The 51350-nt window shown below is 63.0% G+C and carries 49 protein-coding genes and 1 riboswitch (1 of these 50 cut by a window edge); of the genes, 29 read left to right on the top strand and 20 right to left on the bottom strand.

Annotated elements, in window-relative coordinates; genetic code table 11:
- The first annotated feature begins 440 nt into the window (after nucleotides 1-440).
- From cobT to KO538_RS26365, 13 genes are all read left to right on the top strand, one after another.
- Entirely contained in the window at nucleotides 441-1481 is a 1041-nt protein-coding gene (gene cobT, locus KO538_RS26425) for a nicotinate-nucleotide--dimethylbenzimidazole phosphoribosyltransferase (RefSeq protein WP_219330146.1), read from the top strand.
- A 4-nt stretch (nucleotides 1482-1485) separates the two neighbouring features.
- Nucleotides 1486-2292: an adenosylcobinamide-GDP ribazoletransferase gene (locus KO538_RS26420; RefSeq protein ID WP_219330145.1), complete on the top strand. Its 807-nt coding sequence runs from the start codon at nucleotides 1486-1488 to the stop codon at nucleotides 2290-2292.
- A gap of 6 nt (nucleotides 2293-2298) precedes the next feature.
- Nucleotides 2299-2853 (top strand): histidine phosphatase family protein, encoded by a 555-nt coding sequence (locus KO538_RS26415; RefSeq protein WP_219330144.1) that lies wholly within the window; start codon nucleotides 2299-2301, stop codon nucleotides 2851-2853.
- A gap of 44 nt (nucleotides 2854-2897) precedes the next feature.
- Nucleotides 2898-3140, top strand: a riboswitch (cobalamin riboswitch).
- An 82-nt stretch (nucleotides 3141-3222) separates the two neighbouring features.
- Nucleotides 3223-5217 (top strand): TonB-dependent receptor, encoded by a 1995-nt coding sequence (locus KO538_RS26410; RefSeq protein ID WP_219330143.1) that lies wholly within the window; start codon nucleotides 3223-3225, stop codon nucleotides 5215-5217.
- 110 nt (nucleotides 5218-5327) lie between these two features.
- Complete coding sequence (locus KO538_RS26405; protein WP_219330142.1) at nucleotides 5328-6353, top strand: iron ABC transporter permease; 1026 nt, start codon at nucleotides 5328-5330, stop codon at nucleotides 6351-6353.
- Nucleotides 6354-6360: 7 nt separating this feature from the next.
- Complete coding sequence (locus tag KO538_RS26400) at nucleotides 6361-7128, top strand: ABC transporter ATP-binding protein (protein ID WP_219330141.1); 768 nt, start codon at nucleotides 6361-6363, stop codon at nucleotides 7126-7128.
- Between the two features lies 1 nt (nucleotide 7129).
- On the top strand, nucleotides 7130-7762 hold the full coding sequence (gene cobO / locus KO538_RS26395) for a cob(I)yrinic acid a,c-diamide adenosyltransferase (protein WP_139091651.1): 633 nt from the start codon (nucleotides 7130-7132) through the stop codon (nucleotides 7760-7762).
- A 7-nt stretch (nucleotides 7763-7769) separates the two neighbouring features.
- Nucleotides 7770-8336, top strand: a complete 567-nt coding sequence (gene cobU, locus KO538_RS26390) for a bifunctional adenosylcobinamide kinase/adenosylcobinamide-phosphate guanylyltransferase (protein WP_072456962.1) — start codon at nucleotides 7770-7772, stop codon at nucleotides 8334-8336.
- Nucleotides 8330-9283, top strand: coding sequence for an adenosylcobinamide-phosphate synthase CbiB (gene cbiB, locus KO538_RS26385; RefSeq protein ID WP_219330140.1), 954 nt, complete (start codon nucleotides 8330-8332; stop codon nucleotides 9281-9283). Before cobU ends, cbiB begins: the two co-directional genes overlap by 7 nt.
- Nucleotides 9276-10262: a threonine-phosphate decarboxylase CobD gene (gene cobD, locus KO538_RS26380; RefSeq protein WP_070305623.1), complete on the top strand. Its 987-nt coding sequence runs from the start codon at nucleotides 9276-9278 to the stop codon at nucleotides 10260-10262. Before cbiB ends, cobD begins: the two co-directional genes overlap by 8 nt.
- Entirely contained in the window at nucleotides 10259-11158 is a 900-nt protein-coding gene (locus tag KO538_RS26375; protein WP_070305625.1) for a cobalamin-binding protein, read from the top strand. The genes cobD and KO538_RS26375 overlap by 4 nt, the downstream gene beginning before the upstream one ends.
- Nucleotides 11155-11952, top strand: a complete 798-nt coding sequence (locus tag KO538_RS26370) for an ABC transporter substrate-binding protein (RefSeq protein WP_219330139.1) — start codon at nucleotides 11155-11157, stop codon at nucleotides 11950-11952. Before KO538_RS26375 ends, KO538_RS26370 begins: the two co-directional genes overlap by 4 nt.
- The gene (locus KO538_RS26365; protein WP_219330138.1) at nucleotides 11949-13403 is read left to right on the top strand and encodes a cobyric acid synthase; all 1455 of its coding nucleotides are present in this window, start codon (nucleotides 11949-11951) and stop codon (nucleotides 13401-13403) included. Before KO538_RS26370 ends, KO538_RS26365 begins: the two co-directional genes overlap by 4 nt.
- 66 nt (nucleotides 13404-13469) lie before the next feature.
- On the opposite strand, the gene KO538_RS26360 is transcribed toward KO538_RS26365, so the two are convergent.
- Complete coding sequence (locus KO538_RS26360; RefSeq protein WP_219330137.1) at nucleotides 13470-14615, bottom strand: hypothetical protein; 1146 nt, start codon at nucleotides 14613-14615, stop codon at nucleotides 13470-13472.
- A gap of 198 nt (nucleotides 14616-14813) precedes the next feature.
- Here KO538_RS26360 and KO538_RS26355 point away from each other — a divergent pair, with 198 nt between their 5' ends.
- From KO538_RS26355 to yacG, 6 genes are all read left to right on the top strand, one after another.
- Entirely contained in the window at nucleotides 14814-16286 is a 1473-nt protein-coding gene (locus KO538_RS26355) for a DHA2 family efflux MFS transporter permease subunit (RefSeq protein WP_257620598.1), read from the top strand.
- Between the two features lie 73 nt (nucleotides 16287-16359).
- Nucleotides 16360-17556, top strand: coding sequence for a type II secretion system F family protein (locus KO538_RS26350; protein WP_219330136.1), 1197 nt, complete (start codon nucleotides 16360-16362; stop codon nucleotides 17554-17556).
- 106 nt (nucleotides 17557-17662) lie between these two features.
- Nucleotides 17663-18532 (top strand): A24 family peptidase, encoded by an 870-nt coding sequence (locus KO538_RS26345; RefSeq protein WP_219330152.1) that lies wholly within the window; start codon nucleotides 17663-17665, stop codon nucleotides 18530-18532.
- Between the two features lie 33 nt (nucleotides 18533-18565).
- Complete coding sequence (gene coaE, locus KO538_RS26340) at nucleotides 18566-19213, top strand: dephospho-CoA kinase (RefSeq protein ID WP_219330135.1); 648 nt, start codon at nucleotides 18566-18568, stop codon at nucleotides 19211-19213.
- A gap of 62 nt (nucleotides 19214-19275) precedes the next feature.
- Entirely contained in the window at nucleotides 19276-20031 is a 756-nt protein-coding gene (gene zapD, locus KO538_RS26335; RefSeq protein ID WP_034748811.1) for a cell division protein ZapD, read from the top strand.
- Nucleotides 20032-20049: 18 nt separating this feature from the next.
- Nucleotides 20050-20241: a DNA gyrase inhibitor YacG gene (yacG, locus tag KO538_RS26330; protein ID WP_034748814.1), complete on the top strand. Its 192-nt coding sequence runs from the start codon at nucleotides 20050-20052 to the stop codon at nucleotides 20239-20241.
- 13 nt (nucleotides 20242-20254) lie between these two features.
- On the opposite strand, the gene KO538_RS26325 is transcribed toward yacG, so the two are convergent.
- The 6 genes from KO538_RS26325 to secA form a co-directional block, all read right to left on the bottom strand.
- Nucleotides 20255-20671, bottom strand: coding sequence for a hypothetical protein (locus tag KO538_RS26325; RefSeq protein WP_070305640.1), 417 nt, complete (start codon nucleotides 20669-20671; stop codon nucleotides 20255-20257).
- A 3-nt stretch (nucleotides 20672-20674) separates the two neighbouring features.
- A complete protein-coding gene (locus KO538_RS26320; protein WP_034748820.1) occupies nucleotides 20675-20884 on the bottom strand; it encodes a hypothetical protein in 210 nt (69 codons plus the stop codon).
- A gap of 114 nt (nucleotides 20885-20998) precedes the next feature.
- Complete coding sequence (locus KO538_RS26315; RefSeq protein WP_219330134.1) at nucleotides 20999-21421, bottom strand: NUDIX domain-containing protein; 423 nt, start codon at nucleotides 21419-21421, stop codon at nucleotides 20999-21001.
- Complete coding sequence (locus KO538_RS26310) at nucleotides 21418-22299, bottom strand: ATP-binding protein (RefSeq protein ID WP_219330133.1); 882 nt, start codon at nucleotides 22297-22299, stop codon at nucleotides 21418-21420. Before KO538_RS26310 ends, KO538_RS26315 begins: the two co-directional genes overlap by 4 nt.
- Entirely contained in the window at nucleotides 22296-23534 is a 1239-nt protein-coding gene (gene argJ / locus KO538_RS26305; protein ID WP_034784989.1) for a bifunctional glutamate N-acetyltransferase/amino-acid acetyltransferase ArgJ, read from the bottom strand. Before argJ ends, KO538_RS26310 begins: the two co-directional genes overlap by 4 nt.
- 154 nt (nucleotides 23535-23688) lie before the next feature.
- Nucleotides 23689-26457, bottom strand: coding sequence for a preprotein translocase subunit SecA (secA, locus tag KO538_RS26300; protein WP_219330132.1), 2769 nt, complete (start codon nucleotides 26455-26457; stop codon nucleotides 23689-23691).
- A gap of 279 nt (nucleotides 26458-26736) precedes the next feature.
- On the opposite strand from secA, the gene KO538_RS26295 reads away from it, so the two are divergent.
- Nucleotides 26737-27246: a DciA family protein gene (locus tag KO538_RS26295; protein ID WP_034748833.1), complete on the top strand. Its 510-nt coding sequence runs from the start codon at nucleotides 26737-26739 to the stop codon at nucleotides 27244-27246.
- A gap of 129 nt (nucleotides 27247-27375) precedes the next feature.
- Here the strand turns inward: KO538_RS26295 and lpxC are convergent, their stop codons facing one another.
- The gene (gene lpxC / locus KO538_RS26290) at nucleotides 27376-28311 is read right to left on the bottom strand and encodes a UDP-3-O-acyl-N-acetylglucosamine deacetylase (protein WP_034748834.1); all 936 of its coding nucleotides are present in this window, start codon (nucleotides 28309-28311) and stop codon (nucleotides 27376-27378) included.
- Between the two features lie 50 nt (nucleotides 28312-28361).
- The gene (locus KO538_RS26285; RefSeq protein ID WP_070305651.1) at nucleotides 28362-29204 is read right to left on the bottom strand and encodes a DMT family transporter; all 843 of its coding nucleotides are present in this window, start codon (nucleotides 29202-29204) and stop codon (nucleotides 28362-28364) included.
- A 303-nt stretch (nucleotides 29205-29507) separates the two neighbouring features.
- Here KO538_RS26285 and nosZ point away from each other — a divergent pair, with 303 nt between their 5' ends.
- The 8 genes from nosZ (at nucleotide 29508) to KO538_RS26245 (ending at nucleotide 38701) form a co-directional block, all read left to right on the top strand.
- Nucleotides 29508-31421, top strand: a complete 1914-nt coding sequence (nosZ, locus tag KO538_RS26280) for a TAT-dependent nitrous-oxide reductase (RefSeq protein WP_034748840.1) — start codon at nucleotides 29508-29510, stop codon at nucleotides 31419-31421.
- Between the two features lie 53 nt (nucleotides 31422-31474).
- The gene (locus KO538_RS26275; RefSeq protein WP_257620597.1) at nucleotides 31475-33652 is read left to right on the top strand and encodes a NosR/NirI family protein; all 2178 of its coding nucleotides are present in this window, start codon (nucleotides 31475-31477) and stop codon (nucleotides 33650-33652) included.
- Between the two features lie 29 nt (nucleotides 33653-33681).
- Entirely contained in the window at nucleotides 33682-34950 is a 1269-nt protein-coding gene (locus KO538_RS26270; protein ID WP_072457004.1) for a nitrous oxide reductase family maturation protein NosD, read from the top strand.
- Nucleotides 34919-35872: an ABC transporter ATP-binding protein gene (locus KO538_RS26265; RefSeq protein WP_034748846.1), complete on the top strand. Its 954-nt coding sequence runs from the start codon at nucleotides 34919-34921 to the stop codon at nucleotides 35870-35872. Before KO538_RS26270 ends, KO538_RS26265 begins: the two co-directional genes overlap by 32 nt.
- Nucleotides 35856-36680 (top strand): ABC transporter permease, encoded by an 825-nt coding sequence (locus KO538_RS26260; RefSeq protein WP_200872998.1) that lies wholly within the window; start codon nucleotides 35856-35858, stop codon nucleotides 36678-36680. The genes KO538_RS26265 and KO538_RS26260 overlap by 17 nt, the downstream gene beginning before the upstream one ends.
- Nucleotides 36677-37198 carry a nitrous oxide reductase accessory protein NosL gene (locus KO538_RS26255; RefSeq protein ID WP_219330131.1) on the top strand — a complete coding sequence of 174 codons (522 nt, stop codon included), beginning with the start codon at nucleotides 36677-36679 and terminating at the stop codon, nucleotides 37196-37198. Before KO538_RS26260 ends, KO538_RS26255 begins: the two co-directional genes overlap by 4 nt.
- Before the next feature lie 96 nt (nucleotides 37199-37294).
- On the top strand, nucleotides 37295-37612 hold the full coding sequence (locus tag KO538_RS26250; protein ID WP_034748852.1) for a cytochrome c5 family protein: 318 nt from the start codon (nucleotides 37295-37297) through the stop codon (nucleotides 37610-37612).
- A gap of 48 nt (nucleotides 37613-37660) precedes the next feature.
- A complete protein-coding gene (locus KO538_RS26245; protein WP_072456929.1) occupies nucleotides 37661-38701 on the top strand; it encodes an FAD:protein FMN transferase in 1041 nt (346 codons plus the stop codon).
- 3 nt (nucleotides 38702-38704) lie between these two features.
- On the opposite strand, the gene KO538_RS26240 is transcribed toward KO538_RS26245, so the two are convergent.
- Complete coding sequence (locus tag KO538_RS26240) at nucleotides 38705-39478, bottom strand: helix-turn-helix transcriptional regulator (protein ID WP_219330130.1); 774 nt, start codon at nucleotides 39476-39478, stop codon at nucleotides 38705-38707.
- Nucleotides 39479-39582: 104 nt separating this feature from the next.
- On the opposite strand from KO538_RS26240, the gene KO538_RS26235 reads away from it, so the two are divergent.
- Entirely contained in the window at nucleotides 39583-40350 is a 768-nt protein-coding gene (locus KO538_RS26235) for a class I SAM-dependent methyltransferase (RefSeq protein ID WP_219330129.1), read from the top strand.
- Between the two features lie 188 nt (nucleotides 40351-40538).
- On the opposite strand, the gene KO538_RS26230 is transcribed toward KO538_RS26235, so the two are convergent.
- The 10 genes from KO538_RS26230 to mraY all read right to left on the bottom strand — a co-directional run.
- Nucleotides 40539-41045: a peroxiredoxin gene (locus KO538_RS26230; protein ID WP_058050716.1), complete on the bottom strand. Its 507-nt coding sequence runs from the start codon at nucleotides 41043-41045 to the stop codon at nucleotides 40539-40541.
- Between the two features lie 183 nt (nucleotides 41046-41228).
- Nucleotides 41229-42437, bottom strand: coding sequence for a cell division protein FtsZ (gene ftsZ, locus KO538_RS26225; protein ID WP_070305665.1), 1209 nt, complete (start codon nucleotides 42435-42437; stop codon nucleotides 41229-41231).
- A gap of 154 nt (nucleotides 42438-42591) precedes the next feature.
- A complete protein-coding gene (gene ftsA / locus KO538_RS26220) occupies nucleotides 42592-43824 on the bottom strand; it encodes a cell division protein FtsA (RefSeq protein WP_010394955.1) in 1233 nt (410 codons plus the stop codon).
- Between the two features lie 45 nt (nucleotides 43825-43869).
- Entirely contained in the window at nucleotides 43870-44682 is an 813-nt protein-coding gene (locus KO538_RS26215; RefSeq protein WP_128141357.1) for a cell division protein FtsQ/DivIB, read from the bottom strand.
- A gap of 1 nt (nucleotide 44683) precedes the next feature.
- On the bottom strand, nucleotides 44684-45652 hold the full coding sequence (locus KO538_RS26210) for a D-alanine--D-alanine ligase (protein ID WP_374106891.1): 969 nt from the start codon (nucleotides 45650-45652) through the stop codon (nucleotides 44684-44686).
- Between the two features lies 1 nt (nucleotide 45653).
- The gene (murC, locus tag KO538_RS26205; protein ID WP_034748872.1) at nucleotides 45654-47057 is read right to left on the bottom strand and encodes a UDP-N-acetylmuramate--L-alanine ligase; all 1404 of its coding nucleotides are present in this window, start codon (nucleotides 47055-47057) and stop codon (nucleotides 45654-45656) included.
- A 10-nt stretch (nucleotides 47058-47067) separates the two neighbouring features.
- A complete protein-coding gene (murG, locus tag KO538_RS26200) occupies nucleotides 47068-48162 on the bottom strand; it encodes an undecaprenyldiphospho-muramoylpentapeptide beta-N-acetylglucosaminyltransferase (protein WP_219330128.1) in 1095 nt (364 codons plus the stop codon).
- Complete coding sequence (gene ftsW, locus KO538_RS26195) at nucleotides 48159-49370, bottom strand: putative lipid II flippase FtsW (protein ID WP_034748882.1); 1212 nt, start codon at nucleotides 49368-49370, stop codon at nucleotides 48159-48161. The genes murG and ftsW overlap by 4 nt, the downstream gene beginning before the upstream one ends.
- Nucleotides 49370-50926 (bottom strand): UDP-N-acetylmuramoyl-L-alanine--D-glutamate ligase, encoded by a 1557-nt coding sequence (gene murD / locus KO538_RS26190; RefSeq protein ID WP_219330127.1) that lies wholly within the window; start codon nucleotides 50924-50926, stop codon nucleotides 49370-49372. The genes ftsW and murD overlap by 1 nt, the downstream gene beginning before the upstream one ends.
- On the bottom strand, nucleotides 50926-51350 hold the final stretch of the coding sequence (gene mraY, locus KO538_RS26185) for a phospho-N-acetylmuramoyl-pentapeptide-transferase (RefSeq protein ID WP_034748886.1). 751 nt of this gene lie beyond the right edge of the window; 425 of the gene's 1176 nt are visible here — the last part of the coding sequence; its start codon lies off the right edge, out of view; the stop codon is at nucleotides 50926-50928. Before mraY ends, murD begins: the two co-directional genes overlap by 1 nt.

Here is a 51350-nt window from a genome sequence, read left to right as displayed (position 1 = left end):
AAACCCCTCGCATTGCGAGGTGTTTGCTCACTCAAAAAACTGACAGGCTACTTCCGAAGAAGTATCCTATTTCATTATTTCTTGTGAACATTTGATATTTTAAGTATTACGCCAATCCGAAGATTGACGCTGCACTTACATCAAATGCCCACACTTATCGACTGTTAATTGTTAAAGAACTGTATTCGGTGCTACTTTCGCGCTATCGACAAAGCGTTGTGTTTGTCAGCTGCGAAGAAGGAAGAGTATGAAGCATTTCGCTAAATCCGTCAACTCCTTCTTTTTTCTCGTCTCATTCAGCATTTGCATGCGTCGTTCAGCGAGGGGGCGAATTATAGCCCTGCCCCGCACACCTCGCAAGCGCTAATTTGCAGTTGGGCAAATATTGCTGTGTGATATCGTAGCACCGACAATTCCTTGCCTCATCCACCCTGATTCCCATGCCTATCCCACACATTTCACCGACCGCCAATGCAACACTGGCCAGCGCCCTCGAACATGCCATCAATAGCAAGACCAAGCCGCTGGGCAGTCTCGGCATGCTGGAAACCCTGGCCCGCCAGATCGGCCTGATCCAGCAAAGCACGCAACTGGCATTGCGCCAGCCCGCCATCATCGTTTTCGCGGCCGACCATGGCGTCGTCGCCGAAGGCATTTCCGCCTATCCGCAAAGCGTGACGTGGCAAATGGTAGAGAACTTCCTCGGCAACGGCGCCGCCATCAATGTCTTCGCCCGCCAGGCAGATTGCGCTCTCTATATAGTAGACGCCGGCGTGAACCACGATTTCGGCCCGCGCGACGGCTTGCTCGACCGCAAGCAGGGACTTGGCACCCGCAACTTTGCCAAGGAATCCGCCATGAGCCAAGAGCAATGCCTGGCCGCCATGCAGGCAGGGATGGACCTGGCCGCCACACTGGAAGGTAATGTGCTGGGCTTTGGCGAAATGGGCATCGGCAACACCACGGCCGCCGCCGCACTGATGCACAAGCTGACGCGAACACCGGTCGCCGACTGCGTGGGCGCCGGCACCGGCCTGTCGAAGGAAGGGATACTGCACAAACAGCAGGTGATCGAAGCGGCCGTCGCCCATCATGCGGCAGTCAATGCGCCACTCGACGTGCTGGCCACCTTTGGCGGCTTCGAAATCGCCATGATGGCCGGCGCCATGCTCAAAGCGGCCGAACGGCGCATGATCTTGCTGATCGACGGCTTTATCGTCAGCAGCGCCCTGCTGGTGGCAGCCCGTTTGCAGCCGGCCATTCTCGATTACTGCGTGTTTTCGCACTGCTCCGATGAAAATGGCCACCGCCAGTTGCTGGCCAGCCTGGAAGCACGTCCGCTGTTGCAGCTCGATTTGCGCCTCGGTGAAGGCACGGGTTCGGCGCTGGCCTTGCCGCTGCTGCACGCGGCCGTCAACTTCATGCGCGAGATGGCGACGTTTGCCTCGGCCCAGGTCAGCGAAAAGTCCACGCCAGACTAAGACGATGGCCAATCCCGTTTCCGCCGCCATCCATCAATGCCGATTATTCTTCATCGCGCTGCAGTTCTTCACGCGCCTGCCCATCCCTCGCTGGGTGGGTTTCGAGCCAGCATGGCTGCAGCACGCTTCGCGCTACTTTCCATTGGTGGGCGTCGTGGTGGCCGCCATCAGTGGCGTCGTGTATCTGCTGGCAAGCTGGCTCCTGCCTTCGGCGGTGGCCGTGCTGCTGGCCGTCGCCGCCGGCATTTACCTGACGGGCGCTTTCCATGAAGACGGCTTTGCCGACATGTGCGACGGTTTCGGCGGCGGCCTGACGCGCGAACGGGTGCTGGAAATCATGAAGGATTCGCGCATCGGCGCGTATGGCGCGATCGGCATCCTGTGCCTGCTGGCCATCAAATGCGCGGCGCTCGTTTCGCTGCCGCCTGCCACGGTGGTAGCCACCTTATTCATCGCTCATCCACTCTCGCGCCTGGCCGCCGTCTCGCTGATCTGGGCCATGGATTATGCACGCGATGAAGGCAAGGCCAAGCCGATGGCGCAGGAGATGACTACGGGAGAATTCATCATCGCCGCCGTCTGCGGTCTGCTACCTGCCATCGCCTGCGGCCTGCTGGGAATATTCTATTGGGCCACGCTGGTCTTTGCTATCGTGGCGGCGGCGGCTGCCGCATTCTGGCTGGGCCGCAAATGCCAGCGCCGCCTGCAAGGCTATACGGGCGACTGCCTGGGCGCCGTACAGCAGGTGGCGGAAGTGGCGATTTACCTGGCAATCCTTTCCAGCTTCCAGCCTCCATTGCGCTTCTACTGAACAAGCATGCGCCTGATCCTCGTTCGCCACCCCACGCCGCAGGTGACCAGCGGCACCTGCTATGGCCGCAGCGACGTGGCGGTGGCGCCGCATGAAATGGCCACGGTACGCGCCCATTTGCAAGCAACGCTGCCAGCCGGTGTGCCGCTCTACACGAGTCCACTGCGCCGCTGCGCCGGCCTGGCGTCAGCTTTGGCGCAAGACTTGCCCTCCAGCGCCCTGCACCTTGATGCGCGGCTGGGGGAAATGGATTTCGGCGCATGGGAAATGCAGCCCTGGCACGCGATTGCACGCGCGGACATCGATGCCTGGGCGGCCGACCTGGCCTGGTACCGGCCCGGCGGCGGCGAGAACGTGCTGGCGATGGCTGCCCGCGTCGATGCGTTTTTAGGCGATCTGTTGCGCGAACAACACGAAACGGCCATCATCATCTGCCATGCGGGCACCATCCGCCTGCTGTCGGCATTGCAAGCCCAGCTGCCATTGGAGGAAACTGCCCTGCTGGCCGCCCGTTCCTCCCATAAAATCGCCTACGGTGCGACGGTCGTCGTCGATTTCTGATATCGAAGCGCCCAGCCAGCCATTTCAGTCCACGCCCACTGCACGTATAATGGCGGGGTTTTGGTGCCCGCGTTCATGTCCATGAGCGCAGTTAAACGGGAAACACGATGCCGCGCTCGCGGCGAACGTGTGCTGCCCCCGCAACGGTAAGCAAGTGTCGCCCCTCCCAACAGGACGCGGGCGACAAGCTATCTCTGACAACCACTGTGCTTGCAATCATTGAGCATGGGAAGGTGGGATAGCCGCACTTGCCAGCCCGGATACCGGCCAGGACAGGTGGAAGTGCGGGCCTTGCCGGGTGCCGCGCCTTCCGTTGAATCTGGCTTGCGGGGACGCGAGCCGGATGCTTTTTCCGAAGAAAACGATATCATGACTGCTCCTGTATTACACCGCCGCGCGCCGGCAATGGCGCCGCGCGCCCTGGTTTCCGCCATCTCCCTGTGCTTTATCGCTGCCGCTCCCGCTTTCGCGCAAACGGCGAACAAGACGCTGGACCAGATCGTCGTGACGGGTTCGCGCTTCAACAGCGATCCGGCACTGCAGCCGATCGGTGCCACCGTCATCACGGCCGATGAAATCCGCCGCGCGGGCATCAGCGATGTGAACCAGGCGATCCGCAAGATTGGCGGCGTCTATGGCCGTCAAAGCCTCACCGGCAGCCCTGACTTTACCCTCGACCTGCGTGGCTTCGGCGCCACCGCCAGCCAGAACACGGTCGTGGTCCTCGATGGCGTGCGCCTGTCGGAAAATGAACTGACCGATCCAGTATTGGCCAGCATTCCCATCGATAGCGTGGAACGCATCGAGATCACGCGCGGCGGCAGCAGCGTCCTGTACGGCGACGGCGCCACGGGCGGTGTGATCAATATCGTGACCAAGCGCCCAGGCAAGCAGGCTGGCCGTGGCACCGTCTTTGCGGAAGTGGGCCAACTGGGCCAGCGCGAAGTGCGCGGCTCCGTGGCCCAAACCTGGAATAACGTCACTCTCGATGCCGCTGTTGGCAAGCAAGAAACCGACAACTATCGCGATAATAACGAATACAAACAGACCAACTTCGGCGGCGGCGCGCAATGGCAGGACAAGGATGTCCGCGCAGGTGTGCGTATCGACAGCACACGTCAGGACAGTCGCTTCCCTGGCTCAATCACATTGGCCCAGTTTGAAGACAATCCGCGTCAGGCGAAGACACTGAAAGATTTCGGTTCAGTCGATAGCGACCGCTACACCGCATTCGCTGAAGGCCGCCTGGGTACCATTGATCTGGCAGCAGAACTGTCGCATCGCGAAAAGACAGCAAAGTCCACCTATTTCAGCAGCTTTGGCCCTTCTCCATCAGAGCGCAAGACCAAACAAAACCAGTTCTCGCCACGACTGCGCCACCTGGGTCAGTTTGATGGCATGCTCAATGAAATCGTTGCAGGCGCCGACTTTATCAAGTGGGATCTGTCAGCTAACGCTTCTTACACCCAGGCCAAGGCAAAGCAGAAATCGCAGGCATTCTATGTGCGCAATGAACTGAAATTCGCTAGCCCGCAAAACTTCCGCATTGCCGCTGGCGTGCGCCACGAAACTTTCGACAAGAGCTCCGTTGATACGGTACCGTTCACCACAGCCACCTACAACAGCAAGCAGAACTTCAATGCCTGGGACGTGCAAGGCAGCTTCGATGTCGTGCCGCAGGTGAATCTGTACGCCAAGGCCGGTCAGAGCTATCGCGTGGCTACCGCCGATGAAAACGGTTCGACGCCGGTTGCAAACAAGCCCTTGCAAGGCCAGACCTCGCACGATCTGGAACTGGGCGCAACCTACAACAACAGCATCGTCAAGATCGACGCCCGCGTCTTCCGCCACAAACTGACCAACGAGATCTATTACGATCCGACGGCAGGTGAATTTGGCTGGGGCGCCAACACCAACCTGGATCCGACCAAGCACCAGGGTTTTGAGCTCGATGCCAGTGCGAATATCGCGGCTGACTGGAAAGTCAGCGGCCACTACCAGCACGTGAAGGCGACCTTTACAGAAGGCGTCAACTCAGGCAAGGAACTGACCCTGATCCCGAAAAACACTCTGTCGGCACGCCTGTCGTGGGTACCGAAAGATGGTCAAAGCGCGGACTTCGGCGCGCAATGGGTAGACAGCCAGCGCTACGGCAGCGATTTTGCCAATACCTGCAACGCCAAGGTGCCATCGTTCACCACCTTCGATGCCCGCTATGCACGCAAGTTCGGCGCCTGGGAAGTGGCGGTCAATGCCTTGAACCTGACCGACAAACAGTACTTCACCAATGCCTTCAGCTGCAAAGGCGGCATCTATCCTAGCAATGGCCGTCAGATGAAGATCTCGGCACGCTACGATTTCTAAATCGGCCCGGAGATGATTACAATGGCCCGTACGCGCAACCGCATGCGGGCCATTTTTCTTGAGGAAGTCCCCAGCCACTTGCACCGCTCCCGCTTCACCTAAGGCAGTACATGCACCCATTTTTCCGCAATATGCGCCACCGCGCCACCGTGATCCTCACGGTGCTGATCGTGTGCGCGATTGCCAGCCTGATTTTCTCCGGCATGATCGGTTCGATCGCCATTCCGCTCGCCGACCTGCCTTCCGCCCTGTTCCATGTCCTGCAGGGCAAGACCGACACTCTCGCCGCCACCTTGCTCGACCTGCGCCTGGGCCGCGCGCTGACCGCCTTTGTCACCGGCGCGGCGCTGTCGCTGGCGGGTCTGATGATGCAGGCTCTCCTGCGCAACCCTCTGGCCGACCCGTATGTGCTGGGCATTTCCGCCGGCGCTTCCGTCGGTGCGCTGGCCGCGCTGCTGTTCATGTGCGCGCTGTGGGTGGTCGACGCGGCCGCCTTTGCCGGCGCCGTCGGCGTCTCCATGCTGCTGTACTTCTTTGCCCGGCGCGACCTGCGCGGCGGCACGGCGGCCGAAGGCGGCGCCTCGCTCTTGCTGCTGACGGGCGTGATCCTGGCTTCGGCCTGCATGGCCATCGTCACCCTGATGCTGTCCATCGCCCCGGAAAGCCGCTTGCGCAGCATGGTGTTCTGGATGATCGGCGACCTGTCCGGCGCACCTGCGCGGCTGATGCCCTGGCTGGTCCTGGCCGGCGCCCTCGTCTTCGCCTTGCGCTGCGCGCGCTCGCTGAACGTCATGGCGCTGCACGCGGAAGCGGCCAGCACCCTGGGCGTGCGCGTGGGCGCGCTGCGCAAGGGACTGTTCTTCTGTTCCGGCCTGCTTACGGCCAGCGCCGTCACCAGCGCCGGCAGCGTGGGCTTCGTCGGCCTGATCGTGCCGCATGCGCTGCGCTTTGCCTGCGGCCCCGACCACCGCCTGCTGATACCGGCCACCGCGCTGGCCGGCGGCACCTTCCTCGTACTGGCCGATACCTTGGCGCGCACCGTGCTGGCACCCTTGCAGCTGCCAGTCGGCGTTGTCACGGCCATGATCGGTGCGCCCGTCTTCCTGTACCAATTGCACCGCTTGCGCAGGGGATGAAACAAGCATGATACGCACCTACCAACTCGGCCTGAAAGCGGGCACGCGCTCCCTCGTGGAAAACCTCATCTGGCAAATCAAGGATGGCGAATGCTGGAGCGTGATCGGCCGCAACGGCGCTGGCAAAAGCACCTTGCTGCGCACCCTGGCCGGATTGCGCGAACCGGATGCCGGCCACGTGACGATACAGGGCCGCGCCCTGATCGACTGGCCATTGGAAGAGCTGGCGCGCGAACGGGCTTTCCTGGCGCAGGCGCGCCACGACGCGTTCTCGTACCGCGTCATTGAAACGGTGCTGTCGGCGCGCCACCCGTATCACGACAATCACTATTGGGAAGGCAGCGACGACCAGCGCATCGCCCTGGCGGCGCTGGCCTCGATGGAAGTCGAGCACCTGGCCGAGCGCGACGTGCGCAGCCTGTCCGGCGGCGAACGCCAGCGCGTGGCGATCGCCGCCATGCTGGCGCAACATACGCCCTTGCTGCTGCTCGATGAACCGGCCAACGCGCTGGACTTGGCGCACCAGGTCAGCGTCATGAGCCTGCTGGCCAGACTGTGCCGCGAACAGAACAAAACCGTGGTCATGGTGGGGCATGACCTGAACCTGGCGCACAGCGTCTCGACCCATGCGCTGCTGCTGATGGGCGATGGCGGCTGGCTGGCAGGTCCCGTGGCCGACGTGATGCAGGCGTCCATCCTGGGCGACTACCTGGGCCACCCTATCGAGATCATCGATCACGGCAAACGCAAGATATTCATACCGAAAGAGGACTGACATGAGCGAAAACAAAACCATCGACGCGGAAACCGCAGCCATCAACGAGCGCCACCGCGTGCGCATGGAACGCAAGAAGGCCATCATCGACGCGGCCATCGCCAAGGCCGACAAGGAAATCGGCATCATCATCGTCAACACGGGCAATGGCAAGGGCAAGAGTTCGAGCGGCTTCGGCATGGCCATCCGCGCCATGGGCCACGGCATGAAAGTGGGCGTGGTGCAGTTCATCAAGGGCGCCATGTCGACGGGCGAAGAAAAATTCCTGCGCCGCTTCCCCGACGAAATCAGTTTTCATGCGATGGGCGAAGGCTATACATGGGAAACGCAGAACCGCGAGCGCGACATCGAAAAGGCTGAACTGGCATGGGAACAGGCGAAGACCTTCCTGGCCGACCCAAGCTATGGCCTGGTGCTGTTCGATGAACTCAATATCGCCCTCAAGTACAACTACCTCGACGTGCACAAGGTCATCGCCGACCTGCTGGAACGCCCGGCCATGCAGCACGTGGTCATCACGGGCCGCGGCGCGCCGGACGAACTGATCGCAATCGCCGACACGGTCACCGAAATGGCCGTCGTCAAGCATGCGTATGCGGCCGGCATCGGCGCACAAATCGGCACCGAGTGGTAACAGCACCATGACGCGCACCCTGGTCTTCGGCGGCGCCCGTTCCGGCAAAAGCGCCCATGCGGAAAAGCTGGCCCGCGAGTCCGGCAGGGAAGTACTCTACATCGCCACCGCGCAGGCGGGCGATGGTGAAATGGCCACGCGCATCGCGCATCACCGTGCGCAGCGCCCGGCCGAGTGGGCCACCCTGGAAGAACCGCTGCGCCTGGGCGACGCCATCCTGCGGGAAGCACGGCCCGGCCGCCTGCTGCTGGTCGACTGCCTGACCCTGTGGCTGACGAACCTGATGTTTTCCACTGGCGAGACGTATCCGGACGTGGGCGACATCGCCCTGCCTGAACTGTTCCACAGCGAGCGTGCACACCTGCTGTACGCGCTGGCGGAAATTGGCGAGACCGATTGCGACCTCGTTCTCGTTTCGAACGAAGTGGGCATGGGCATCGTGCCCTACGGCGCCATCTCGCGCTGCTTCACCGATGAAGCGGGCCGCTTGAACCAGGCCGTGGCGGCCGTGTGCGACAAGGCTGTCTTTGTCGCCGCCGGCCTGCCCCTGTACCTGAAAGGCGGCCCATGCTGAGCGGCCTGTCGCTACCCATGCTGGCCGCCTTGATGACGGCCGGCGTGCTGCTCGACATGCTGCTGGGAGAAACGCGCCGCTGGCATCCGCTGGTCGGCTTTGGCCGCCTCGCCAGCGCGCTCGAGCACCTGCTGAACCGGGGCCGCGGGCGTTTGCTGCGCGGCGCGCTGGCGTGGTCGCTGGCCGTGCTGCCGATCAGCTATGCGGCCTACTGGCTGTGCGGCCTGGCCGGTGCGGCGCTCCACGTCTTCCTGCTCTATCTATGTCTGGGCCTGCGCAGCCTGCGCGACCACAATCAACCGATCGCTGATGCCCTGGCCATCGATGACCTGGGCAACGCGCGCCTGCTGACGGCGCGTATCGTCAGCCGCGACACGGCCAACGCCGACGCGGCCAGCCTGGCCAAGGCCAGCACGGAATCCCTGCTGGAGAACGGCAACGACGCCGTCTTCGGCACTCTGTTCTGGTTTGCCGTGGCGGGCGGCCCCGGCGCCGTGCTATTCAGGCTGGCCAATACGCTCGACGCCATGTGGGGCTATCGGAACGAGCGCTACGACTGGTTCGGCTGCTGCGCCGCGCGCATCGACGATGTTCTGAACTATCTTCCGGCGCGCCTGACGGCCCTGTCGTATGTCCTGCTGGGTAAAACCATGGCCGACAAACAGCGCGCCTGGCACTGCTGGCGTAGCCAGGCCCCCAACTGGGGCAGCCCGAATGCGGGTCCCGTGATGGCCAGCGGCGCCGGCGCTCTGGGCCTGGCCTTGGGCGGCGACGCCATTTACGACGGTGAACTGGAACGCCGTCCGCCGCTGGGTGCCGGCCGCCCGGCCGAAGCGCGCGACATCGACCGCGCCTGGCGCCTGGTGGCGGAAACGGCCGTCCTGTGGCTGATCTGGGTGGCGCTGCTGGCGGGCCTGTTCTACCTGAAGGGGAAATACCTTGCTTGAACATGGCGGCAACCTGCGCGACGCCGCGCGCGAATATGGCAGACCGCTGGCCGACTGGATCGACCTGTCGACCGGCATCAACCCGCACTGGTATGCGGCGCCAGCACCCGATGCCAACGCCTGGCACCGGCTGCCGGAGTCCGATCCTGCGCTGGCCGCAGCCGCCTGCAGCTACTATGACGCGCCAGCCATGCTGCCCGTGGCGGGCACGCAGGCCGCCATCCAGGCCCTGCCCCGGCTGCGCGCGCCGTCGCGCGTGGTGGTGGCCGCGCCCTCGTACGCGGAACACGCGCACCACTGGGGCCAGCAAGGCCACCAATTGCGCCAAGTGCCGTATGCGCAACTGGCCGATGCGGTGGACAGCTGCGACGTGCTGGTCGTCTGCAATCCGAACAATCCCACGGGCGAACGCATCTCCCCCGCACTGCTGCTGGCATGGGCCACCCGGCTGGCCGCGCGCGGCGGCTGGCTGGTGGTCGATGAAGCGTTTGGCGACACGGAAGCCCACGCCAGTCTCGGTCCGCACTCGGGCCAGCCTGGCCTGATCGTGCTGCGCTCCATCGGCAAATTCTTTGGCCTGGCGGGACTGCGCCTGGGCTTTGTCGCCGCTCATCCCGCGCTGCTGGGACAGCTGGCCGACATGCTGGGCCCGTGGGCCGTCAGCGGTCCGGCGCAGCAGGTGGCACTGGCGGCGCTTACCGATACGCACTGGCAAAACGCGATGCGCGAACGCCTGCGCGGCGAAGGCGACCGCTTGCATCAGCTGTTGGCCACGCACGGCATCGCCAGCAGCGGCACGGCGCTGTTTCAGTGGTGGCCCGAAGATCGCGCCGAAGCGTTCTGGCGCCACATGGCGGAATCGGGTATCTGGGTGCGCCTGTTCCTCCACGCCGCCCACGGCATCCGCCTGGGCCTGCCCCCCGACGAACACGCCTGGCTGCGCCTGCAGCAGGCCCTCACCGCATGGAAGCACACATGAAAACCCTGAACATATCACTACTGCTGGCCGGACTGGTCTCGTTGCAAACGCATGCCGCCATCACCGTGCGCGACGACGACGGCAATACCGTCACCGTGGCCAAGCCGGCGCAGCGCATCCTGGCGCTGGCGCCGCATGTGACGGAACTGCTGTTCGCCGCCGGTGGCGGCGAGAAGATCGCTGGTGTCGTCAGCTATAGCGACTACCCGGAAGCGGCCAAGAAGATTCCGCAGGTGGGCGACAACCGCCAGTACGACATGGAACGCATCATCGCCATGAAGCCGGACCTGATCGTCGTCTGGATGCATGGCAGCGCCGAGCGCCAGATCGCCATGCTGCGCCAGTTGAAGGTGCCGATCTATCACAGCGAACCGCGCAAGCTGGCCGATATCCCCGACAGCATGGAGCGCCTGGGGCAGCTGATGGGCACGGAAAAGACCGCCAAGCCGGCCGCCGCCCAGCTGCGCGCCAAACTGGCCAGCTTGACGGCGCAATACGCGCAGCGCCCGCCCGTGCGCGTGTTTTACCAGGTGTGGGATAAGCCCTTGTACACCTTGAGCGGCGCGAGCATCATCAGCGATTCGATGCGCGTATGCGGCGGCCAGAATGTGTTCGCCGCGATGAAGGTGGTGGCGCCCGTCGTCACGCCTGAAGGCGTGCTGCAGGAAGACCCGGAAGTCATCTTTGGCACCAGCGAAAAAAGCGATCCGCGCAGCGAAGGCGGTCTGGCCATGTGGCGCGCCTTCCCGTCGATGACGGCCGTGCGCAAAAATAATCTGTTCCGTCTGAATGGCGACCTGCTGAACCGCGCCGGCCCGCGCATGATCGAAGGCACGGCCGCCATGTGCGAACAGCTGGAAATGGCCCGCCAGCGCCGCACCAAGGCTGCTCAATGAGTCACTACCAGCGCATCGCCTGTTTGTCGACGGAAGCCGTGGAGACGCTGTACGCGCTGGGCGCCGAAGACGTCATCGCCGGGATCTCCGGCTTTACCGTGCGCCCTCCTCGCGCACGCGAGGAAAAGACCAAGATCAGCGGCTTTTCGTCCACGAACCTGGAGCGCATCCTGGCAGTGAGACCAGATCTCGTGATCGGTTTTTGCGACATGCAGGCCGATATCTGCCGCGACCTCGTCAAGGCCGGCATCGAAGTGCACCAGTTCAACCAGCGCACGGTGGACGGCATCCTGCGCATGATCGCCGTGCTGGCCGCGCTGGTGCGGCGCGAGGAAGCGGGCAACGCATTGATCGCCAGCCTGCGCGCGGACATCGCCACTGCCCGGGCCCGCGCCGCCGCCTGGACGCGCAAGCCCGTGATTTACTTTGAAGAGTGGAACGATCCCGTGATGAGCGGCATCGGCTGGGCGGCGGAACTGATCGAGATCGCCGGCGGCACGGACGCCTTCCCGGAACTGTCCGCGCATCCCGGCGCGAAAGAACGCATCATCGCCGATCCTTTGACGGTAGTCGCACGTGCGCCCGACATCATCCTGGCCAGCTGGTGCGGCAAGAAATTCCAGCCGGCGCAACTGGCGGCACGCCCGGGCTGGGATGCGATTCCCGCCGTACGCAATGACATGCTGTTCGAGATCAAGTCGCCCGACATCCTGTCGCCAGGCCCTGCGGCGATCACCGAAGGGCTGCGCCAGATCAGCGACATCATCGCGCAGTGGCAGGAGCGGCAGGCATGAAGATCCCCTTCCCCGCCCTGATGGTGCAAGGCACGACATCCGACGCGGGCAAGAGCACCGTCGTCGCGGCCCTGTGCCGCTTGTTGAAACGCCGTGGCGTGACGGTAGTGCCGTTCAAGCCGCAGAACATGGCCTTGAATAGCGCCGTGACGAGCGACGGCGGCGAAATCGGCCGCGCGCAAGCCTTGCAGGCGCTGGCCTGCGGTATCGCGCCGCATACGGACATGAATCCGGTGCTCTTGAAACCGTCGTCGAACACGGGCGCGCAAGTGATCATCCACGGCAAGGTGCGCGCCGAGATGGATGCGCGCGACTACCAGCAATATAAAACCATCGCCATGGGCGCCGTGCTGGAATCGTACGCGCGCTTGCGCCAGCAATACGATGCCGTCGTCGTCGAAGGCGCGGGCAGCCCGGCCGAAGTCAACCTGCGCGCGCGCGACATCGCCAACATGGGCTTTGCCGAAGCCGTCGACTGCCCCGTGATCCTGGTGGCCGACATCGACCGGGGCGGCGTCTTCGCCCACATCATCGGCACTCTGGCGTGCCTGTCCGACAGCGAACGGGCGCGCATCGTCGGTTTCGTCATCAACCGCTTCCGCGGCGACATCTCGCTGCTGCAACCGGGCATCGAGTGGCTCGAACAGCAGACGGGCAAACCCGTGCTGGCCGTGCTGCCCTATCTGCAAGGCCTGTTCCTCGACGCGGAGGACGCCGTCGAAGCAATGCAGGCCGAACGGGGCGCCTTCAAGGTGGTGGTGCCGCAACTGCCGCGCATCAGCAACCACACGGACTTCGATGCGCTGCGCGCCCACCCCGAGGTCGACCTGCAATTCATCCAGCAGGGGCAGCCGATTCCGGCGGCCGACCTGGTGATCCTGCCTGGCAGCAAGAACACGCGCGGCGACCTGGCCTGGCTGCAACAGCAAGGCTGGCCCGCCTACATGGCAAAACACCTGCGCTACGGCGGCAAGGTGCTGGGCATCTGCGGCGGCTTCCAGATGCTGGGGCAAAGCGTGCGCGATCCGCTGGGCGTGGAAGGCGCGGCGGGCGAGTCAAAGGCACTGGGACTGCTCGACATGGTGACGGAACTGACAAGCGAAAAACGGCTGCAACAGGTGAGCGGCCACTGTGCGTTTGCCGGCGCGGCCGGTGCACGCGTGGCAGGCTATGAAATCCACATGGGACTCTCGCATGGCGCGGCGCTGGCGCAGCCGGCCTTTCTCATCGATGGGCGGCCGGAAGGCGCCGTGTCGGGCGACGGGCAAATCCTCGGCAGCTATTTGCATGGCATGTTCGACACACCCGCCGCGTGTTCGGCGCTGCTGCGCTGGGCCGGGCTGGACTCCGGCCACACGGTGGATACCGCCGCCCTGCGCGAGGCGAGCCTGGATCGCATCGCCGACGCGGCGATGCCGTTGATGGATGCGCTGGAACGACTGCCACGCTGATGGTAATGTCGGGTTACGCCGTACCGGCCAACCCGACCTACTCAAACAGGCACGTGGCGGCACCTCTTAATTTTTCAGGCACGTGCCCATATACGAGCGGTCGGTCGAAAATTCGACCGCCATGCTCGACGACACCGGCATGAACATCGAGTAATCCGCCGGCACGTCGGCAGGGTCCTTGAACACGGCAATGCCATCGAAATCGACGGCCTGCGCGCCCAGGCCCAGCTTGTTGATGGTGATGGTTTCCGCATGCGTCTTGCCGGCGGTGTTGTTGGTGATGGTGGCGGTGCTGCCGGCCACCATGATCTTCGCGCTGATGCCCGGCGCCGCGCAGGCGTAGCTGCCGGCGATTTCGGCGCCGATCTTTTGCTGTTTGGCGGCCACGATGATGCCCACGCGCAGCACGTTCTGCTGGTTGCGGCTGTAGCGGTCGATGAACAGCGCCAGCCCCCGGTCCCCCGCGTGCACGTGCACGATGCCGAAGTCCTGGTCACCCTGGCGGGCAATGATCAGGCCACGCGCGGCGTCACGGACCAAAGTCAGGCTGGCGTTTTCCGCTTCCAGCTGTGGCGATACCGCGGAGCACGCGCCTTGCGCATTGAACACGCCGCCATTGCACAGTTGCGCGCTGCCATCGGCCACCACCTTGAGGCTGCCTTTCGGATTGAAACGGTCGCCGCCGTTCGAAGCATTGCGCATGGCACCGAGGAAGATATAGTTGCCGGCCAGCTTGGCCACGTCCGTGACGGCATAGCCGGTGCCGCTGACGTTGGAATGCATGTTGCCCAGTTTCACGGTCCCCGTCAGCAGGCGCGTGCGTGCGTCGACGGTGACGCTGAAATCCGTTGCCGTGTAGGTGGTGAGATGGCCAGTGGTGACAGCGCTGAACGTGCCGCTGCGGTCGACCAGGCCGAACTGCGTCGACAGCACGCGGATGGCGTAGGTTTTCTTTGCGCTGTCGAACGTGATGCGCCACGTGTCGCCGATGTCGGCGGCCACGTCATACACTGTCTCGTCCCCATTGGCGCCGGCGATCACGGCCAGGCCAGCCTGGGCCGCGACCGCTTGCGAGGCGACCGTCACGGGGTCGGCGACGGGGGTGACCACGACAGGCGGCGTGACCGGTGCTGCCGGCGTGCCGCCGTCGCTGCCGCCACCGCATGCGGACAGGGCCGCGCCCAGGACAAGGAACGTAAATGTATTTTTCATGTGGTGTGACTTTCGGGGAAAGAAGAGGCCGGAAAACACATGCTAGCCGTGCCCGCAATCTATTGCCATGGAACAAATGTTCCATGGACTCTGCCCCGGCACGCTGCCAAAATGAAAGGCGCGGGCGGCACGCCTGCGCCATTTATGTGACAATTCGTCGTACTGTCGGCTCCGTTTTTCCTCCTCAGGCTCGCATCCATGACCAGTTCCCCGATTAAAAGCTACCTTCCCTGGGTGGTCGCCACCGCCCTGTTCATGGAGCAACTCGACTCCACCATCGTCAACACCGCCATCCCCGCCATGGCCGCCAGCCTCAACGTGACGCCGCTGAGCCTGAAGGCCGTCGTCACCAGCTACATCCTGAGTCTGGCCGTGTGCATTCCCATCAGCGGCTGGATGGCCGACCGCTTCGGCACGCGGCGCGTGTTTTCCGCCGCCGTAGCCATCTTTACCATCGCTTCCATCCTGTGCGGCCTGTCCGTGAATGCCCCAATGCTGGTGGCCGCGCGCCTGCTGCAAGGGGTGGGCGCGGCCATGATGATGCCGGTGGGCAGGCTCACTATCATCCGCACCTTTCCCAAGTCACAATTGCTGGCGGCCATGAATTTCGTCATCATCCCCGCCCTGATCGGCCCCCTGCTGGGGCCCACGGTGGGCGGGCTGATCGTGCACTGGCTGTCGTGGCGCGAGATTTTCTTCGTCAACGTGCCCGTCGGCCTGGTGGCCTTGTACCTGGCGCACCGCTACATGCCCGACTACTATGGCGACAAGCCTCGTCCGCTGGACCTGATCGGCCTGGTGCTGTTCGGCACGGGCATCGCGCTGCTGTCGTGGCTGCTGGAAATCTTCGGCGAACACCGCATCGACGGCACCTCGTTTGCCGTGCTGCTGTTCATTTCCATCAGCCTGCTGGCCGCGTATGCCTGGCATTCGAGCGAAGTGCTGCACCCGCTGCTGCGCCTGACCCTGTTCAAGATCCGCACCTTCCGCGTCTCCGTGGTGGGCGGCTTCGTCACGCGCCTGGGCGTGGGCGGCCTGCCCTTCCTGTTGCCGCTGCTGTACCAGCTGGGCCTGGGCTTGCCCGCCTGGCAGTCGGGCTTGCTGATGATGCCGTCGGCGGCCGCCGCCATGGGCATGAAATTCATTTCCGCGCGCGTGCTGGCCCGCTTCGGCTACCGCCAGGTGCTGATCGTCAACACCGTGCTGATCGGCGTCACCATCGCCATGTTTTCCCAGGTAAGCGTGGGCACGCCCCTGTACGTGATCGTCGCCATCAGCCTGTGCATGGGCTTTTTCAATTCGCTGCAGTTTTCCAGCATGAACACCATCGCGTATGCCGACGTCGACAAGGCTGACTCCAGCATGGCCAGCACCATCGCCAGTTCGATGCAGCAACTGTCGATGAGCTTTGGCCTCGCCTTCGGTTCGCTGATCACGGGCTGGTACCTGGGCGACATGCCGCAGTCGGACCGCGCCATGCTCAGCACGGCGCTGCACCACGCCTTCCTGACCCTGGCCGCCTTGACGGTGCTGTCCTCGCTGACGTTCTGGACCTTGCGCCGCGACGATGGCGAAAGCATCAGCAAGGGCACGGACAGCGACGAGGAAGATGCGGCCGATGTGAAAGCCCAGGCCGTTGTGCAGACGGAAGTGCAAACCAAGAAAGGCTGAGCCACATCAAGTTTGCCGCCAGCGCCGCTGGCGCTTTGGCCTGCCGCTGCTACCGTGACGGCAGGAGGTGCACATGGCGGCCGAGCGGCGCTTTGCGTGGAAGGGCACGGACCGCCATGGCAAGGCGGTCGATGGCATCTTGCGGGCGGCCGACGCCACCACGGCCAAGGCCGCTCTCAGACGCCAGGGCATCCTTGCCAGCAAGGTAAAAGCTCCGCGCGCCGCGCCCGGCAAAGCCATCACACACAAGGATATCGCCCTGTTCACGCGCCAGCTGTCGACCATGATGGCGGCCGGCGTGCCGCTGATGCACGCCTTCGACATCGCCGGCAAGGGCCATGCCAAACCGGCCGTCACGGAACTGATGCGCGACTTGCGCCACGACATCGAAGCGGGCAGCAGTCTGCAGCAGGCATTTCGCCAGTTTCCGCTGCTGTTTGACGAGTTGTATTGCAACCTGCTGGCGGCTGGCGAACAGGCCGGCATCGTGCAAGACTTGCTGGCGCGCCTGGCCACCCACCAGGAAAAAGCCATCGCCTTGCGGCGGCAGGTGCGCGGCGCGCTGATGTATCCGCTCGTCATCGTGCTCGTCGCCATCGTCGTCACGGCCATCATCATGAGCGTCGTCGTGCCCGCCTTCCGCCAGGTCTTCGACAGCTTCGGCGCGCCATTGCCGCTGCCCACCCTCGTTGTCATGGGCGTGTCCGCCTTCCTCGTCCATTACTGGCTGGCCTTGCTGGCGGCGCTCGTGTCCGCTTGCGTGCTGCTGCGCCTGGCCTGGCGCCGCTGGCCCGCCCTGCGGCGCAACACGCAACTGCGGGCGCTGCACCTGCCCGTGTTCGGCCCGCTTTTGCGCAAGGCGGCGATCGCCCGCTGGACGCGCACCCTGGCCGCCATGTTCGCCGCCGGCGTGCCGCTGCTCGACTCGCTCGGCCTGGTGGGCGCCGCCTCCGGCCACGCGCTGTACCAGGAGGCAACGGTCCGCATCGAGCGCGAAATCCGCGCCGGCGGCAGCCTGGCCCTGGCCATGGAACACAGCGCCGTGTTTCCCCCGCTGCTCACGCAACTGGCCCTGATCGGCGAGGAATCGGGCGCCCTCGACGCCATGCTGTCGCGCGCGGCCGACATCATCGAAGCGGACATCGACGCCACCGTGGCCACCCTCTCGGCCCTGCTGGAACCGGCGCTGATGGTGGTGCTGGGCGTGCTGGTCGGTTCCCTCGTGATCGCCTTGTATTTGCCGATTTTCAAGCTCGGGGCCGTGATTTGACCGTTCGTCCTGCGCAAAACGTCCCCATGCACCGGCAGATGTTTTACACTGCGGCAGTGCCAGGCAATGTTTGCGCGGCAACATCATCACCTCAGACAATTCCACCATGCTGCAAGATACCCTGCTGTTCGCCGCGCCCGGCAACCTGCCCGTCGCCCTCGTCGCCGCCCTGTTCGGCCTGATCGTCGGCAGCTTCCTCAACGTGGTGATCCACCGCGTGCCGAAAATGATGCAGCGCGAATCCGACAATTACGTGGCGGAAGAAAGCGGCTTGCCCTTGCCGCACACGGACCGCTACAACCTGATGCTGCCGCATTCGAACTGCACCGCTTGCGGCCACCGCATCACCGCCACGGAAAACATTCCCGTCCTCAGTTACCTGCTGCTGCGCGGCAAGTGCAGCGCCTGCAAGGCGCCGATTTCCGTGCGCTACCCGCTCGTCGAGCTGCTGACGGGCGCGCTGTCGGCCCTGTTGATCTGGCACTTCGGCAGCGGCTGGACGGGCCTGGCCACGCTTGTGTTCGCGTATTTGCTGATCGCCATGACCTTCATCGATGCCGATACGCAAATGCTGCCGGACGACCTCACCTTCCCCCTGCTGTGGGCAGGACTGCTGGTCAATATCAACGGTACTTTCGTGCCCCTGCAAGAGGCCGTCATCGGCGCGGCCGCCGGCTACCTGGCCCTGTGGGCCGTGTACTGGGCCTTCAAGCTGGCGACAGGCAAGGAGGGAATGGGCTATGGTGACTTCAAATTGCTGGCTGCGCTCGGTGCGTGGCTGGGCTGGACCATGCTGCCGACGATCATCCTGCTGTCGTCACTGGTGGGTGCCGTGGTCGGCATCGGCCTGATCGTGTTTGCCAAGCGCGGGCGCGACAAACCGATCCCGTTCGGCCCCTACCTGGCGGCGGCGGGCCTGATCGCGCTGCTGTACGGCGCGCCCCTGTCGCGGCTTACACTGGGCCTGACCGGCTGACCGGCGCTGCACTGCGCCCCTATGGATAAATACATGCAACGACACAACGTCCCTTATTTCAGCGTCGGTCTCACCGGCGGCATCGGTTGCGGCAAGAGCACGGTGGCCGACATGTTCGCCGCGCGCGGTGCCTCCATCGTCGACACCGACCAGATCGCCCACAGCCTGACAGCGCCCAATGGCGCCGCCATGCCGGCCCTGGTGGCGGAATTTGGCGCCGGCTACGCCGATGCGCGCGGCGCCCTCGACCGCAGCAAAATGCGCAACCTCGTGTTTTCCGACGCTGCCGCCAAGGCGAAACTGGAAGCCATCCTGCACCCGCGCATCCGCCAGGCCACCCTGGCTGCGGCCGAAGCAGCGACGGGCAGCTATGTGATCTTTGCCGTCCCCCTGCTGGTCGAGTCCGGCGGCTGGGCGGAGCGGGTCAACCGGGTACTGGTCATCGATTGCCTGGAAAGCCTGCAAGTGTCGCGCGTGATGGCGCGCAATGGCTTATCTGAAGAACAAGTCAAAGCCATCATGGCCACGCAGGCCACGCGCGCCATGCGCCTGGCGGCGGCGGACGATGTGATCGACAACAACGGCGATTTGGCGTCCTTGGCACCGCAGATTGCCCAGTTGCACGATTTATATCTGGCATTTTCAAAAAGAATGGCTGGAATGGCCCCGCAACGTTTGTAATTTGTCGACGCTTGGTTCAAAATCACGGGATTGTTTGCAGGTCCTTACTTAAGGGAATTATTTTGATTGTCTACGAATACCCTTTCAACGAACGCATACGTACCTTGTTGCGGCTGGAAGACCTGTACGACAAATTCAAGTTCTTCATCCAGCAAGAGCATGCAATGCAGCACCATGTTGCCTTGGCAACCATTTTCGATATGCTCGAAGTGGCAGGCCGCGCCGACCTGAAGTCCGACCTGCTGCAGGAGCTCGAGCGCCAGCGTCAAAGTCTGCTCGGTTACCGCAGCAATCCGAATGTGGAACCGGAAACCCTTGATGCCATCCTCGGCGAACTCGACAGTGTCAGCGGCGCCCTCGTGGCGGCGCAAGGCAAGACGGGCCAGAATATCCGCGACAATGAATGGCTGATGAGCATCCGCGGCCGCACCATCATCCCGGGCGGCGCCTGCGAATTCGACTTGCCGTCGTATTTTGCCTGGCAAAAACGCAGCTCCGAACAGCGCCTGACCGATATCCACGCGTGGTTCGCCCCGCTGGCGCCGCTGTTCGATGCGCTGGCCCTCGTCTTGCGCCTGCTGCGCGATTCCGGCGGACCCGTTAAACTGATCGCCAATGGCGGCAGCTACCAGCAAATGCTGCAAGGCAAGGTGTACCAGATGCTGCGCCTGAGCCTCGATGAAAACAGCGGCGCCATCCCGGAAATTTCCGCCAACAAATACATGCTGTGGGTACGCTTCACAACCCAGGGCGGCGACTTGAAACCCAAGCCGCTGGAAGAAGATGTCCCGTTCGAGCTCACGCTCTGTAATTTTTAACTGCTACTTATTTGCCCCATCATGACTGTCGTTAACTGCCCTACCTGTGCCGCCAAAGTCGAATGGACTGAAGCCAACAAATTCCGCCCCTTCTGCTCGGAACGCTGCAAGCAGATCGACCTTGGTGCCTGGGCCGAAGAGAAATACACGATCCCCGCCGCCGATCCGTTCGAAGATCCGCTCGCGGATGAAGACAACAAGCCGCAGTAAGCCCCAATGAGCCTCAACTAAACGGATTTTCCAGGCGTAGCCCCTGCGCCACGAAACTGTCGAGCCTGCCACTGACCACCGTCAAGCCATAGGCGATGCCCATCGCCGCGATCTGTCCATCGACGCCATGCGCGTGGCCGCGGCCATGCAGACGCGCGCATACGAGCGCACAATCGAGGTCGAATTCCAGCAGCCGCGGCGCATATTCCGCCAGCACGGCTTCCAGCCAGCCTTCCAGCGCCAATGCTTCCAGCGCCGCTTCGCGCCGCCAGCAGCACTGTATGCCTGCACGCAATTGGGCGATCACTTGCACCGGCACATAACGCGCCTCGGGCGCCACCCGCTCGAAAAAATCGGCCACTCCCGCCGGCGCGGCGCTGCCCTTGCGCGCCGCAACGATTACATCCGTATCGACCAGGTAAGCCGGCATGGCTCAGGGGCGGCGCTCGAAATCCGCATCGAAGCCCACGTCGGGCATACTGCGCAAAATATCGTCGAGCGGACGCTTCGGCAGCGGCCGCAAGGCGCTGCGCAAGATGTCGCGGTGCTCGTCTTCGATGCTGCGCCCATGCGCGCGGGCACGCTTGTGCAAGGCAGCAATCAGCAATTCATCGGTATCGGTAAAGGTCAGTGTCAGCGGCATGCGAGGCTCCCGGTGCGTGATGAAAGCACTGTAGCGCAAAGCGCGCGCGATACAAGGAAAGTCACAGCAAAGCTTGCGCCAGCACGCAGCATGGCGCTGCCCGCTGGCACCAGATCAGGCAAGAAGCAGGGCTTCTCGGCGCACTTCGTCGAGCCATTCCAGCAGGGGAATGGTGGCCGGCAGCAAGGGTTCCACGCCGACCGTGCCCTGCCAGGCGAACGCCTGCCCTTCCAGGCTTTGCGGCTCGCCCCGCCATTCGCGGCTGATATAGAAATGCAGGCGCACATGGGCGTGTGGATACACATATTCGACGCCGCACCAGGCTTCGGCACTGTCGATATGCAAGCCCAGTTCCTCGACAAACTCGCGTTTCAAGGCATCAAAAATGGCTTCGCCCGGTTCGACTTTACCGCCAGGAAATTCCCAATAGCCGTCATACGGCTTGCCGGCCGGACGCTGGCCCAGCAGCACATCACCATTCGGCTTCATCAGGATGCCAACGGCGACATCGACCGGTTTGATTTTCACTTCGCTCATTGCGGCAGCTTTCCCGCAGGAAGTTTCCCCGCATAATCGCGTGCGAATTGCCAGGCCACCCGGCCCGAACGGGAACCGCGCTGCAAGGCCCAGCGCAAGGCGTCGCCGCGCGCTGCCGCGATCTGCTCCGGCGTGCAACCGAACGAGGCGAGCCAATGGGCCGCGATATCGAGGTAATCATCCTGCTTGAACGGATAGAACGACAGCCACAGGCCGAAGCGTTCGGACAGCGAGATTTTCTCTTCCACCGTCTCGCCCGGATGCAGATCGCCATCGTCGTCCGTCTTGTAGCTCGTGTTGTCCGACATGCGTTCCGGCATCAGGTGACGGCGGTTCGAGGTGGCGTAGATCAGCACATTATCCGATTGCGCGGCGATGCTGCCGTCGAGCGCCACTTTCAGCGCCTTGTAGCCGCTTTCGCCCTCTTCGAACGACAGGTCGTCGCAAAAGATGATGAAGCGCTCGGGGCGCGCCGCCACCAGGTCGACGATGTCGGGCAAGTCGGCCAGGTCCGCCTTGTCCACTTCGATCAGGCGCAGACCCTGGTCGGCGAACTGGTTCAAACAAGCCTTGATCAGCGACGACTTGCCCGTGCCCCGTGCGCCCGTCAGCAGCACGTTGTTGGCCGGACGCTTAGCGACGAACTGGCGCGTGTTCTGCTCGATCTGCGCTTTTTGCGTGCCGATATTGTGCAAGTCGTCCAAGGCGATGTTCGACACGTGGGCCACGGCCTGCACATAAGGCAGCGCGCCCTGGCGCCGGCGCCAGCGGAACGCAAAGCTGTTCCAGTCGGTTGCCGGCAAGGCCGGCGGCAAGATCGACTCGAGGCGCGCCAGCACCCGCTCGGCGCGGATCAGGAATTGATCGAGGCCGGTCATGAGCGGTAGTCGGCGTTGATCGACACGTAGTCATGCGACAGGTCGCACGTCCACAGGGTGGCCGTGGCATCGCCGCGCGCCAGCTTGACGCGGATGGTGATTTCGCTTTGCTGCATCACGCGCTGGCCATCCTGTTCCTGGTAGTCGGGGTTGCGGCCGCCATTCTTGGCCACCCATACATCGTCCAGGTACAGGTTCAGCTGGCCCACGTCCAGATCGTCCACACCCGCATAGCCGATGGCGGCCAGGATGCGGCCCAGGTTCGGGTCGGACGCGAAGAACGCCGTTTTCACCAGCGGCGAATGGGCGATGGAATAGGCGATCTTGCGGCACTCTTCCACGTTGCGGCCGTCTTCCACGGTCACGGTCATGAACTTGGTCGCGCCTTCGCCATCGCGCACGATGGCTTGTGCCAGAAAGGTCGACAGCTCGGTGACGGCGGCGGCCAGTTCCGCATAGTGCGGCGAGTCGATGGAATCGATGACCAGGCTGCCGGCGCCCGTGGCCACCAGCATGAACGAGTCATTGGTGGACGTGTCGCCGTCGATGGTGATGCAGTTGAACGATTTGTCGGCTGCCTGTTTCACCAGCTGGTCCAGCACCGGTTGCGCCACGGTGGCGTCGAACGCGAGGAAACCGAGCATGGTGGCCATGTTCGGCTTGATCATGCCGGCGCCCTTGCTGATGCCCGTCAGGGTCACCGCGTGGCCACCGATGGTGACCGTGCGCGAACCGGCTTTCGGCTGCGTGTCGGTGGTCATGATGGCTTCGGCGGCCGAGAACCAGTTATCCGAGGTCAGCGCGGCCACGGCTTGCGGCAAGCCGGCGACCAGGCGCTGCACGGGCAAGGGTTCCAGGATCACGCCCGTGGAAAACGGCAAAATCTGCTGCGGCGTGCAGCCCAGCAGCTCGGCCAGCGCGGCGCAGCTGGCCTGCGCGTCGGCCAGGCCCGATTCGCCCGTGCCCGCATTCGCGTTGCCCGTATTGACCAGCAGCGCGCGGATCGGCGCGGCGCCGGCCGTCACGGCCGCCAGGTTGGCTTTCGAAATTTGCACGGGCGCGGCGCAGAAGCGGTTCAATGTGAACACGCCGGCCACGGTGGCCGTCGGCGCCAGTTTCAATACCAGCAAATCCTTGCGGTTGGGTTTCTTGATGCCGGCTTCGGCAACACCGATTTCAATGCCGGCGACGGCTTTCAAGTCGGCGGCGACGGGCTTGGGAGAATTGACGGCCATGGTGAGTTCTTCTGCAAGGGAAAATGGAAGCGCTATTGTAGCGCCTTCGCGGCGCCGGTGAGCATGCGCGCCCACACATGCACGCCTGCAAATTGAAAAGGCATAAAAAAACGGAGACCGCGGTCTCCGTTTTTGTTCAGGCTGTGAAACCGCCTTATGCCAGCTTGCCGTGGCAAGCTTTGTATTTTTTACCGCTGCCGCAAGGGCATGGGTCGTTACGGCCCACTTTGACGCCCATGCTCACGCTCATGTCGTCAACGTTGTCCATGTTGCCGCCGGCCGCAGGCGCCAGCAGTTCTTCCGGCGCCGCATTCGGGTCGAATTCGGCGTGCTGGTAGTGCACGTTTTCCACGTGCGACTGCTGCATCGCCTGTTCGGCCGCATCGACTTCTTCGCGCGACTGGATGCGTACCGTCATCACGTGTTTCGTGACGTCGTTCTTGATCATGTCGAGCATCTGGCCAAACAGTTCAAACGCTTCGCGCTTGTATTCCTGTTTCGGGTTCTTCTGCGCATAGCCGCGCAGGTGAATACCCTGGCGCAGGTGATCGAGTGCCGCCAAGTGTTCGCGCCAGTGGCTGTCCACGCTTTGCAGCATGACATTGCGCTCGAAGCCGCCAAACGATTCCTTGCCGACGATGTCGATCTTCGACTGGTACACGGCATCGGCCGCGGCCAGCACTTTTTCCAGGATCTCGTCGTCCGTCAGGGTCGAATCGGCTTCCAGCAATTGCTGCAGCGGCAAGTCCAGCTGCCATTCGCTGGCCAAGGTGTTTTCCAGGCCCTTGATATCCCACTGCTCTTCCACCGATTCGTGCGGCACGTACTCGTGCACCAGGTCGGTGAACACGCCGTGGCGCAGGGAAGCGATCATGTCCGAGATGTCGGTCGTTTCCAGCAGCTCGTTACGCTGCTGGTAGATGACTTTACGCTGGTCGTTGGCGACGTCATCGTATTCCAGCAATTGCTTGCGGATGTCGAAGTTGCGCGCTTCGACCTTGCGCTGGGCAGATTCGATCGAACGCGAGACGATGCCTGCCTCGATCGGTTCGCCTTCCGGCATTTTCAGACGGTCCATCACGGCGCGCACGCGGTCGCCGGCGAAGATGCGCAGCAGCGCGTCGTCGAGCGACAGGTAGAAGCGCGACGAACCCGGATCGCCCTGGCGGCCGGCACGGCCACGCAGTTGATTGTCGACGCGGCGCGATTCGTGGCGTTCGGTGCCAATGATGTGCAAGCCGCCCGCATTGACCACGTGGTCGTGCAGGGATTGCCATTCATCGCGCAAGGTCTGCGACTGGGCTGCCTTGTCGGCGTCGCTCAGTTCAGCATTGGCTTCGATGAACTTGATCTGGTTCTCGACGTTACCACCCAACACGATGTCCGTACCGCGACCGGCCATGTTGGTGGCGATGGTGATGGCTTTCGGACGGCCTGCCTGGGCGATGATTTCCGCTTCGCGCGCATGCTGCTTCGCGTTCAGCACGTTGTGCGGCAAACCGGCCTTGGTCAGGATGCCCGACAGCAGTTCCGAGTTCTCGATCGAGGTCGTACCGACCAGCACGGGCTGGCCGCGCTCGTAGCAGTCGCGGATGTCGTTCAACATCGCGTTGTATTTTTCCGCCGACGATTTGTAGACCTGATCCTGGCGGTCCTTGCGCTGCAGCGGACGGTTTTGCGGGATCACGACCGTTTCCAGGCCGTAGATTTCCTGGAATTCGTACGCTTCGGTATCGGCCGTACCGGTCATGCCGGCCAGCTTGGCGTACATGCGGAAGTAGTTCTGGAAGGTGATCGAGGCCAGGGTCTGGTTCTCGTTCTGGATCTTGACGCCTTCTTTCGCTTCGACGGCCTGGTGCAAGCCATCGGACCAGCGGCGGCCCGTCATCAGACGGCCCGTGAATTCATCGACGATCACCACTTCATTGTTCTGCACCACATAGTGCTGATCCTTGAAGTACAGCGCATGCGCGCGCAGGGCAGCATACAGGTGGTGCACGAGGGTGATGTTGGCCGAATCGTACAGCGACGCGCCTTCCGGCAGCAGGCCCATTTCCATCAGGATGCCTTCGGCCTTTTCGTGGCCCGCTTCCGTCAGCAGCACCTGGTGCGCTTTTTCATCCTTGGTGTAGTCGCCCGGCACATCAACCTTGCCCTTGCCGTCCGGCGTTTCTTCGCCGATCTGCAGAGTCAGGCGCGCAGGCACTTCATTGATCTTGTGATACAGGTCCGTATGGTTCTCGGCCTGGCCCGAAATGATCAGCGGCGTACGCGCTTCATCGATCAGGATCGAATCGACTTCATCGACGATGCCGAAGTTCAGGCTGCGCTGCACGCGTTCGCGCGCTTCGTAGACCATATTGTCGCGCAAGAAGTCGAAACCGAATTCATTGTTCGTGCCATAGGTGATGTCGGAGTTGTACGCCTGCTGCTTGGCGCTGTGCTCCATCTGCGACATGTTCACGCCAGTCGACAGGCCCAGCCATGCATACAGGCGGCCCATGGTCTCGGCATCGCGCTGCGCCAGGTAATCATTGACGGTGACGATATGCACGCCCTTGCCCGACAGGGCATTCAGGTAGGCTGGCAAGGTTGCCATCAGGGTCTTGCCCTCGCCCGTGCCCATTTCCGCGATCTTACCGAAATGCAAGACCATGCCGCCGATCATCTGCACGTCGAAATGGCGCATGCGCAAGACGCGCTTGCTGGCCTCGCGGCAGACGGCAAATGCTTCCGGCAACAAGGCATCGAGCGATTCGCCAGCGGCGATACGTTCCTTGAAGGCAGGCGTCTTCGCTTGCAGCTCGGCATCCGACAGCTTTTCGATGGCCGGCTCGAGCGCATTGATCTCGCGTACCGTTTTTTGGTATTGCTTGAGCAGCCGCTGGTTGCGGCTACCGAAAATCTGGGTCAGTAATGACATGCTTGAATTCTTGAAAAAACGCCGTTAAAAAAAGCTCGGTAGGGAACAACGAGGTAGGTATCGCGTCACCGCACGGAGTTCGACTATGGCAAAAGACGATGATTTTATCATGCGTTCCCGACATGGTTGGGGTAATGCGCCATATAACAATAGCTTAATGACAAACAAATGGCAGAAATTGCGGACATTTTCCATACTGTAAGGCAATACGGCCCACCCGCCTGCGCCGCACCCGCCGCCGCACTCGTCATGCACGGGCGAGTGTGCTATGTTTCGGCCATGCGAACTCCCACTTATTCTCCGGCGCCGCGCCGCGGCTACGGCTTTGCCCGTTCAGGCCCGGCCGTCACGGGCGCAACCGATTTTCTGCGCGGCAACGCGACGATGGCCTCATTGATGCCTACCGTCACGCGCCTGGCCGCCTTGCAAAAAGACTGCGCCAAGGCCTTGCCGGCCATGTTCGAGCATTGCGACATCCTGCAATTCGAAGGCGGCCAACTGGTGCTGGCCACGCCAAACGCGGCGCTGGCAGCCAAGCTCAAACAGCAATTGCCGAAGTTGCAAGGGGAACTGGAAAGAAAGGGCTGGCAGATTTCAGGCATCAAGCTGAAAGTGCAAGTCATCAAGAGCATCGCGCCCATCGTGCATACGCGGGCGCTGGTCTTGCCGGAAAAAGCCATGTCGGCCCTGGAAGAGCTGAGCACGGCCCTGCCCGCGTCGAAACAGAACGAGCAATTGATCGCGGCGCTGCGCAATATGGTGCGCCACCACCGCGAACCGAAGGACTGAGAATAACGGCGCTAAATTAACGCATATCGCGTAGGTCGGATTAGGCCCTTCGGGCCGTAATCCGACAACACCACGATCAGTGCCAACATGGTTGTCGGATTACGCGGGGCGTCGCCCCGCTAATCCAACCTACGTCAGCGACCACTCGCGCTCCATTTGACGCAGGTAGGATTGCGGCGCCGCCTCGTTCGTGTCGAATGACACGATTTCATACGCATCGGGCTGCTCCAGCAGCGCCAGCAGCAGCTGGTTGTTCAGCGCGTGGCCCGACTTGTGCGCCGTGTAGTAGGCGAGCAAGGGGTGGCCCACCAGGTACAGGTCGCCGATGGCGTCGAGGATCTTGTGGCGCACGAACTCGTCTTCATAGCGCAAGCCATCCGCGTTGAGGATGCGGTACTCGTCCATGACGATGGCGTTTTCCAGCGAACCGCCACGGGCCAGGCCCATGCCGCGCAAGCTTTCCACGTCCTGCATGAAACCGAAGGTACGCGCGCGCGCCACGTCGTGCACATACGACACGTCGCCAAAGTCGACCGAGGCGCGCTGCATCGTGCCATCGACGGCCGGATGGTTGAATTCGATGAAGAAATCAAGCTTGAAACCGTCGTATGGCGACAAGCGCGCCCATTTCTCCGCGTCACCCTTGCCGTGACGCACTTCCACGGGCTTGACGACCTTGATGAATTTCTTCGCCGCCTGCTGCTCTTCCACGCCAGCCTGCTGCAGCAGGTAGACGAAGGACGAGGCGGAACCGTCCATGATGGGAATTTCTTCCGCATTCACGTCGATATACATATTGTCGATCCCCAGGCCCGCCGCCGCCGACATCAGATGTTCTACGGTGGAAACCCTGGCGCCATCCTTGATCAGCACGGAAGCCATGCGCGTATCGCCCACGGCCATGGCGCTGGCGGGAAACTCGACGATGGGATCGAGGTCGATGCGGCGAAACACGATGCCCGTATCGATCGCGGCAGGACGCAGGATCAGCTCGACCTTGGTGCCGGAATGCAAACCGACACCGATGGTGCGGACCTGTTGTTTGATAGTGCGTTGTTTTAACATGGCACGATTATATCCAGTTGCGGCGTGGAATGCTGACCGGCAAAGAAATGCTAGGGATGCTCACTTTCCACATGCACGGCTTCGCGCCGCACCAGGTAGATGCCGCTGGCGATAATGATCGCCGCGCCAAACAAGGTATAGCGATCCGGCAGCGCCTGCCACAGCAGCCAGTCTATCGCCACGCCCCAGGCCAGCGCCGTGTACTCGAACGGCGCCACGATTGACGCCTTGCCGGTGCTGAAGGCCTTGGTGATCGCCAACTGCCCGAAGAAGCCTGACAGCGCCAGCACCATCAAGATCGAGCCGTGTTCGGCACGCACAGGCACCCAGATATTCCACGCCAGCGTTACTGCGCCAATCGACATCAGCGTCAGCAGCCAGAACATCATCGCCTCAGTGCTGTCGGTGCGCGCCAGCACGCGCGCGCTGATGGCCGACACGGCGTAGCAGGCAGCTGCCACCAGAATCGCCAGCCCGCCCAGCGATAGGAAGCCGGTGCCTTCGGGGCGCAGCACCACCAGCACGCCCAGCAGGCCGACGCCAATCGCCACCCACTGCCCGCGGCCCACGTGCTCCTTCAGCACCCACACCGACAGCGCCGTGATCAAAGCCGGCGCGATGAAGAAGATCGAATATGCCTCGGCCAGCGACAGCGACTTCAGCCCGAAGGCAAAGGTGGTCAGCATGGCGATGCCGAGTGCGGCGCGCAACAGGTGCATTGGCCAGCGTATGCGGAAGATGCCCTTGAACGCACCGCGGTACAGCATGTAGCCGCACAGCAGTGGCAACGAACTGAGCGAGCGCATCGCCGTGACCTGCGTGGCGGGATAATGGGCAGACAGCAGCTTCATGGCGGTATCCATGCACGAGAACATGGCGACCGCAATCAGCATCGCATAGATGCTGTGCAGATTTTCTTGACGAGAAGACAGGGAATGCTCCTTGACGACCGGTCCGGGGCGGACCACTGGGAACGTCATTATGGCGACGTCCGGAGCCAGCACAGCGGAGGCGCTGCCGGGATTGATTATAGCAAGCCGGCCAGCTCATCAGGGGCGACGACGAAAACAGTGCCTGGATCAAGTACTGCCGCAATCGCGGCGGCGGTGCCTGAAATGCTTGATCCACGTCATCGTTTTTTTAAAAGATGCATGTAAAATGCTTGTTTATAATTTTGCAACGATGGAGAACGAGAGATGGACAGCAAGAAGATAGATACCACCAACGACACGCCGTCGAGCCGCCGCGGCTTTCTCGGCAAGAGCGCCGCACTGGGCCTGGCAGGCGTCACGTTGGGCCTGGCCGGCTGCAAGGAGGAAGCTGCCGCCGGTGGCAAGAGCGCTGCCGCACCGGCCGCACATCACGGCACCGAGATCGCGCCAGGCCAGCTGGACGACTACTATGCTTTCATCAGTTCCGGCCATTCGGGCGAAGCGCGGGTGCTCGGCCTGCCTTCCGGACGCACGCTCAAGCGCATCCCGGTGTTCAACGTCGATTGCATGGTCGGCTGGGGTATTACCAATGAATCGAAAGCCATCATCGGCACCAAGCCCGACGGCACGCTGAAATACATCACCGGCGACACCCACCACGTCCACGGCAGCTACAAGAACGGCACGTATGACGGCCGCTGGCTGTTCATCAACGACAAGCTGCATTCACGCGTGGCGCGCATCCGCATGGACACCATGGAATGCGACAAGATCACCGAACTGCCGAATGTGGCCGGCTTCCACGGCCTGTTCCCTGACAAGCGCGATCCGGTCGACCAGAAGATTGACTACACCACCCGCGTGTTCTGCGGCGCCGAATTCCATATCCCGCTGCCGAACGACGGCCGCGACCTGGACAATCCGGACAAGTGGGGTGCGTTGTTCAGCTGCGTCAGCGCAGAGACCATGGAAGTGATGTGGCAGGTGCGCGTTGACGGCAATATGGATCTGTGCGCCACCTCGTACGACGGCAAGCTGGCCGCCTGCAACCAGTACAACGTGGAAAACGCCGCCGACCTGAACGGCATGATGGCGGCCGAGCGCGATGCCTGCGTGTTCCTGCATATCGAACGCGTCGAGGCCTTGGTCAAGGCAGGCAAGTTCACCACCATCGGCAGTTCCAAGGTCCCCGTGGTCGATGGCCGCAAGGCTGCCAACGCCGATCCGAAAAGCGCGATCTCGCTGTACGTCCCGGTCAGCAAGAACCCGCATGGCGTCAACGCCAGCCCGGACGGAAAATACTTCGTCTGCTCCGGCAAGCTGTCGCCGACCGCCACCGTGATTGAATTGAGCAAGGTGCTGCAGTGGTTCGACGGTAACGTCAAGGATCCGCGCGACACCGTGGTGGCCGAACCGGAAATCGGCCTCGGCCCGCTGCACACCGCCTTCGACGGCAGGGGCAACGCCTATACCTCGCTGTTCCTCGACAGCCAAGCCGTCAAATGGAATGTGGATGCAGCCATTGCCCAGTTCAAGGGCGACAAAAACGCCAAGGTCATCATCGAGAAGCTGGACGTGCACTACCAGCCGGGCCATAACTACTCATCGATGGGTGAAACCAGGGAAGCTGACGGCAAATACCTCAACTCCGGCAACAAGTTCTCCAAGGACCGCTTCCTGCCAGTCGGCCCGCTGCATCCTGAAACCGAACAGTTGGTGGACATCAGCGGCGCCAGCATGAAGCTGATAGCCGATCACACTGCCTACCCGGAACCGCACGATGGCATTATCGTGCGCCGCGACGTGGTCAAGACGCGCCAGATCCACACCATGACCGACTTCCCGAATGCCGTCACGCCGGAAAACGCCGGCATCGAGCGCAAGGGCAACAAGGTGCATGTGCGTCTGATGTCGCAAGCGCCGGCGTTCAGCATGCCGGTCATCAAGGTCAAAAAAGGCGATGAAGTCACGCTCACCCTGACCAACTACGACAAGGTCGAAGATTTAACCCACGGTTGCGCCATCCCGACCTACAACATCAACTTTATCGTCAATCCGCAGGAAACCAAGTCGGTCACTTTCAAGGCCGATCACGCCGGTGCGTTCTGGTTGTATTGCACGCACTTCTGCCACGCCCTGCATCTGGAAATGCGTAGCCGTTTCCTGGTTGAAGCCTGAGTTGTCCCGCAAGTCCATGCCGGCTGATGCGTCAGCCGGCATGGCATATTCTCATGACGACTACTTTAAAAACCTTGTTCAATTCGCTGGCGTCGTGCTTGATGTTACTGGCTATGCTGGCACCGCCCATCGCCGCCGCCAACATCTACGACGCTGAACTTTCCTCCGAACTGTTGCACGGCGCCGACCTGTGCGCGCATGCCGCCTGCCGCGACGTGATGCCGCAAGCGCAGCGCTTCTCGCAGCGCATGGGTTCTCCACGCTATGTGCAAGCGCTGGACACCGGCGGCAAGCTCGTTGGCTACGTTTTCCTGTCAACCGACGTGGTGGACATTCCAGCCTATTCCGGCAAGCCGGTCATTACACTGATCGGCATGGACACCGCAGGCATCATTACCGGCGTGCGCGTGATCAAGCATTCCGAACCGATCCTGCTGGCCGGCATACCGGAATCGGCGCTGCTCAAGTTCATCGGACAATATGTCGGCCTGCGCGGTGACGCCAGGCTGGAAATTGGCCGTGGCGGCGATGGCAGCGTGGGATTGGACGCGATCAGCGGCGCCACCGTGACGGCCATCGCCGAGAACCAGGTAATTTCCCGCAGCGCCTATGAGATCGGCCGCCAGGTCGGCATCTTCACTGCGGCGGCGCGGCCGCCAGCCCGCTTCACGCCGCTCGACGAGCGCCTCAACTGGGGCAAGCTGGCCGACGAGGGCTCGGTCGGCCGCCTGACGATCACCGCGCGCGAAGTCGGCGCCGACAGCGCACGCGGCGACTACATCGATCTCTACTTCGGCTACCTCAACACGCCGACGCTGGGCAACAGCCTGCTGGGCGAGGACAACTACCAGCGCCTGATGCGCGACCTCAAGCCGGACGAGCATGCGATCTTCGTCATCGCCAGCGGCCAGACCTCGTTCAAGGGCTCGGGCTTTGTGCGCGGCGGCATCTACGACCGCATCCAGGTGCGGCAAGATCCTGAAACCTACACCTTCCGCGATACCGACTATCTCAATCTGTATCACCTGCAGCCCGGCGATGTGCCCCAATACCGCGAATCGGGCATCTTCATCGTCCGCTCGAAACACTTCAATCCGGCGTGGCCTTGGACGCTGACGCTGCTGGTCAATCAGTTGGACGCCAAGGGCGCCAAGACCTTCACCCACTACGACCAGACATACTGGCTGCCGGCCCGCTATCTGGAAGGCGGCCATCCGAAAGTGGTGACGGCGCGCCCGGCGTGGCAAAACATCTGGCTGGACCGGATTGCGCAAATCGGCTTCTTCGTCGCCACCCTGTTGTTTACCGCCATCTGGTACGCACGACGCGACCGGCTGGTGCGTGCATCGACGCGCAAGCACAAGCCTTTGATCAGCTGGCCGCGGCTGGTGCTGTGGATCATCAGCGCCGGCTTCATCGGTTTCTACCTGAAGGCGCAGCCCAGCATCACGCAGATCATGACCTGGCTCCATTCGCTGATCCATCAATGGCGCTGGGAGCTGTTCCTGTCCGATCCCTTCATCTTCCTGTTCTGGTGGTTCATCATCATCACGGTGCTGATCTGGGGACGCGGCCTGTTCTGCGGCTGGTTATGTCCATTCGGCTCGCTGCAGCACCTGATGCTGAAACTCGGTTCCGCCATCGGCCTGAAACGCTGGCAGAAACTGCTGCCAAAACCACTGCACGACAAGCTGCGCTGGCTGAAGTACGTCATCTTCTTCGGCCTGATCGGCGTATCCCTGTTCTCAATGGAGACGGCCGAACATCTGGCCGAAATCGAACCCTTCAAGACCACTTTCCTGGTCGGCGTATGGAACCGCAGCTGGCCATTCTGGCTCTTTATCGGCGCCATTCTGGGCCTGTCGCTGTTCAGCGAGCGCCCCTACTGCAAATACCTGTGCCCGATGGGCGCGGGCCTGGCGCTGCCCGGCAAGTTCCGTCTGTTCGGTCTGAAGCGCAAGGCAGAATGCACCAGCTGCCACGCCTGCGCCGCCGGTTGCGGCTCGCACGCCATCGACAGCCAAGGCAAAATCGATCAGATGGAATGCATGCTGTGCCTGGACTGCATGGTGATGTACTACGACGATCACGCCTGTCCACCCCTGGTGAAAGAGCGCAAGCGGCGAGCTGCCAAGGGCGAAGCGCTGACGCGTATCGGCGCCGACGGCTACTTCCTTACGCTCGACAGCTTGCGCTCAACGCTGCCGTCGCAAGGCAAGGAAGACGCATGAGGCTGGCGCCTTCCACCCTGCTGGCGCTGATGCGCGCGCTGGTGCTGGCAGTCATATTGGCCGGCTATGGGCCTGGCCTGGCCGCCGCCGTGCTGGAAGTGGCGCCGGGCACGTCGATCAATGCGGCCATCGCCAGTGCGCAGAAAGGCGACACACTGCTGATCGCACCCGGCAGGTATAACGAACACGTGCTGGTCGACAAGGCGCTGACGCTGCAAGGGCGCAGCCATCCCACCATCAGCGGCCGAGGGCACGGCGACACCATCCGCATCACCGCCCCCGACGTCACCCTGATCGGCCTGGTCGTGATCGACAGCGGCGCGGACCTCACTGCGCAGAACGCCGGCATTTATATCGTACCTGGCGCGCATCGCGTACAGATCAACAACTGTCGACTGGTCGCCAACCTGTTCGGCATCTGGCTGCAAGGCGTTGACGATGCGCGCTTGCTGAACAACACCATCACCGGCCGGCGCGACCTGCAGTCGGCGCAGCGCGGCAATGGCATCCAGGTGTACGACACGCGCGGAGCGCGCGTCACCGGCAACGAAATCAGCGGCACGCGCGACGGCATCTATGTCGACGTCTCGCGCGACGCGCAATTTCGCCACAACCGCATCCACCATGTCCGCTACGGCACGCACTACATGAACACCCACCACAGTACTTGGGAAGACAACGAGGTATATCTGAGCCGGGCCGGGCTGGCGCTGATGGAGGTGCGCAGCCTGACCGTGCGCCGCAATATCGCGTGGGGCAATACCGATCACGGCATCATGCTGCGCACCATCCAGGACTCGCTGATCGAAGACAACGTGGTGGCCGGCAACGACCGTGGTTTTTTCATCTATGACGCCGAGTACAACACGCTGCGCCACAACCTGATCATCAATAACCGCACCGGCGTGCACCTGTCGGCCGGCTCGTCGAACAACCAAGTCGATGGCAACGACTTCATCGGCAACCAGGAGCAGGTGCGCTTTGTTGCCGCGCGCGATGTCGAATGGGGCAAACAGGAAGGCAACTACTGGAGCAATTACAACGGCTGGGACCAGAACGGCGACGGCCAGGGTGACGTGGCGTATGAAGCGAACGACCTGGTTGACCGTCTGAACTGGCAATACCCGCTGCTCAAGCTGCTCGGCGCCAGCCCCGCGCTGCAGACGCTGCGCTTTGCCGCGCGTCAGTTTCCGCTGCTGCGCGCGCCAAGCGTAGTCGACCGCCATCCGCGCATGCGCCCGCTCTCACAGAATTGGAAGAAATGGAATGACATCGCTCCCCGCATCGAATACAACTGAAGCCGCCGTCAGCCTGCGCGGCATCCGGCATCGCTACGGCGCGCTCACAGTGCTGCAGGACGTCAGCTTTGACATCGCCCATGGCGCCATGTTCGGCCTGATCGGCCACAATGGCGCCGGCAAGAGCACGCTATTCAAGCTGATGCTCGGTCTGATCACGCCCTGCGCCGGCACGCTGCACGTACTGGGCCAGAACGCGGCCGAACCTGCCTTTCGCCAGACGCGCCGGCGCGTCGGCTATCTGCCGGAAAGTTTTCTCACCTACGATAACCTGAGTGGCCAGGAAGTACTGCACTTTTTTGCGGACTTGAAGCACATTGCGCGCGCTGCTTGCGCACCGTTGCTCGACCTGGTGGGCCTGACGCATGCCGCCGCGCGGCCGGTACAGGGGTACTCCAAGGGCATGCGCCAGCGGCTCGGCCTGGCGCAGGCTCTGCTGGGCGAGCCGGACCTGATCTTCCTCGATGAGCCGACCAACGGATTGGACCCGCAAGGCATCGCCGACTTTTACGCCATCTTGCGCACCGCGCAGGACCGCGGCGCCACCATCGTCATCACCTCACACATCCTGGCAGAGATCGAGCACAGGGTCGACCAGCTGCTCATCATGCAGAGCGGCACGGTGGCCGCGCAAGGCACGCTGAGGCAGTTGCGGACGGGTACCCATGCGCCCCGGATGCTGACCATTACCGCCACGATTGCGCCTGCGCTGCAGGCGGGCGTGCGCGCGGCGCTGGCCGCGTTGCCGCTGGAGCTGGCGCTGGAGGTGCATGGCGAACAGCTGCACGTGCGCTGCGCCAGGGCCGACAAGATGGCGGTGCTGCGCCAGCTGGCCGCTTGCGCCGACGACATCGCGATTCAGGAATCGACATTGGAACAAGTATTTCTCGGCTACGGAGGCACTCATGCGCGCACGCATTGAATGGCGCCAGGTCGGCGTGCTGGCCGCAAAAGAATGGCGTGAGCGGCTGCGCAACCGCTGGGTGCTGGCCGTGGCGCTGGTGTTTGCCTTCTTCGCGCTGGCCATCGCCTACTTCGGCGCAGCCCAGCAGGGACAGGTTGGTTTCCACGGCATCGACGCCACTATCGCCAGCCTGTCCAGCCTGGTGATCTATCTGGTGCCGCTGATCGCCCTGATACTCGGCTATGACGCGATTGTCGGCGAGCGTGAGCGCGGCGCGCTGGAACTGCTGCTGTCGATGCCGGTGACGCCGCTGGAAGTGCTGCTCGGTAAGTATCTCGGCCTGGCGGCGGCGCTCACCAGCGCCACCGCGATCGGCTTTGGCGCCGGCCTGCTGCCGCTGTTCTCGCAACTGACTGTGGCCGAGGGCTGGCGCTACGCCCAATTCGTCGCCAGCGCCGTGCTGATGGGACTGGCCTTCCTCAGCATTGCCATGCTGGTATCGGTCAGCACCCGCGACCGCGTCCGCGCCAGCGGCATTGCACTGGCGCTGTGGTTCCTGTTCGTGCTGGTGTTCGACCTGCTGCTGATGGGGGTGATGGTGCTCAGCCAGGGCCAGCTCGGTAGCGGCCTGTTCGCCGCCATGCTGATGCTGAACCCGGCCGACGTATTTCGCCTGCTGAACGTGTTCAGCTCGGACCAGGCGCAAGCCATGTATGGCCTGGCCACCGTGATGCCGCAAGGCTGGACCCACCCGGCGCTGCTGTCGGGCGTGATGCTAGCCTGGATTTTTTTACCGTTTTCTATCGCACTCAGGAGATTTTCATGACTATTTTCCACCTGCGCAGTAGCGCGCTGGCCGCACTGGCCACCCTTGCGCTGGCCGCCTGCACGTACAGCGCCACCAACCTGCCAGCCATTGATCCGTCCGACGAAGCCGCGTGTGCGCTGGACGGCATGCTGCTGCGCGACTTCCCTGGGCCGAAAGCGCAGGTTCGCTTCGCCGACGGCAAGACCAGCTACTTCTGTGACGTAAAAGAACTGCTCGGTGAAATGCTGGCGCCGGAACAGCGTCGCGCCACCAGCGCCTTCTACGTGCAGGACATGGGCAGCGCCAACTGGCAACAGCCGCACGGCCACTGGATCGGGGCACACGACGCGCTCTATGTATTAGGCAGCAAGGCGCAGGGCTCGATGGGCCCGGCCATCGCCTCGTTCAGCCGGCAGGTGGACGCGGAAGCGTTTGTTCGCAAGGAAGGCGGCCGCGTGCTGCGCTTCAAGCAGATCACGCCGGCCCTGCTGAACGAAGCCAGCGGCGCCATGCCGACGCACGCCATGGCGCATTGAAACACCACCGCCTGGGCCGGCATTGCCGTTCGGCGGAAAGCGCCGGTCCGTTTTTACCCCGGCATTTGCCGACTTACTTTTGAAAAGAGACAGACCATGAAGAAACTACTTGCACTGGCAGCAATGCTGGCAGCCATCACCTCTGCCACCAGCGCCGCCGCCGCGCCGGACGCCGCCAAGGTTGAGAAAACCTACTCCACCACCTGCCTGGCCTGCCACGGCAGCGGCATCATGGGCGCGCCCAAGGTTGGCGACAAGGCGGGATGGAAACCGCGTATCGCCAAAGGCAAGCCGGCGCTGTACCTGAGCGCCATCAACGGCGTGAAAATGATGCCGCCACGCGGCGGCAATCCAGGCCTGAAGGATGATGAAGTGAAAGCACTGGTCGACTACATGGTCGCCAAGAGCAATTAAGACTGCTGGCCGCCGCCTGCGCGCGGCGGCCACACCCGGAGACATTCCATGTTTACCCGCACGCTGCTGGCGCTACTGCTGTTCCTGACTGCTTGTTCCGGCGAGGAACGCCTCTACAAAACCCGGGGCCACGTGTTCGGCACCACGGTCGACATCACCATCTACGGTGGTTCGCAGCAGCGCGCCGATCTGCTTGGCGCCGAGGTGTTGAGAGAATTCGATCGCCTGCACCGTAAATTCCACGCGTGGGAGCCAAGCATGCTCACCGCCCTCAACGACAGCATCGCCAAAGGCGAGCCAATGCGCGCCGACGCTGAAATGGTCGGCCTGCTAAAATCGGCCGAGAAGCTGTCAGTGCGTTCCGGCCTGCTGTTCAACCCCACCATTGGGCATCTGATCAGGCTGTGGGGCTTCCAGAAAAACGACATCGGCGCGCAGGGACCGCCGGCCGCCGAGATCAAGCGCTGGGTCGACGCGCGGCCATCGCTGTCCGACCTGCGCTACAACGGCAACATCATCAGCAGCGTCAACCCTGCCGTCATGATCGACCTCGGCGGCTACGCCAAAGGTTACGCGCTCGACCGCGCCGCCGCGCTGCTGCGCGAAGCGCACGTCAAGGCGGCGCTGGTCAACATCGGTGGCAACGTCATCGCCATAGGCCAGCCCGGTGAACGACCGTGGCAGGTCGGCATCCGTGATCCGCGTGGCGCCGGGACAGTTGCGCAGATCGCTTTGCGCGACAACGAAGCGATCGGCACCAGCGGTGACTATGAACGCTACTTCATGAAGGACGGCAAGCGCCGCCCGCACATCATCGACCCGCGCAGCGGCTACCCGATCGATCTGGTCGCTTCGGTCACCATCATCGCCAGCGGCGGCCGCGCCCCTGGCCTGCGCTCGGACGGCCACTCCAAACCGCTGTTCATCACCGGCCCCCGAGACTGGCAAGCGATGGCGGAAAAACTCGACCTGAAAGAAGTGCTGATGGTTGACGCCCAGCGCAATGTCCACATGACAGCAGCCATGCAAGCGCGCATTGCAGGTGCAGAGCGGCACGAGCACGCCGGGACCTGGCAAGCACGCGAGTGACGTCTACGACACAGGCAACAGCATCACCAGCTTCAGTTCATGCTGGCGCGCCAGGTGCAAGGTCACCTGATTGAAACTGAGCGCACCCTGCAGCGGATGCTGGAAGCTGCGCAAGCCGCCATCGCGCCCCAGTACTTGCTGCGCACTCCACCACAGCCGGAATTCCAGGCTGGCGCCGGCCAGTTCCGCGATCAGGCCGGCCAGCGGCGCCTGGTCCGCCTGCCGGCCGATATCGGCGCGGAACTCCGCCACCAGCCGCTGTGCCCGCTCGGGCCAGCCGACGACCAGGTCGCGCGCTCCAGGCTCCAGGAACATGAAGCGCAGCTGGTTCGGTGCGCCGTCCCCGGCCTGCAGCCAGCCCGCAAACAAGGTGGACGCCGCGCCGTTCCACGCCACGGCGTTCCATGCGCGGTCGAGGATGTAGGCGGGCGCGTCAATGGCGGACACGATGGCGGCCAGTTCGGCGCTGGCAGGCCCACCGCCCTCGCCTGTCGCGTGGCTGGGGTCATGCTTGTCGGCCACCTCGAACAGATAGGCGCGCTCGGCCGCGCTCAGCTGCAGCACCTGCGCCAGGCGGGCCAGCATCTTGGCCGACGCCGACACGGGCCGCCCCTGCTCCAGCCACGTCAGCCACGTGGGACTGACGTCGCACAGCTGCGCCAACTCTTCGCGCCGCAAGCCCGGCGTGCGCCGCCGCCCGCCGCCGGGCAAGCCAGCCATGACGGGGGTGACGGCTTCGCGCCTGGCGCGGATGAATTCAGCAAGTTTATTCGACATGACATGGATGCATGGTAGTGAATATACCAGTATAAGTTATGGTCTTGTTACAGGATAATTTTATCCTTATTCTGCAGGAACTCACCCATCAACAGGAGAAAACCATGCAGCAGCACGATGTCGTTACCGAACAGTTTGGCAAAACGGCCAACGCCTACCTGAGCAGCGCCGTCCACGCGCAAGGCGCCGACCTGGTGCTGATGCAGGAATGCGCGCGCCGCCACGGCAAGACCGTCGTCCTGGACCTGGGCTGCGGCGCCGGCCACGCCAGCTTTGCCGTCGCCCCCGTGGCGCAATCGGTGGTCGCCTACGACCTGGCGCAGCCCATGCTCGACGTCGTCGACCACGCGAAGGTGCAGCGCGGCTTGCACAACATCAGCACGCAACAGGGCGACGTGGCGCGCCTGCCGTTTGCCGACGCCAGCTTCGACATGGTCGTCACGCGCTTTTCCGCGCACCACTGGAACGACGTGGCTGCGGCCCTCGCGGAAGCGTGGCGCGTGCTGCGTCCGAACGGCACCTTGCTGGTGGTCGACATCGTCGCGCCAAAGACAGCCCTGTACGACAGCACCTTGCAGGCGGTGGAAATGCTGCGCGATGCTTCCCACGTGCGCGACTACCGCACCTGCGAATGGGGCGCCAAATTCAACAACGCGGGATTCACGCACAGCTTGCGCAGCGTGTGGAAACTGACGATGCAGTTCGACGAATGGGTGGCGCGCATGCGCACACCAAGCGAAAGAGTGGCAGCCATCCGCAACCTGTTCGATGGCGCGCCCGAGGAAGCGCGCCGGTATTTCGCGCTGCAGGACGACTATTCGTTCAGCATCGATGCGGCTATGTTCGAGGCAACGAAACCGTCGGTACAGTAAACGTCAAAACGGCGCCGATGGCGCCGTTTTTTATTGCGTAGCTTGGGTAGGTTGGGTAGGTTGGATTAGCGCAGCGCGCGTAATCCAACAATGCTGAAGCAAACGCGGTACGAACGTAGCACGTCGGCTTACGCTGCGCTAAGCCGACCTACGCCGACCGACACAGGCCTACCCAGCCAGCGCTCTGCTTAAGCCAGCTGGCCCAGCAGCGTCTCGGCATTCGACACTTCAAACTTACCGCCTTGCTCGACGTTCAATTGCGTCACGACGCCATTGTCGACCAGCATCGAGTAGCGCTGCGAGCGCGTGCCCATGCCGTGCTTGGAGAAATCGGCGTCCAGGCCCAGTGCCTTGCTGTAGGCAGCATTGCCGTCAGCCATCATGCGCACGACGCCGGTGGCTTTCTGGTCGCGGCCCCAGGCGCCCATCACGAACGCATCGTTGACGGAGATGCACCAGATTTCATCGACGCCCTTGGCTTTCAGGTCGGCAGCGTGCTGCACGTAGCCTGGCACGTGCTGTGCGGAGCAGGTCGGGGTGTAGGCGCCTGGCAGGCCGAAGATGGCGATCTTCTTGCCCTTGACCAGGTCTTGCACATTGAACGTGTTCGGGCCCAGTGCGCAACCTTCGGTTTCGCTTTCGATGAATTCGGCCAGGGTGCCTTCTGGCAGGGTGTCGCCGATCTTGATGGTCATGTTGACTCCTTGTGTACTGTCGGTTGAGGGTTCTGCCGGCATGATGCCGACACTGCGCGATAGTATGCCTGACTTGCCGTATTTGTGCAGAAAATGGCCGGAAAGGCAAAGTCAAAAGTCAAAAGCCGGCAAAAAAAACGGCGGCCCTCAGGCCGCCGTCATCTTTACTGACATCAGATCACCTTAATCCGCTTGCTTGCGCAGGAACGCTGGAATATCGTACGTCTCCATACCATTCTTTTCCATCGCGCGCACTTGCTCGGAAGCCGATTCACGGCGCCATACCGCCGGCGCCTTCATGCCGTCGAAACCGGCCGCCGGCGTGGCCACGCCAACCGTCGCCGTCGCCGCTTGCGCGCTACCCATGGCAGCCGACGGGGTCAGCGGGCTGTTGTGGGTGCCGGTGCGCAGCACTTGCTGCGGTACCAGCTGGATGTTCTTCTTGGCGCGGCCCAGGCCCGTGGCCACCACGGTCACGCGGATGTCGTCGCCCATGGCGTCGTCGTAGGCGATACCTTGCGCGATCGACGCGTCCGGCGCGGCAAACGCGCGCACGGCAGCCATGACTTCCTTGATCTCTTTACCTTTCAAGCCACGGCTGGCCGTGACGTTGACCAGCACGCCGCGCGCGCCGGACAGATCGATGCCATCGAGCAGCGGCGAAGCGACAGCCTGTTCGGCGGCGATGCGCGCGCGGTCGACGCCGGAAGCCGTCGCCGTACCCATCATGGCCTTGCCCTGCTCGCCCATGATGGTTTTCACGTCGTTGAAGTCGACGTTGATATGGCCAGGCACGTTGATGATCTCGGCAATGCCGGCCACCGCGTTGTTAAGCACATCATCGGCGTGCTGCATCCATTCCAGCATGCTTTCGTCTTCGTAGATCTCTTCCAGTTTTTCATTGAGGATGATGATCAGCGAATCGACGTGCAGGGACAGCTGCTCCAGGCCTTCGTCGGCGATGTCCATGCACTTCTGGCCTTCGTACGAGAATGGCTTGGAAACCACGGCCACCGTCAGCGCGCCCAGTTCCTTGGCCACTTCGGCCACGATGGGAGCGGCGCCCGTACCGGTGCCGCCGCCCATGCCGGCGGCGATGAAGACCATGTGCGCGCCGCGCAGCGAATCGGCGATGCGCGTACGCGACTCTTCGGCCAGCTGGCGGCCGACGGCAGGCTTCATGCCTGCGCCCAGACCGGTATCGCCGATCTGGATGATGTTGTGGGCCTTCGATGTCGACAGGGCCTGTGCGTCGGTGTTGGCGGCAATGAACTCCACGCCCGACATGCCTTTGTTGATCATGTGTTGGACTGCATTGCCACCCGCACCGCCGACGCCGACGACCTTGATGACGGTACCTAAAGCTGTGTTATCGACCATATCGAACTCCATGATGTGCTCCTATCAGATGCGGTTTCCAAGCGCCAGGCCTCATATTGGTAGGAGAACTGGAGATTGAAAACTGCGGTTAAATATAAAATTAAGTTATGTGTGTGTACCTGCGATGCTGCCAAAAAACCTGTACTGCCGGGCGTAAATCATGCCCTTAAAAATTCCCTAAAAACCATTCCTTCATGCGCTGCCAGACTGCCTTCACCGAGCCGTCCTGACGCGTCACGATGTGGCCGCGCAGGTATTGCTTCTTCGCTTCCAGCAGCAGGCCCAATACCGTGGCATAGCGCGGACTGCGCACCACGTCGGCCAGCTGGCCCCGATACTCGGGCGTGCCAAGCCGCGCCGGTTTCAGGAAAATGTCTTCCGCCATTTCCACCATCCCGGGCATGATGGACGTGCCGCCCGTGAGCACGATGCCCGACGACAGCACGCCTTCGTAACCGGATTCGCGCACCACCTGGTGCACCATGGCGAACAGCTCCTCGACACGCGGTTCGATCACTGCCGCCAGCGCCTGGCGCGACAGGTTGCGCGGGCCGCGGTCGCCCAGGCCAGGCACCTCCAGCGATTCGCCGGGGTCGGCCAGGACCTGCTTGGCCACGCCATAGCGGATCTTGATTTCTTCCGCTTCCGCGGTCGGGGTACGCAAGGCCATGGCGATGTCGTTGGTGATCTGGTCGCCGGCGATGGGAATGACTGCCGTATGGCGGATCGCGCCATCGGAGAATACCGCCACATCGGTCGTGCCGCCGCCGATGTCGATCAGCACCACGCCCAGTTCCTTCTCGTCGGGCGTGAGCACGGCATCGGCGGACGCCATCGGCTGCAGAATCAGGTCCGACACTTCCAGGCCGCAGCGGCGCACGCACTTGACGATGTTCTGCACCGCCGACACGGCGCCGGTGACGATATGCACCTTCACCTCCAGGCGGATGCCGCTCATGCCGATAGGCTCGCGCACATCTTCCTGGCTGTCGACGATGAACTCTTGCGGCACCGTGTGCAGCAATTGCTGATCGGTCGGAATGTTAACCGCTTTTGCCGTCTCGATGACGCGCGCCACGTCGGTCGCCGTCACTTCCTTGTCCTTGATGGCCACCATGCCGCTGGAATTGAAGCTGCGGATATGGCTGCCCGCAATGCCCGCGTACACATTGCGGATCTTGCAGTCGGCCATCAGCTCGGCCTCTTCAAGCGCGCGCTGGATGGACTCCACCGTGGCCTCGATATTGACCACCACGCCCTTTTTCAGGCCCTTCGATTCGTGCTGGCCCAGCCCGATCACTTCGTGGCGCCCGTCGGACATCACTTCGGCTACCACCGCCACCACTTTCGAGGTGCCGATGTCGAGGCCGACGATCAGGTTTTTCGCGTCTTTTGTCATTTCTTTCGCCTAGTTTTTTGGGCTATTAATTAATTGGGTATTCGGTTAAGCCGGTTTTTTAATCGGACTGCTGTTTTTCTTCTTGATCACTGGCTTGCCATCCTTGCCTTCGGCCGGTATCACCAGGCCGGCGGAACTGAGCGCCAGGCCATTCTGGTAGCGCATATCGATCGTGTCGATATTTTCCAGCCGGCTCGCCAGCTGCGGGTAGATGCCCACCAGCCGGTCGACCCGCGCCTTCAGGGTCGTATGATTCTGCTCGCGTCCCAGCGCCACGCTCATACCGTTATTCAGTTTCACGGTCCACGCATAGCGGCTCGACAGCGACAGGGTTTCCGGCACCATCTTCAGCGGCGCAAACCACTTTGCCAGCTGCACGTAGGTGGCCAATACTTCTTTTTCGCTGCCATCGGGACCGGCAAACGCAGGCAATTCATGGTCGTCTTCGGCTTCGGCCACGTTCGCCGTAAACACGTCGCCCTTGACCGACAGCAGACGCCCATCCTCGCCCCAGGTGCCCAGCGCTTCGTGTTCTTCCAGCGCCACGATCAGCTGGTTCGGCCACTCGCGCCGTACGCTGGCACGGCGCACCCAAGGCACCGATTCAAACACGCCGCGCACGCTTTCCAGGTTGGTCGTGAAAAAATTGCCCTTGATGCGGCCCAAAGTACCGCTGCGCAGGGTCAGGTAATTCACGTGGCGCAGGCCCTTGTCGTCCGCGCTTTCCACCTTGATCGTGCGCAGGTCGAACATGGGACGCTGCGACACCCACCAGACGCCGGCGGCCACGCACACGACCAGAACCGCGGCCAGCAAGCCGTTGGCAGTCGTATTGAGGCTTTTAGCGTCATGCCACATATCAGTGCTGTCCCTTGTGCATTTTCAGACGCGCGCCAGCGACGATTTCCAGGCACAGGTCTTCATAGCTGATGCCGATCGCGCGCGCCGCCATCGGCACGAGCGAGTGACCCGTCATGCCGGGCGAGGTATTGACTTCCAGCAGGAACAGCTTGCTGTCGGCCGCGCGCATCAGCACGTCGACCCGTCCCCAGCCTTCGCAACCAAGGGCGCGGTAGGCCGCCACGGCGATGCGTTCCATCTCCGCCACGATCGCCTGATCCAGCTGCGGCGGGCAGAAATACTGCGTATCGTCCGTGAAGTACTTGTTCTGGTAATCGTAATTGCCTTGCGGCGCGACGATCTCGATCGGCGGCAGCGCACGCGCAGTGGCGCCCTTGCCCAGGATCGCGACGGTGAATTCGCGGCCCTTGACGAATTCCTCGGCCAGCACCGAATCATCGAGGCCGGCGGCGATGTCGTAGGCTGCCTGGAAGGCCGATGCCTCGTTGACCGTGGTGATGCCGATACTCGAACCTTCATGCGGCGGCTTGACGATCAGCGGCAAGCCCAGTTCCGCGGCGACCTTGGCCAGGTCGGAGCTGTCATCGAGCACCGCGTACCTTGGCGTCGGCAGCTCGTGCATCAGCCAGATCATCTTGGTATAAATCTTGTCCATGCCCACCGCGCAGGCCATCACGCCACTGCCTGTGTAGGGAATGCCCAGCTGTTCCAGCGCGCCCTGCAGGCTGCCGTCTTCGCCGAAGCGGCCGTGCAGCGCGATGAAGACGCGGTCGAATTTTTCAGCGGCCAGTTCGGCCAGGCTGCGTTCGCCCGTGTCGAACGCATGCGCGTCCACGCCGCGGCTTGTCAACGCGGCCAGCACGCCCGTGCCGGACATCAGCGACACTTCGCGCTCGGCCGAGCTGCCGCCGAACAGGACGCCAACCTTGCCCAATTGTTTTACATCGATAGCTGAAGCTTGGTTCACATCAGGCCTTTACAGTGTTGGATGGATACGTAGTCAGTTGTTGCGGGATACCGCTGATGGAGCCCGCGCCCATGGTCAGCACGACGTCGCCATCGCGCGCCACGCTCATGATGGTGTCGGCCATGTCCTTCATGGACTCGACGAAAATCGGTTCGATCTTGCCGCGCGCGCGCAGCGCATGCGCCAGGGCGCGGCCGTCGGCGGCGACGATGGGCGCTTCGCCCGCCGCATACACCTCCGACAAGAGCAGCACGTCGGGCGCGCCCAGCACCTTGACGAAATCCTCGAACAGGTCGCGCGTGCGGCTGTAGCGGTGCGGCTGGAACGCCAGCACGAGGCGGCGCCCAGGATAGGCGGCGCGCGCGGCGGCCAGGGTCACTTCCGTTTCTACAGGGTGATGGCCGAAATCGTCGACCAGCGCGAAGCTGCCGCCGTTCGGCAGCGCCACGTCGCCATAGCGCGTGAAGCGGCGGCCCACGCCGGAGAACTCGGCCAGGCCTTGCTGCGTGGCGCTATCGGCGATGCCGATTTCACGCGCGATGGCGATCGCCGAACAGGCATTCTGCACATTGTGCATGCCAGGCTGGTTCAGTACCACGTCCAGATCCGGATAGCCTTCCTGCAGCACGGTAAAGTGCATTTCCAGGCCCACGGCGCGTGCGTTGATGGCGCGCACTTGCGCGTCTTCCGCGAAACCGTAGGTGGTGACGGGCTTGGTGACGGACGGGATGATGGCGCGCACGTGCGGATCGTCGATGCACAGCATGGCGCGGCCATAGAAAGGCAAGCGGTGCGTGAATTGCACGAAGGCCTGCTTGAGCTTTTCGAAATCGTGCTCGTAGGTGTCCATGTGATCGGCGTCGATATTCGTGATCACTTCGATCATCGGCGTCAGGTTCAGGAACGAGGCGTCCGATTCATCGGCTTCCGCCACCAGGTAGTCGCCCGAGCCCAGCTTGGCGTTCGCGCCGGCGCTGGTCAGGCGGCCGCCGATCACAAAAGTAGGATCGAGACCGCCCTGCGCCAGCACAGAAGCGACCAGGCTGGTCGTCGTCGTCTTGCCGTGGGTGCCGGCAATCGCAATGCCGCGTTTCAAACGCATCAACTCGCCCAGCATCACTGCGCGCGGCACCAGCGGGATCTTGCGCGCACGCGCGGCCGCCACTTCCGGATTGTCTTGCGGGACGGCGCCCGACGTGACCACCGCATCGGCGTCGCCAATGTTCTCGGCCGCGTGGCCGAGCATGACGGTCGCGCCCAGGCTCGCCAGGCGCTGCGTCGCCGCATTGCTGCCCAGGTCGGAGCCCGACACCTTGTAGCCGAGGTTGACCAGCACTTCGGCGATGCCGCTCATGCCGCTGCCGCCAATGCCGACAAAGTGGATATTGTTTACTTTATGCTTCACAGAGCTAACCTCATGCCAGTTTTTCCAATACGTGTGCGATCGCCTCATTGGCGTCGCGCTTGCCTGCTGCCAGTGCCGCTTGCGCCATGTGCTGGCAGGTATCACGGCTCAGCGATGCCAGCAATGTGCTCAGCGACGCCGCACTCATTTCCGTCTGCGGCAGATGAATCGCCGCGCCTTGTTTCGCCATCCATTGCGCGTTGTCGCGCTGGTGGCTGGTGGTCGACGCCACCAGCGGCACGAGCACGCTGGCCACGCCGGCCGCCGTCAATTCCGACAGGGTGATCGCGCCTGCGCGGCAAATCACCAGGTCGGCCTCGGTATATGCCCTGGCCATGTCGTCGATGAAGTCGACCACATTGGCTTGCACGCCCGCCTGCGCATACGCGGCATGCAGGGCGTCGATATTCTTCTTGCCCGACTGGTGCGTCACCAGCGGGCGTTCGCCCTCCGGCATCAGCGCCAGCGCGGCGGGCAGATTGTCGTTCAGCGCTTTCGCGCCCAGGCTGCCGCCCACGACGAGGATGCGCAACGGTCCGCTGCGGCCCGCGAAGCGAAGCGCCGGCGGCGCCATGGCAAGGATCTCGGCGCGCACGGGATTGCCCGTGACGACGGCCTTGCCCGCGGCGCTGCCGAAATCGGCAGGGAAACCAAAGCACACCTGCTGCGCCAGCGGTACCAGGGTCTTGTTCGACAACAGCAGCGCAGCGTCGGCATTGACCAGCACCAGCGGCACGCCCTTGAGGCGCGCCATCAGGCCGCCCGGCACAGTGACGTAGCCGCCCATGCCCATCACCACGTCCGGCTTGCGGCTGGCGATGAAGCGGCGGATGGCAAAGAAGCTGGCCAGCATCTTGAAGCCGCCCTTGACCGTGTGCGCCAGGCCCTTGCCGCGCATGCCCGAGAACGCAATGGCGTCCATGGGAATGCCGCTCTTCGGCACCAGATCCTGTTCCATGCCATGGGTCGTGCCCAGCCAGCTCACTTCCCAGCCGCGCGCGCGCATGGTCTGTGCAATCGCCAGGCCCGGGAAGATATGGCCGCCGGTGCCGGCCGCCATGATCATCAGTCTTTTCGTCGTCTTCAAGTTCGTCACGTTGTTCATAGCCGGCCTCCGCGCATCAGGATCCGGTTTTCGTAATCGATGCGCAGCAAAATCGCCAGGCCGATACAGTTAATCAGTACGCCCGTGCCGCCATAACTCATCAGGGGCAAGGTCAGGCCCTTGGTCGGCAGCAGGCCCAGGTTCACGCCCATGTTGATGAAGGTCTGCACGCCGATCCAGATGGCGATGCCCTTCGCAGTCAGGCCGGCAAAGGTCTGGTCGATGGCGATCGCCTGGCGGCCGATGTCGAACGCCCGCTTGATAATCCAGTAGAACATGCCGATCACGATCAGTACGCCGACCAGGCCCAGTTCCTCGCCGATCACGGCCAGCAAGAAGTCCGTATGCGCTTCGGGCAGGTAATGCAGTTTTTCCACGCTGCCGCCCAGGCCCACGCCAAACAGTTCGCCGCGTCCGAAGGCGATCAAGGAGTGCGTCAGCTGGTAAGCCTTGTTCAGCGCATTGTCTTCCTGCCACGGGTCGAGATACGCAAAAAACCGCTCGCGGCGGAATTTCGACAAGGCGATGATGGTGACGAAGATCGCCGTCAGCATGGCGCCGATGCCGCCGAACCAGATGGCGTTGACGCCGCCCAAAAACAGAATGCCCATGGCGATGCAGACGATCACGCCGAAGGCGCCCAGGTCGGGCTCCATCAGCAGCAGCAGGCCGACGAAGCTAACGGCCAGCGCCATCGGCATGAAGCCCTTGGTCAGCTTGTGCATGTATTCCTGCTTGCGCACCGTGTAGTCGGCCGCGTACAACACCATCACCACCTTCATCAGCTCGGACGGCTGCGGCCGCAGGCCCGGCAGGTTCAGCCAGCGGCGACCGCCGTTGACCGACACGCCCAGGCCCGGTATCAGCACCATCACCAGCAGCACCAGGGTGCCGATGAACAGCCACGGCGCGATCTTTTGCCAGGTGGCGACGGGGATGCGGAACACCAGCGCGCCAACGATGATCGAAATACCGATGAACAGCGCCTGGCGCACGACAAAGTAATTGTTCGTATAGGCGGCAAACTTGCGCGCGTCCGACAGCGAGATCGACGCCGAATACACCATCACCATGCCCAGCAACATGAGCAGCAGGACTACCCACACCAGCGGCTTGTCGTAGTCCATCATCTTCGACTGCCGCGCGCGGCTATCCAGCGGCTTGGCAGCCGAGCCGGAACCAAAGCTGAAGGGCAGTTGGAAGGCCATCAGATATCCTGTCCGTTTTCCAGGGCGATGTCGCGCACGGCGTCGACAAACACCTGCGCGCGGTGCGCATAGTTCTTGAACATGTCCAGGCTGGCGCACGCGGGCGACAGCAGCACGGCATCGCCGGCCAGCGCCAGGCTGCTGGCGCGCTTGACGGCTTCCGGCAAGGTGGCGCAGTCGACGATGTCCACGCCGGCCGGCTCGAGGGCCGCGCGCAGCGCAGGCGCATCGCGCCCGATCAGCACCACGGCGCGCACGTAGCGCGACACGGGTTCGGCCAGCGGCGAGAAATCCTGTCCCTTGCCGTCGCCGCCGGCGATCAGCACCAGACGCTGTTCCGCGCCGCCAAACGCCTTGCCCAGGCCGAACAGGGCCGCCACCGTCGCGCCCACGTTCGTGCCCTTGCTGTCGTCGTAGTATTCGACTTCATTGACGGCCGTGATCAGCTCCACGCGGTGCGGCTCGCCCTGGTATTCGCGCAAGCCGTGCAGCAGCGGCGCGAATGGCAAGCCGATGGCGCGGCACAGGGCCAGCGCCGCCAACGCATTCGACGCATTGTGCTGGCCGCGGATTTTCAGCGCATCGGCCGGCATCAGTTTTTTCGCCATCGTCGGCACCGGTTCCGGTGCCGGATCGTTCTTCTTGCGCTTTTTCTCGATCACTTCTTCGCTGGGCACGGCTTGCGCCAGCCAGAAGATGCCGCGTTCATTGACGAGGCCAAAGCTGTCCACGTCCACCGGTTCGCCCGTGCCGAAGGTGATCGTCTCGGCCAGCGGATCGGCCATGTGCATGACGGCCGCATCGTCGCGGTTCAATATACGCACGGTCTGCTCGCCGAAGATGCGCGCCTTGTCGGCTGCGTAGGCGGCCATGTCGCCATGCCAGTCCAGGTGGTCCTGCGACAGGTTCAAGACCGTGGCCGCATCGGCCTGCAGGCTGAACGTCGTGTGCAGCTGGAAGCTGGACAATTCCAGGATCCACGCTTGCGGCAAGGTACTGGCGGCGGGTTCGGCCGCTTCAGCGTCTGCTTCCACGGGCTGCGGCGCAGGCTCGGCATCAAGCACTTCACGCAGCACGTCGAGCGCGGCCGGACTGATATTGCCGGCCACGCGCGTGGCCAGGCCCGCGCGTTCGCACAGCAGGCCTACCAGGCTGGTGACGGTCGTCTTGCCATTCGTGCCCGTGATGGCGATGACTTTCGGCGCATAGCCGCGTTCCGCCTTGAGCGCGGCCAGCGCCTGCGCGAACAGTTCGATCTCGCCCCACACGGGGATATTTTTTTCCTGCGCGGCCGGGGCGATGTGCGCCAGTTCGCGGCCCGGCGCCAGGCCAGGGCTGACGGCGACGAAATCGACGCCATCGAGCAGGTCGGCCGTGAAGGCGCCGGCGATGAACTGTGCCTGCGGCACGGCGGCCTGCAACGCGGCCAGGCGCTCAGGGGTTTCCCTTGTATCTGCCACGCGGACTAGCGCACCGCTGCGGGCCAGCCACAGGGCCATGGCCAGCCCCGATTCGCCGAGGCCCAGTACCAGTGCGGTTTTAGCGTCGTACATCATCAGCGCAGCTTCAAGGTAGTCAGGCCGAGCAGCACCAGCATCATGGTGATGATCCAGAAACGCACGACAACCTGCGTCTCCTTCCAGCCTTTTTGTTCAAAATGGTGATGCAATGGCGCCATCAGGAAGACGCGGCGGCCGGCGCCATAGCGCTTCTTCGTGTACTTGAACCAGACGACCTGGATGATCACGGACAGCGTTTCAACGACGAAGATGCCGCCCATGATGAACAGGACGATTTCCTGGCGCACGATGACGGCGATGGTGCCCAGTGCGCCGCCCAGTGCCAGTGCGCCCACGTCGCCCATGAACACTTTCGCGGGGTGCGTGTTATACCAGAGGAAAGCCAGGCCGGAACCGGCCAGCGCGCCGCAGAAGATCACCAGTTCGCCGGCGCCCGGGATGTGCGGGATGAACAGGTAGC

The organism is Janthinobacterium sp. NKUCC08_JDC, assembly GCF_019345575.1.
GTDB lineage: Bacteria > Pseudomonadota > Gammaproteobacteria > Burkholderiales > Burkholderiaceae_D > Janthinobacterium > Janthinobacterium aestuarii.
The sequence above is the reverse complement of the archived record's forward strand: the minus strand, read 5'-3'. Positions and strand labels throughout refer to the sequence as shown.

Excerpts from the sequence above, each read along its gene's own strand:
- cobT (WP_219330146.1), top strand. The coding sequence starts at position 441 with ATGCCTATCCCACACATTTCACCGACCGCCAATGCAACACTGGCCAGC.
- KO538_RS26420 (WP_219330145.1), top strand. The coding sequence starts at position 1,486 with ATGGCCAATCCCGTTTCCGCCGCCATCCATCAATGCCGATTATTCTTC.
- KO538_RS26415 (WP_219330144.1), top strand. The coding sequence starts at position 2,299 with ATGCGCCTGATCCTCGTTCGCCACCCCACGCCGCAGGTGACCAGCGGC.
- KO538_RS26410 (WP_219330143.1), top strand. The coding sequence starts at position 3,223 with ATGACTGCTCCTGTATTACACCGCCGCGCGCCGGCAATGGCGCCGCGC.
- KO538_RS26405 (WP_219330142.1), top strand. The coding sequence starts at position 5,328 with ATGCACCCATTTTTCCGCAATATGCGCCACCGCGCCACCGTGATCCTC.
- KO538_RS26400 (WP_219330141.1), top strand. The coding sequence starts at position 6,361 with ATGATACGCACCTACCAACTCGGCCTGAAAGCGGGCACGCGCTCCCTC.
- cobO (WP_139091651.1), top strand. The coding sequence starts at position 7,130 with ATGAGCGAAAACAAAACCATCGACGCGGAAACCGCAGCCATCAACGAG.
- cobU (WP_072456962.1), top strand. The coding sequence starts at position 7,770 with ATGACGCGCACCCTGGTCTTCGGCGGCGCCCGTTCCGGCAAAAGCGCC.
- cbiB (WP_219330140.1), top strand. The coding sequence starts at position 8,330 with ATGCTGAGCGGCCTGTCGCTACCCATGCTGGCCGCCTTGATGACGGCC.
- KO538_RS26375 (WP_070305625.1), top strand. The coding sequence starts at position 10,259 with ATGAAAACCCTGAACATATCACTACTGCTGGCCGGACTGGTCTCGTTG.
- KO538_RS26370 (WP_219330139.1), top strand. The coding sequence starts at position 11,155 with ATGAGTCACTACCAGCGCATCGCCTGTTTGTCGACGGAAGCCGTGGAG.
- KO538_RS26365 (WP_219330138.1), top strand. The coding sequence starts at position 11,949 with ATGAAGATCCCCTTCCCCGCCCTGATGGTGCAAGGCACGACATCCGAC.
- KO538_RS26360 (WP_219330137.1), bottom strand. The coding sequence starts at position 14,615 with ATGAAAAATACATTTACGTTCCTTGTCCTGGGCGCGGCCCTGTCCGCA.
- KO538_RS26355 (WP_257620598.1), top strand. The coding sequence starts at position 14,814 with ATGACCAGTTCCCCGATTAAAAGCTACCTTCCCTGGGTGGTCGCCACC.
- KO538_RS26350 (WP_219330136.1), top strand. The coding sequence starts at position 16,360 with ATGGCGGCCGAGCGGCGCTTTGCGTGGAAGGGCACGGACCGCCATGGC.
- KO538_RS26345 (WP_219330152.1), top strand. The coding sequence starts at position 17,663 with ATGCTGCAAGATACCCTGCTGTTCGCCGCGCCCGGCAACCTGCCCGTC.
- coaE (WP_219330135.1), top strand. The coding sequence starts at position 18,566 with ATGCAACGACACAACGTCCCTTATTTCAGCGTCGGTCTCACCGGCGGC.
- KO538_RS26325 (WP_070305640.1), bottom strand. The coding sequence starts at position 20,671 with ATGCCGGCTTACCTGGTCGATACGGATGTAATCGTTGCGGCGCGCAAG.
- KO538_RS26320 (WP_034748820.1), bottom strand. The coding sequence starts at position 20,884 with ATGCCGCTGACACTGACCTTTACCGATACCGATGAATTGCTGATTGCT.
- KO538_RS26315 (WP_219330134.1), bottom strand. The coding sequence starts at position 21,421 with ATGAGCGAAGTGAAAATCAAACCGGTCGATGTCGCCGTTGGCATCCTG.
- KO538_RS26310 (WP_219330133.1), bottom strand. The coding sequence starts at position 22,299 with ATGACCGGCCTCGATCAATTCCTGATCCGCGCCGAGCGGGTGCTGGCG.
- argJ (WP_034784989.1), bottom strand. The coding sequence starts at position 23,534 with ATGGCCGTCAATTCTCCCAAGCCCGTCGCCGCCGACTTGAAAGCCGTC.
- secA (WP_219330132.1), bottom strand. The coding sequence starts at position 26,457 with ATGTCATTACTGACCCAGATTTTCGGTAGCCGCAACCAGCGGCTGCTC.
- KO538_RS26295 (WP_034748833.1), top strand. The coding sequence starts at position 26,737 with ATGCGAACTCCCACTTATTCTCCGGCGCCGCGCCGCGGCTACGGCTTT.
- lpxC (WP_034748834.1), bottom strand. The coding sequence starts at position 28,311 with ATGTTAAAACAACGCACTATCAAACAACAGGTCCGCACCATCGGTGTC.
- KO538_RS26285 (WP_070305651.1), bottom strand. The coding sequence starts at position 29,204 with ATGCTGATTGCGGTCGCCATGTTCTCGTGCATGGATACCGCCATGAAG.
- nosZ (WP_034748840.1), top strand. The coding sequence starts at position 29,508 with ATGGACAGCAAGAAGATAGATACCACCAACGACACGCCGTCGAGCCGC.
- KO538_RS26275 (WP_257620597.1), top strand. The coding sequence starts at position 31,475 with ATGACGACTACTTTAAAAACCTTGTTCAATTCGCTGGCGTCGTGCTTG.
- KO538_RS26270 (WP_072457004.1), top strand. The coding sequence starts at position 33,682 with ATGCGCGCGCTGGTGCTGGCAGTCATATTGGCCGGCTATGGGCCTGGC.
- KO538_RS26265 (WP_034748846.1), top strand. The coding sequence starts at position 34,919 with ATGACATCGCTCCCCGCATCGAATACAACTGAAGCCGCCGTCAGCCTG.
- KO538_RS26260 (WP_200872998.1), top strand. The coding sequence starts at position 35,856 with ATGCGCGCACGCATTGAATGGCGCCAGGTCGGCGTGCTGGCCGCAAAA.
- KO538_RS26255 (WP_219330131.1), top strand. The coding sequence starts at position 36,677 with ATGACTATTTTCCACCTGCGCAGTAGCGCGCTGGCCGCACTGGCCACC.
- KO538_RS26250 (WP_034748852.1), top strand. The coding sequence starts at position 37,295 with ATGAAGAAACTACTTGCACTGGCAGCAATGCTGGCAGCCATCACCTCT.
- KO538_RS26245 (WP_072456929.1), top strand. The coding sequence starts at position 37,661 with ATGTTTACCCGCACGCTGCTGGCGCTACTGCTGTTCCTGACTGCTTGT.
- KO538_RS26240 (WP_219330130.1), bottom strand. The coding sequence starts at position 39,478 with ATGTCGAATAAACTTGCTGAATTCATCCGCGCCAGGCGCGAAGCCGTC.
- KO538_RS26235 (WP_219330129.1), top strand. The coding sequence starts at position 39,583 with ATGCAGCAGCACGATGTCGTTACCGAACAGTTTGGCAAAACGGCCAAC.
- KO538_RS26230 (WP_058050716.1), bottom strand. The coding sequence starts at position 41,045 with ATGACCATCAAGATCGGCGACACCCTGCCAGAAGGCACCCTGGCCGAA.
- ftsZ (WP_070305665.1), bottom strand. The coding sequence starts at position 42,437 with ATGGAGTTCGATATGGTCGATAACACAGCTTTAGGTACCGTCATCAAG.
- ftsA (WP_010394955.1), bottom strand. The coding sequence starts at position 43,824 with ATGACAAAAGACGCGAAAAACCTGATCGTCGGCCTCGACATCGGCACC.
- KO538_RS26215 (WP_128141357.1), bottom strand. The coding sequence starts at position 44,682 with ATGTGGCATGACGCTAAAAGCCTCAATACGACTGCCAACGGCTTGCTG.
- murG (WP_219330128.1), bottom strand. The coding sequence starts at position 48,162 with ATGAACAACGTGACGAACTTGAAGACGACGAAAAGACTGATGATCATG.
- ftsW (WP_034748882.1), bottom strand. The coding sequence starts at position 49,370 with ATGGCCTTCCAACTGCCCTTCAGCTTTGGTTCCGGCTCGGCTGCCAAG.
- murD (WP_219330127.1), bottom strand. The coding sequence starts at position 50,926 with ATGATGTACGACGCTAAAACCGCACTGGTACTGGGCCTCGGCGAATCG.